Raw genomic sequence first — 41,393 nt, forward strand, 5'->3', positions numbered from 1 at the left:
GCGCTGGGGTGGGCGCTGCACCGGCTGGGCGATGACGCGTCGGCGCTGGAGTACGCGAAGAAGGCGGCGGACCGGGGGCTGCGGAGCGCGGACTTCGCCTACCACCGGGGGATGATCGAGCTGAGCCGGGGCGACGAGGCGGCGGCGCGGCGGCACCTTCAGGAGGCGGTGCGGACGAACCCGCGGTTCTCGCCGGTACGGGGGCCGCTGGCCGCGGAGGCGCTGGCGGCGATCGGGCAGCCGCCGCCGGGCGGGCCCGAGAACGTGCAGCCGACCGCGCCCTGGGTGCCGCCGGAGCTGCCGAAGCCGTCGCTGTCACCGTCGCCGTCGCCGTCGCCGTCGGCGAAGCGGGAGACGGCCGAACCGAAGCCGGCCAAGCCGGCGGAGTCCGCGGAACCCGGCAAGCCGGCGGAGGCCGCGCCGGCGAACCCCTCGCCCGAGCCCGAGCCCGAGCCCCGGCCCGCCCGGCCGAAGCCCGGCCCGGCAGCGGGTTGACCCTGCTCCGGGAACGGCACGGGCCCCCTGCCCGAGGGCGGGGGGCCTGCCGTGGGTGGATCCGGGGCCCGGGCCCGGGCCGGGGCCTTGGCCGGGGCCGGGCCGGGGCGCCGCGGGTCCGTCCTCGCGACTGTCAGAGGTTGCCGCGCTTCTCCTGCTCGCGCTCGATCGCCTCGAACAGGGCCTTGAAGTTGCCCTTGCCGAAGCCCATCGAGCCGTGGCGCTCGATGATCTCGAAGAAGACGGTCGGGCGGTCCTGCACCGGCTTGGTGAAAATCTGGAGCAGGTAGCCGTCCTCGTCGCGGTCGGCGAGGATCTTCAGCTCGCGCAGGGTGTCGATCGGCACGCGGGTCTCGCCGACCCACTCGCCGAGGGTGTCGTAGTACGAGTCCGGGGTGTCGAGGAACTGCACGCCCGCCGCCCGCATCGAGCGGACGGTCGCAACGATGTCGTTCGAGGCGAGCGCGATGTGCTGGACGCCGGCGCCGCCGTAGAACTCCAGGTACTCGTCGATCTGCGACTTCTTCTTCGCGATCGCCGGCTCGTTGATCGGGAACTTCACCTTGAGGGTGCCGTCCGCGACGACCTTCGACATCAGCGCCGAGTACTCGGTCGCGATGTCGTCGCCCACGAACTCCTTCATGTTCGTGAAGCCCATGACCTTGTTGTAGAAGCCGACCCACTCGTCCATCCGGCCGAGCTCGACGTTGCCCACGCAGTGGTCGATGGCCTGGAAGGTCCGCTTGGCCGGCGGCTCGACCATCGGGTTCACGGCGACGAAGCCGGGCAGGTAGGGGCCGGTGTAGTTCTTGCGCTCGACCAGGGTGTGGCGGGTCTGGCCGTAGGTGGCGATGGCGGCGAGGACGACGGTGCCGTGCTCGTCGGACACCTCGTACGGCTCGTCGAGGCCGCGGGCGCCCTGCTCGACGGCGTACGCGTAGGCGGCGCGGACGTCCGGGACCTCGATGGCGAGGTCGACGACGCCGTCGCCGTGCTCGGCCACGTGCTCGGCGAGGAAGCGGCCGCGGTCCGTGCTCGCCTTGATGACCGAGGTCATGACGAAGCGGGCGGAGCCGTTGGTCAGGACGTAGCTCGCCGTCTCGCGAACGCCGTTCTCGGGGCCGGAGTAGGCCACCAGCTTCATGCCGAACGCGGTCGAGTAGTAGTGCGCGGCCTGCTTGGCGTTGCCGACGGCGAAGACGACCGCGTCCATGCCCTTCACCGGGAAGGGGTCGGCCTCACGCGCGGTGTGCGGGGTGGTTTCGAGGGTCTCAGTCATGAGCGCAGAGTCCCGCCGATCCACAAGCTGCGCAATAGTTTCCTCTTTTGCTGTACAAACTGCCCAGTGGAGCCGCAGCATGGTTGAAACATCTGTGCAGGATGACCACCTGTGAGCCGCCTGGAGGCAGTGTTATGGGAATCGACGAACTCGACGGTCGCCTCATCGTCCTGCTCGCCCGCGAACCGCGGATCGGCGTCCTGGAGGCCTCGCGCCGGCTCGGCGTGGCGCGCGGCACCGTGCAGGCCCGGCTGGACCGGCTCCAGTCGAACGGGGTGATCCGCGGTTTCGGGCCGCAGGTGGACCCGGCCGCCCTCGGATACCCGGTGACCGCGTTCGCCACGCTGGAGATCAAGCAGGGCCAGGGCGCCGACGTACGGGCACACCTCGGCGGCGTACCGGAGGTGCTGGAACTGCACACGACGACCGGGCACGGGGACATGCTGTGCCGGCTGGTCGCGCGCTCCAACGCCGATCTCCAGCGGGTGATCGACCGGGTCGTCGGCTTCGAAGGGATCGTGCGGGCGTCGACGGCGATCGTGATGGAGAACCCGGTGCCGCTTCGGGTCATCCCGCTCGTGGAGCAGGCGGCCCTGGAGGGCTGAGCCGGCGCCCGGAGCCAGGGAGGGAAGTCCCAAAGAAGGCGTTGCAAAGAAACCCTTGCATAGGTTTCTTTGCACGCCTAGGCTTGAGGCATGCCCGAGAAGCCGGAAGCCCCGGAGCTCCAGACCCGCACCACCCGCACCCTGGACGCCCGCTCCCTGCGCGGCCTGGCCCACCCCCTGCGCATGCGCCTGCTCGGTGCACTGCGCCAGGACGGCCCGGCCACCGCCTCGCAGCTCGCGGAGCGGCTCGGCGAGTCCAGCGGCGCCACCAGCTACCACCTGCGCCAGCTCGCCGCGCACGGGTTCGTCGAGGACGCGCCCGGGCACGGGAAGGGCCGCGAGCGGTGGTGGAGGGCCGCCCACGAGGGCACGGTCTGGGACGAGCAGCTCATCTACGACCAGGACCCGGCCACCCGCGGCGCGGCCGACCTCTTCCTGCACGAGATCGCGACGATCCACGCGCAGGAGGTGAGCACCTGGCTCGGCAACGCCCACGCCTGGCCCCAGGAGTGGCGGCGCGGCTCGGACATCAGCGACTTCACCCTGCGCCTGACCCCCGAGCAGAGCCTCGACCTCATCCGCAGGATCCACGACCTGATCAACAGCTATCGCGACGCGCCGCAGGACGGGACGACCGAGACGGTCCGCTTCCACACCCACGCCTTCCCGCGCGGCGGCAGCGGCGGCAGCGAGTAGCCGCCGCCCGCCGTCCCCCGGCGCAGCCGCACACCCGCACCACAGCACGGCAATACGCAGCGCTCCCCCGCACCCCTACCGCGCACCGCGCACCGCGCGCCGGGCGCCGCGCACGGCAGGTCGCGGGCCGGTCAGCCGTGCCCTCCACCGCCTCCTCACCCCGAAGGAGTCCTGCCATGCACGCCTTCACTACTGCCGACATCCAGGCCGGGACCGCCCTGCCGGCCCACGCCGCCCGTACCGCCGAGCTGGCCGCCGAGGCCGCCGCCGGGCGCCTGGCCCGGGAGGCCGTCCGCGCCCGGCGCACCGCCCGTCCCTCCCGCACCTCCCCCGCCGGGCGGGCCGGTGCAGCGGCGCCCCGGCACCCCTTCGTCCGCGCCCTGCGCAACCGGCTCGGCGAGGCCCTGGTCCGCGCCGGGAACCGGCTGCTCCTGCCCGGCCCCGGCAACGGCCACGTCCGCGCCGGGGCCGCGGGATGAGCCGGCGCCCCTTCGCCGCCGTACTCGCCGCCAACACCATCTCCACGGCGGGGAGTTCGATCACCCTCATCGGCGTCCCGTGGTTCGTGCTCCAGACCACCGGCAGCGCCGGCCGGGCCGGCATCGTCGCCTTCTGCGCCACCCTGCCCATCGTCGTCGCGGCCCTCGTCGGAGGCCCGGTCATTGACCGGGTCGGCCGGCGCCGGGTCTCCGCGGCCTCCGACGCCGTCTGCGCGCTGGCCGTGGGCGCGATCCCGCTGCTGCACTACGCGGGCCTGCTGGAGTTCTGGATGCTGTGCGGGCTGATGGCCGTCGGCGGCCTCGTGCACACCCCGGGCCTGACCGCCCGCCACGTCCTGCTGCCCGACCTCGCCGAGCACGCCGGCACCACGATGGCGCGGGCCGCGAGCCTGTACGACGCGGTCCAGCGCGGCGCCCGGATGATCGGGGCCGCGGTGGCCGGCGTCCTCATCGCGGTGCTCGGCGCCGAGGCGGCCCTGCTGCTGGACGCGGCCACCTTCGCGGCCTCCGCCCTGCTGGTCGCCGTGTTCGTACGGGGCATCCCGGCGGCCGAGCCGCAACCGCGCGCGGAGAAGGCCTCGTTCGCCCGCTACCGGGCCGAACTGGCCGAGGGCTGGGCCTTCCTGGCCGGCTCGCGGCTGCTGCTGGGCGTCACCGTGATGGTGATGATGACCAACGGCCTGGACCAGGGCTGGTCCTCGGTGCTGCTGCCCGTGCACGGCCGCGAGGCCCTCGGCGGGGCCACCGCGCTCGGCCTGCTCGTGTCCCTCTTCGGCGGGTTCGCGCTGCTCGGCGCCCTGCTGTACGGGGTGTGGGGCGAGCGGTTCCCGCGCCGGGCGGTGTTCGCGGCCGCCTTCCTGGTCGCCGGGGCGCCCCGGTACGCGGTCGCCGCCCTCACCGACACCACGCTGCCGCTGGCGGTGACGATGGCCCTGGCCGGGCTGGGCGTCGGCATGCTCAACCCGATCCTGACCACCGTGGTGTACGAGAGGGTCCCCGACGCGCTGCGCAGCCGGGTCGCGGGTGTGAGCACCGCCGGCTGCGAGCTGACGATGCCGCTGGGCGGGCTCGGCGCGGGCCTGCTCGTCGACGGGTTCGGCACGGCCCCGGCGCTGCTCGCGTTCGGCGGGGTCTACCTGCTGACCACGCTCGCCCCGCTGGTGTTCCCGTCGTTCCGGTCGATGGAGCGGGAGCCGGTCAGCAGGACGGAACCGGCTCTTCCCGGTTCAGCGCGCGCAGCGCGTTCACCGCGTCGGACAGGGAGCTGACCGGGATCAGCCGGAGCCCCTCGGGCAGCTCGGAGGCCGCGTCGGAGCACTCCGCCTCCGGGACGAGGAACACGCTCGCCCCGTCGCGGTGGGCGGCCTGCGTCTTCAGGGCCACCCCGCCGACCGCGCCGACCTTGCCGTCCGCGCTGATGGTGCCGGTGCCCGCGACCGTGCGGCCGCCGGTGAGGTCGCCGCCGCTGCCGTCGCCGTCGAGCTTGTCGACGATGCCGAGGGCGAACAGCAGGCCGGCGCTGGGGCCGCCGACGTCGGCGAGGTTGAGGTCTGCCTTCACCTCCTTCGGGTCCTTCTTCAGGAACCCGAGGGCCGCCCGGGTGGCGTCCTCCTGGGATGCGGCCATCTGCTCCAGGTTGTGCTTCTCGATCTCCTCGTCGCTCCCGCCGGAGGGGTAGACGGCCTCCTTGGGCATGACCGAGCGGGAGCTGTCGAACCAGTCGTCGAGGAGCCGGGGCAGGCGCACGGTGGTCGACGGCCCGGTGGCCTCGATCGTGGTCATGCGCAGTTGGCCCTTGGTCGGCCGGGTCGGGGCGCCGGTGATGACGATGACCGGCTTGCCCTCGTGGGCGCCGAGCACGTCCGCCGTGAGCCCGGGCTGGGCGACCACGAAGGGCAGCGGTGCGAAGGCCGCCACGGCGAACAGGCCGAGCACGGGCGCGGCGCAGACGGCCAGGGCGGCGGGACGCGACAGACGGGAGAGACGAGAGAGCACCCGGCCAATCTATCGGGCGGCCCGGGCACGGCCGCGCCCGGCGGCCGGGACGCAGCCGTGCGGGGCGTCGTACGGGGTCGGCGCGGGGCGTCGCGCGGCCCGGCGGCAGGCCGTCGCAGTGCCTGCGGCCGGCGTCGTACGTACGGGGCCTGCGCCCGGCGTCGTACGGGGCCTGCGCCCGGCGTCGTACGGGGCCTGCGGCGGGCCTCAGCGCAGGGCGTCGGCGACCTCCCGGGCCGCGTCCACGACCCGCGGGCCGACCCGCTCGGGCACGGCGTCGGACAGCATGACCACGCCGACGCTGCCCTCCAGCCCGCTGATCCCCACCAGCGGGGCGGCGGCGCCGCTCGCACCGGCTTCGAGCTCGCCGTGGGTCAGCGTGTACCCGGGCTCGATGAGGGTGCCCTGGCGGGCGGCGAGGATGGCCCGGCCGGCGGCCCCGCGGTCCAGCGGGTGGCGGAACCCGGCCCGGTAGGCCACGTGGTAGTCGGTCCAGGTGGGCTCCACGACGGCCACGGCGAGCGCATCCGACCCGTCGACGAGGGTCAGGTGCGCGGTGGCTCCTATGTCCTCGGCGAGGGCGCGCAGCGCGGGCAGGGCGGCCTCGCGCACCAGCGGGTGCACCTGCCGGCCCAGGCGCAGTACGCCGAGTCCGACGCGGGCCCGGCCGCCGAGGTCGCGGCGGACCAGGGCGTGCTGCTCCAGGGTGGCCAACAGGCGGTAGACCACGGTGCGGTTGACGCCGAGACGGTTGGAGAGCTCGGTGACGGTCAGCCCGTGGTCGGTGTCGGCGAGCAGCTTGAGGACTCTGAGACCTCGGTCGAGAGTCTGTGAGGTTTCCGCGGTCACGAAGCCTCTCCCTCGTGGTGAGCGGCGGTGACTCTCGGGGTGGAGCGGCGCCGGTCCCACGGCGACACGCACGGAGAGGCCGCCGGTTGCGGCCATGGCACCGGCTGCGCTCCCGCGGCGGCGCTGCCACGGGGCGTTCGATGCGGGGACAGTAGCGAGCAGGTCCGCTCAGCGGAAGTCCTCGTCCAGAATCCGGGCGCGGACGGGCCTTTTATGCCGGTTCGGGAGCGCGGAACGCGCCGATGCGCGCTCCCGCGCGCCCCAATACGCCTGTGCCATCACACGAGTACCGGCAGAGGCGGCGGCTGTCGCCCCCGCCCACCGGAACCGTCAATTCCCAGGCAGGGCGGGCCCGTACGAAGCTCCACACCACGGGCCCGCCCGACACCGTCGCCACCGCCGACGCGATCGCCGACGCCGACGCGATCGCCGACGCCGGTGCCGTCACCGTCGCCACCGCCGGTGCCGTCACCGTCAGCGCATGCGGGTGGCCCACTCCTGGACCTTCTTGATCCGCTCCCGCAGCTGCCCGGCCGTCGCCTCCGCGCTCGGCGGCCCGCCGCACACCCGCCGCAGCTCGGTGTGGATCACCCCGTGCGGCTTGCCGCTCTGGTGGACGTACGCCCCCACCATCGTGTTCAGCGACCTGCGCAGCTCCAGCAGCTCCTTGTGCGAGACCACCGGCCGGCGCTCGGCCGGCAGCTCCAGCAGGTCCGCGTCCGCGTCCGGCTTGCGCCGGCTGTGCGCGATCTGCCGCGACTGCCGCTTCTGCAGCAGCAACTGCACCTGCTCCGGCTCCAGCAGGCCCGGGATGCCGAGGTAGTCCTGCTCCTCCTCGCTGCCGGGGTGCGCCTGCATGCCGAACTCGGCGCCGTCGTACAGCACCCGGTCGAAGACGGCGTCGGACTCCAGCGCCTCGAAGGACATCTGCTCGTCCTCGCCGGTGTCCTCGTCCTCCTGCCGGTTGGCCTCCGCCATCTCCTTCTCGGACTCGGCGTACGGGTCGTCGTCCTCGCCCGCCTTCTTCGGCCGGTCCAGGGCGTGGTCGCGCTCGACCTCCATCTCGTTGGCGAAGCCGAGCAGGTACGGGATCGTCGGAAGGAACACGGACGCGGTCTCGCCGCGCCTGCGCGACCGTACGAAACGCCCGACGGCCTGCGCGAAGAACAGCGGGGTCGAGATGGTCGTCGCGTACACGCCCACCGCGAGGCGGGGCACGTCGACGCCCTCCGACACCATGCGGACCGCGACCATCCACCGGTCGGTGTTTCCGCTGAAGGTGTCGATGTGCTTCGAGGCGCCCGCATCGTCGGAGAGCACGAGGGTGGCCTTGGTGCCGGTGATCTCGCGGATCAGCTTGGCGTACGCGCGTGCCGCGTCCTGGTCGGAGGCGATCACCAGGCCGCCCGCGTCCGGGATGCTCTTGCGGACCTCGGTCAGCCGCTGGTCGGCGGCGCGCAGCACGTTCGGCATCCAGTCGCCGCGCGGGTCGAGCGCGGTGCGCCAGGCCTGGCTGATCGCGTCCTTGGTCATCGGCTCGCCGAGCTTGGCGGCGATCTCGTCGCCGGCCTTGGTGCGCCAGCGCATGTTGCCGCTGTAGGAGAGGAAGATGACCGGCCGGACGACGCCGTCGCCGAGCGCGTTGCCGTAGCCGTAGGTGTAGTCGGCGGCGGAGCGCCGGATCCCGTCGTTGCCCTCCTCGTACGTGACGAAGGGGATCGGGTTGGTGTCGGAGCGGAACGGAGTGCCGGTCAGGGCCAGGCGGCGGGTCGCCGGGTCGAAGGCCTCCAGACAGGCCTCGCCCCAGGACTTCGAGTCGCCGGCGTGGTGGATCTCGTCGAGGATGACGAGGGTCTTGCGCTGCTCGCAGCGGTTGCGGTGCAGCATCGGGCGGACGCCGACACCGGCGTAGGTGACGGCCACCCCGTGGTACTCGCGGCTCAGCGGGCCCGCCGAGTACTCGGGGTCGAGCCGGATGCCTATGCGGGCGGCGGCCTCCGCCCACTGCTTCTTCAGGTGCTCGGTCGGCGCGACCACGGTCACCTGCTGCACGACGTGGTGGTGCAGCAGCCAGGAGGCCAGGGTCAGCGCGAAGGTGGTCTTGCCGGCGCCGGGGGTGGCGACGGCGAGGAAGTCACGCGGCTGCGCCTGGATGTACTTGTCCAGCGCGCCCTGCTGCCAGGCACGCAGCTTGCTGGCGGTACCCCACGGCGCACGGCCGGGGAAGGCGGGTGAGAGGTGGTGGGAGGCGGTAGTAGTCACGGTCTCCGGTTCGGGCTCTCGGCGGCGGTCGTTCGAAGGACAACCGGGCCACCCTACCGGGGCCGGCCCGCCCCTCGTGGAGGGACAGGCCTGTGACCTCGGGCGGTGCGGCGAGTCTCACACCGGCCGCAACTCCCGCAGCCGGGAAGCGATCGCGGCCACTTCGGTCTCGGCCCCGGAGGCCACGTCGACGACCAGGCCGTACGCGGCGTCCTGGTCGGCGTCGGCGAGGTCGATGCCGTTCACGGCGAGGAAGGTCGCAGCCGCGAGCCAGGCGGTCCGCTTGTTCCCGTCGACCAGGGGGTGGTTCACCGCGATGCCGTGGAGCAGCGCGGCAGCCTGCTCGTACGGGTCCGTATACGCCGGCGTCCCGAGCATGCGCGCCCGCGGCCGGTGCACGGCCGACTCCAGCAGGCCGGGGGCGCGCAGCTCGACGGCCTGGTCCTGGGCCAGGCAGGCGTGCCGGGCCAGGTCGAGCACATCGGCGAGGGTGAGGTGCCGCACGCCGACGCCGCCGGGGGTGGCGCTCATGCGCCGAGCCGCTTCAGGAGCGGGGCGTGCCGCTGCGCCAGCCGGGCCGCCGCGTCGCCGACCTGCTCGCGCTCCCGGCGCAGGTGCTCCCGTACGGCCGCGAGGGCGTGCTCCTCGGGGGTGGAGCCGGTGGCGTCGGCGAGGTCGGCGAGTTCCGCGTACTCGGCGGCGGAGAGCCGGATGATCAGGTCGCTCATGCGCGCAGCGTAGCGGCGGTGCGAGGGCAGGTCAGCCGATTTCAGCGGTGGCCGGAGGCCCGTGCAGCGCCGCCGGAGCGGACTCGTGCAGGCGGGTGGCGACCCAGGCGCCGACCAGCGCGACCGCGGCCATCGGCAGGAAGACGACCACGAAGGCGGCGGGATGCGAGGCCGCGGCGTCGGCGGTCCCCCCGGCCCCGTGGGCGGCCCCCACCGAACCCCCGCCCAGCGCGGCGAACGCCGCCCCGCCCGCCGCCAGCAGCACCACGTTCGCCAGCGCGTCGGAAATCTGGAGCGCGGCGGAGTTGGCCCCCGCCTCCTCCGGCGCCGACAGCTTCAGCAGCAGCACGCTCGTCGAACCGATCACCAGCCCCATGCCGAGACAGCCCACGCCCCAGGCCAGGGCCAGCGACCACACCGGCACCCACGGCACCAGCACGGCCGGCGCGGCGGCGATGGCGAAGGCCACCAGCACCATCCCGAGCACCATCAGCCGCTCCCGGTACGGCGCCACCCGGCCGGTGGACTGGATCCACGACCCGCCCGCCCAGGTCAGCCCGCCCAGCGCCAGCGAGAACCCGGCCAGCGTCGGGCTCAGCCCCCGCTGCGTGACCAGCATCAGCGGCACGAAGCTCTCGGCCGCGATGAACGAGCCCGCCGCGACCCCGCGCAGCAGGACCACCGACGGCAGCCCGCGCCGCGCCCGGTACGTCCCGCGCGGCAGCAGCCCCAGCACGGCGGGCACCAGCAGGCCCGCCCCCACGGCCCCCGGGAGCAGCGACCACCACCGCAGGTCCTGGGCGGCGTACTGGAGCAGCCCCGCCCCGAGGGAGATCCCGAGCGCGAGCCGGATCCGGCGCCGGTCGAACGCGGCGGGCGGCGCGTCCGGATCGACCGGCCCGGACGCGGTCCGCCGTATCGCGGGCAGCGCCACGGCCAGCGGTACGACGACCAGCGCCGGGATCCCGAGGAACACCCACCGCCAGCCGAGGTGCTCGGTCACCGTCCCCGCGGCCAGCGGCCCGACGATCGACGGGACCACCCAGCTCGCGGCGAAGGCCGCCATGATCGCGGGCCGCAGCCGTTCCTCGTAGGCCCGGCTGACGACCACGTACAGGGCGACGATGACGAGCCCGCCGCCGAAGCCCTGGACGGCCCGGCCGAGCACGAACACCCACATGGCCGTCGCGGTCCCGGCCAGCACCAGCCCGGCGGCGAACGCCCCGATCCCCGCGGTCAGCGCCCGCAGCGGCCCCCGCCGGTCACACCACTGCCCGGACAGCACCATCCCGAACAGACTGGTGGTGAAGTAGGCGGAGAACGCAAAGGCATAGACCCCGATCCCGTCCAGCTCACGCGCGGCGACGGGCATGGCGGTGCCGACGGCGGTGGCCTCGAAGGCGATCAGGAAGATGCAGGAGATCATCCCGATGCTGAGCGTCCGGTACGCGGACCCGAGAATCCCGCCCTCGGGGCGGGGCGGGACGGGTGTACTGGTCTGCGAGACACGGGGCTCAAGGGCACTCATCGCTTCAGCGTAAGCGGCACATCCGGGTTTCGCCCCTGTCCGTCAGACGGAACCTCCCTCCACCGCAGGACCTAGGCCGGGGGGCGGGGGGCGGGGGGCCGGAGCGGGCTGGAGCCGGGGCCGGGGCCGGGGCCGGGGCCGGGAACTGTGAACACGGCATGGCGGTCTCATTGCACACCCCGGGATTCCCTTCCCGGGCCGCCCCAGCCCCCGTACGGTCGTGCCGAAGCCAACAAGGCCGTGTGCCCGAGTGGTTGAGGGACTCGCCTGCAAAGCGAGTTACGCCGGTTCGAATCCGGTCACGGCTTCTTCCGAAGGCCGTCCAGGCCCGGCGCACCCTGGACGGCCTTCGGCGTCAGCGACTCCTGCGCCGCACGAGAACCGCCGCAACCGCACCGCCGACGACCACACAGGCCCCGAGCCCGAGCGCGATCCAGGTCGCGCTGCTGCCGCCGTCGCTCTCCTTGGCCTCGGCCTGGGGCGCGGCGGACGCACCGGACTGCGGCTTCTTGCCGTCGCCGCCAGCCGACGGCGCGGGCGAGTTCTTCGCATCCGCGGCAGCGAGGTCCGGCAGCGGGAAGACATCCGCGGGTCCGGGGTCGCCGGGGGTGGGCAGCGCGATCTTCGGGCGGACGATGCCGTAGCCCAGGTAGTCGTTGCGCTCCTTGCCGTCATCGGCCTTGCCTGCGGTGTTCAGGAGGACACGAAGCACCTGGTTGTTGGTCCACTCCGGATGGGCGGACCAGAGCAGCGCCGCCGAGGCGGAGGTGAGGGCAGAGGCATCGCTCGTGCCATGGGTTTTACAGAGGCCAGTAGCGCCACTACAGCCAGTGACGATGTCGATTCCTGGAGCAGAGATGTCGACGGAAGCGTTGTGTTGGGATTCCTTGGTTGCAACGCCGTCAGGGCCAACCGCGCCCACGCCGACGACTCCTGGAGTTGCCGCCGGGTACCGGAGATCGTTCACGCTGGCCCCGTCGTTGCCGACCGCAGCGAATATCAGCTTCCCTTTTCCTAGGGCGTACTTAACCGCACTGGCGAGCTCACCGTTCTCCGTTGGATGACCCATCGAAATATTCAGGATTTTGGCATCCGAATCAGCGGCATAGCGAATTGCCTCAACGATCGACGTGAGCGGCGGCCTTCCATCGCCACCAAGGTCAACCCGCAGTGGCAGGATCTTCGCTCCTGGAGCAAGGCCGAACGCACTGTCCACCCCGCCAGGGCCCTTGCCGTTGCCTGCGATGATCGCGGCCATTCCGGTGCCGTGGTTGTCGTAGTCCGTACGCTCGTCACCTTTATAGGATCCAGCTGCGAAGTTTTTACCCTTCACAACCTGGCCTTCGAGCTCGGGAATTACTGCGACTCCAGTATCGATAACGGCAACGGTGACGCCCTTGCCCGTGCTGGTCTTCCAGATGTCGTCGGCCTTCATGGCGTCGAGATGCCATTGCTTGGACCGGATGGTCTCCGCGTGGGCCGGGGTCGCGGCGACCCCGGCCAGCAGGAGGCCCACCAGGGCCGAGGTCGCCTTACGCATGCGCATCCCGTGCAACGTCCGTTCTACTCAGTCGATCACCGGCGGAACAACACGGCCATTGCTCCGCCAGGTCTCTTCGTCCTCGGCCAGGTAGTCCGGGCGCTCGCCCGCCTGGTTGTCGCGCCGGTTCCCCGGAGCATGCGCGCCCGCCCCGGGGTGGCCTACCGCGCCGCGAGCCGAACCGGCCGCGGCCTCGTTGCGGACGAGACCCGCACCGCCCTGCGTGAACGGATGCCCCCCGGTCTGGGTTCGGCCGATCATGCCGGGCTGGCGCCCACCGACGACACCGCCCGGCTCCATTGCCAGTCGGCGCCCCATCGCGGAACCGCCCGGTGTACCGCCGTGAGGGCCGCCCATGCCCGGGTGCATGCCGCCGACGCCACCTCCGGCGCGGCCGCCGCCCATCGGGCCTTCCGTACCTATGACCGTTCCGCGCGGGATACCCGGGGTGGGGCCGCCCGTGGTCACCTGACGGCCACCGACGATGCCTGTGTCACGCGGCAGCAGTGGAGGAAGTCCCCCGAGCTTGCCACCAGAAGTCGGCGGAGAAGGGATGGACGGAACCTTGCTGGTGGGGCCACCGCCGCCGGGCAGCGTCGGCCCTCCACCAGCGGGCGGGAGCCCGAGCGGCGGCATGGGCACGACAGGACTGGGGGCGTTGGGACCGGGAGCCGGGAGATTGGGCAGGCTGGTGACCGGCGGGACAGTCTTGTCCGGCAGGACGGCGACGTGGTCGAGGTCCATGTCCACGTCCTTGTCAGGCAGTGGCACGGGGGCGGGCCCGGTCGTCGGCGGCAGGCTGATGTCCGGTCGGCCCGGCCCTCCGCCGGAGTCGCCGGACGGACCACTGCTACGCGGCGACGATGGAACGAAAGAGCCCCCGCCGGAACTGGAGCTGCCGCCGCCATAGCCACCGGAGCGCGCCATGTCCTCGCCGCCGCCGTAGCTGCCGGTCGGCTGGAAATCACCCGGCGGCGGCGGGAACGTCGGGATCTCGGTCTTGCCGATCTGCGTCGACGACTGCTCGTACGCCCCGGCCAGCTTCGTCAGCTGGTCGATGGCCTTCTTGTGGTCGCCGCTCAGCTTGGACCAGGCCTCCTGGCCCATCTTCTGGGCGTCCGGGTCGTTGTGGAAGTCTTTGGAAGCCTGAAGGTTCTCGGCCGCCGACGTGTCGTACGCCGGCATGTTGACCTTGACCTCGTGCATGATCTGGGCGGCCTCGCCCATCCACTTGCCGCCTGCGGCGCTGAGGTCGCCCAGGCGCAGCGTGGCGCTGCCTGCCTGGCTCGCCCAGTCCTCGAAGGCTGTGGCGGCCTCGCCCTCCCAACCCTTGATCTTGGTGTTCTTGAGGGCGTTGCCGATCTCCTTGATCGTGTCGGCCGCCCCGGTCAGCTGCGCGGCACGGGACTCCACCGTCTTCGGGTCAATGGAGGCCACCATCGCGAGCAGCTGCTGGTGAGTGAAACCCTCGAAGTTCGTCGCCATCAGATATTGCCCTTCGGCTTCTTCGCCTCACCCGTCGAGCCGTGCTCAGCGTCCTGCTGCTTCGCGAGCGGATCTCGCTCCCGAACGTAGTCCTCCTTCGCCTGGACGACGATGGAGTGCATACGGCGCTTCGTCTCCTCATCGACACCCGCAAAGCCCTTGCCGGACGTCAGGACCGCGATGCCCAGTCCCTCGATCTGCGCGGCCAGGCCCTTGGAGAGGTTCTCAAGCTGCTCATGGACCGTGTTGTACGTCTTGAAGAGGGCGTCCGCCTCGGCGAAGTCCTTGCCGAGGGTGCCCTCGGGGAGGGTGCCGTCGGCCAGCTTCTTGTCGTAGGCCTCCGAGCCCTTCAGCTTCGTCAGGAGCTCGTCGACCTTCTTCTTGTAGCCGGTCAGCGTCTCGAAGTCGACCTCAAGCGCCTTGGCCTGGGCGCGAAGTGCTGCTGCCGTACTGGCGGCCATGTTGTCCGACCACAGCAGGATCGGCTCCTTGTTCTCTGCCACGGCGGCCTCCCCGTATCCCCGTTTTTCCCCGTTCGGTTCGCGGCCGGCGACGCCGCTCCCCGTTCCCCGTTCGCCTGCGTTCACGCGCGCGCGGGATCAGTCCTACTCGATCACTCTAGCGACCGGCAGCGACAGTCCCAACCTCAGGGTTGCACGTGCAATGCGGGTCACAACGCTACGAGTTGGCTGCCGCCACCGCCGCGGAGGGCCTGATCGGGAGGCGGTTCACGGGGCGGCCCGTGGCCGCCCTGACCGCCGATGCCACGGCCGCCGGGGCCGTCACCACCGGGACCGCGCTTGCCGCCTTCGCGCCGAACGGGGCCACCACGTCGCGCTCTTCGACCAGCTTGACGATGCGGACCGACGGGGCGTCCAGCGTCGTCGGCAGGGCGTAGCCCGTCAGGTCGGGGTGGCGGACCAGCCCCGCCACCGTGCGGAGGTTCTCCGTCAGGGCCGCGCCGACGCCCTGTGTGACGCCCGCCTCGATGCGGGCCGCCAGCTGGGCGGGGTTGAGGATCCGGCCGACGTCCTGGGCGACCGCCAGCTCCACCACGCGTACCGTGCCGAGCTCGATGTCCACGTCCACCACCGCGCGGATCGCGCAGAAGGCGAGGCCGACGAACGCGTCGCCCTGGCCGTCGCCGTTGAGGGGTTCCGTGGGATGGGGGCGGCACTGCGCCGTCGCCCAGAGTTCCTTGCCCGCGATCGCCTCGGCCACCGGCATCGAGAAGGCGCCGTCGTAGGACGTGATGCGGCCGTCCGCGATCTGGAGGAGTTCCGTGGACATGCCGAGGTTGTGGGCCATCGGCTGGAGGAGCTGGGTGCGGACCATCTTCGCGGCGCGTTCCACCGCACCGCCCGACACCCACGTGTGCCGGCCGTGCGCCGAAGGGCCCGCCGGCGGCTGGTCCGTGTCGACGGGGGCGGTCACGACCTCGTCCACGCCCAGGACCTCCTGGACGATCTGGCGGGCCAGCGTCGCGAAGCCCTGGCCGGTGTCGACGGCCGCGCAGATCACCGTCGCCACGCCGCCCACGACCTTCACCGTGGCCGTGGAGACCTCGTCGGCGCCTTCCGCGCCCAGCATGTGGACCATGCCGATGCCGTACCCGACGCCGCGCCGCACCGCGCCCGGCTCGCCCGCGCCCTCCGGGCCGCCCGGCAGGAGCCATTCCTCCTCCGGGGCGTCCTTCGGCAGCGACGGCAGCTCGAAGTCGCGGACGGCGCGCAGGAGTTCCGCCACCGGGGCCGGGCAGGTCACGGTCTGGCCGGTGGGCAGCAGGTCACCGGTGGCCAGGACATTGCGCATGCGCAGTTCCGCGCCGTCGATGCCGAGGGCCGCGGCCAGCTTGTCCATCTGGCCCTCGTACGCCGCGCAGACCTGCATGGCGCCCTCGCCGCGCACGTGGCCCGACGGGGGGTTGTTCGTACGGACCGCCCAGCCCTCCACGAAGGCGTGCGGGACCACGTACGGGCCGCAGGCGAACGCCACGGCCGCCGCGAGGGATTCGGCGGAGGCGTCCGCGTACGCGCCCGCGTCCATCAGGATCTGCGCCTCCACCTTGACGAGGCGGCCCTCCGCGTCGGCGTGGTGCCGGTAGCGCAGCAGCGTCGGGTGGCGGTGGGTGTGGCCGAGGAAGGACTCCTCGCGGGTCGCCGCCAGCTTCACCGGGCAGCCCGTGCGCAGGGCCAGCAGGCCCAGCGGCAGTTGGAAGGCGGCGTCCTCCCGGTCGGCGGTCGCGCCGGGCACGCCGGTGACCACGACCCGGACGCGGTCCGGTTCGAGGCCGAAGCAGGCGGCGGCCAGGTCGCGGTCCAGGTGCGGGTCGGTGGAGGCGGTGTAGATCTCCACGCCGCCGTCGGGGCGGGGGACGGCGAGCCCGGCCTCGGCGCCGATGGGCGCCGGGTCCTGCCGGCCGATCCGGTACAGGCCCTCGACGACGACCTCGCCCGTGGCCTCCGGGTCGCCGTAGCGGAGCGGGATGTGCCGGATCAGGTTGCCGTCGGGGTGCAGGGGCGGGGCGCCGAAGGACTGCTCGGGGTCGGTGACCGCGTCGAGGAGCTCGTACTCGACGGTGATGGCGGCGGCCGCGAGCCGCGCCGTGTCGGGGTGGTCGGCGGCGACGGCGGCGATCGGCTCGCCGTGGTGCCGTACGACGTCGTGCGCGAACACGGGCCGGTCGGCGATCCGGCGGCCGTGCGTGGTCGCGCCGGGGACGTCGGCGTGCGTGACGACCGCGCGGACGCCGGGCATCCCGGCGGCGGCGGAGGTGTCGATGGACAGGATGCGGGCGTGTGCGTGCGGGGACCGCAGGACGGCGGCCCACAGCAGTCCCTCGGCCCACAGGTCGGCGGCGTACGGGAAGGTGCCCTCGGTCTTGGCGCGCGCGTCGGCGGCGGGCACGGAGGCCCCGATGCCGCGCGGAACCACCGGTTCCGTCGGCTCGGCCGGGCCGCCGGCCGAGCCCGCGGCGCCGGCCGCAACGCTCGTCGTGACCGTCACGGTCGTCGTCGCCGTCGCCGTGGCCGCGTCCTGCCCGCTCACGCCATGCCTCCGTTGTGGTGGATCCCGCCCTCGCCGGGCTGTGCCTGGTGCGGGATGCGCGGAACCTCGGCCGCGCCGCCCTCGGCCGCCGCTGCTGCCGCGGCTGCCGCGGCCGCCGCCGATTCGGCCTCCGCGCGCTCGGCGACGACCTCGCGGACCGCTTCCAGGACGCCCTTGTAGCCGGAGCAGCGGCACAGGTTCCCGCACAGTGCCTGGCGGGTCTCCAGGTCGCTGGGGGCGTGGTTGCCCTCCAGCAGGTCGTGGATGGTCATGGCCATCCCCGGCACGCAGAACCCGCACTGCACCGCACCCGACCTGCACAACGCCTGCTGCACGTCGCAGAGTTCCCCGCCGCTCGCGAGCCCCTCGACCGTACGGACCTCGCTGCCCGCGGCCGTCGCGGCCGGGACCAGGCAGGACGCCACGAGCCGCCCGTCGACCTGCACCGCGCAGGCCCCGCACTCGCCCTGCGAGCAGCCGTCCTTGGCGCCGGCCAGGCCGAGGCGCTCGCGCAGCACGTACAGCAGGGACTCGCCGATCCACGCACCGGTGACCGGCCGGTCGGCGCCGTTGACGCGCAGCACGTACGAAGCCAGCGGGTGCTCGTGATGGGCGACGGCCGCGGCGGCCGCCTGCTCCTCCTCGTACGAGGGCCCCGCCGACGGGATCCCTTCCCCGATGCTCGCATCCGGCGGTGGCACGGCACCGTCCGCGGTGTCCGCACCCGGCGCTACCGAGCCCGCGGCTTCGCCCGGGGCCCCGGCGGCGGCTTCGGCGAAGCCGTGCCCGTCCGCCCCGGCCGGCTCCGCCGCGGCGCCGTGGGCGGCTCCCGTGAATCCGTGCTCGTCCGCCGGACCAGTTGCCGGCCCGGTCGCCGGCCCGGTCTCCTGGCCGGACTCCCGGCCGAGCCCGTGCCCGGCCTCGCGGCCGGCCTCCGCCGCCGCGTCGTGGCCGTGGCCGTGGCCCGGGGCCGGGAAGCCGTGTGCGCTCGGATCCGCCTGCTCGGCCGGCCCCGCGGGGTCGCCGGCGAGGGCGTACTCCACCGGCGCGCCGGCCGGCTGGGCCCCGGACGGCTGCGCCTCGGCCAGGGGCCCGGCCGCGGCCTCGGCGACGGCAGAAGTCGGGGCCGGGGCCGGGGCCTCGACGGCTGCCTCGTGGTGGATCTCGTGCTCGGCGCCCGCGTGCGGTGCCTCGGCGGGCATGTCCGCGGGCGCGTCGGCGTGCGGCGTCTGCCCGTGCTGCCCGAGGCCGTGCCCGTCCCCGAGCACGAGGCCGTGCCCGTGCGTGTGGCCGTGCCCGTGCTCGGGCTCGTACCGGCCGCCGTGGCCGTACTGACCGTGCTCGTGCTGCTGGCCGTGCTCGTGCTGCCCGTGCCCGTGCTGCTGGCCGTGGTCGTGCTGCTCGTGTGCGCGCGCGTAGGCGTCCGCGGGCGCGTGCGCGGCCTCGATGTCGTACGGGGCGGGGTGCGCGGGCTCGCCCTCCGGGAGCGGGGTGCCCACGCCCGGGCCGCCCAGCACGCGCGGGGCGCGGCCGGGGGCACCGACGCCGGGGCCGCCGAGGAGCCGCTGGCCGGCGCCGGACGTGCCCGGGCCGCCGGTGCCCGACTGCGCGTCGGGCAGTACGCCCGAGCTCAGCGGAGCGTCCGTGTGCGGGGGCTCGAAGCCCGGGTGCGTCGCCCACGGGGCGGGGGCGCCGCCCGGCAGGGTCGTCGGGGCCTGGCTCCAGTCGGCGTCCAGGGCGCCGGGCCGGAACTCGCCGGTCTGGTCGTGGAGTTCCGGCAGGGTCCACTGGCCGGTGGTCACCGGCTCTTCCGCCCGCAGGGCGTCGGGGAAGTGCCACTCCGCGGTCTCGCCGGGGTCCTCACCGTCCTGGGGGCCGGCCTGCTCCTGCCCCGGCACGGCGTCCGCGAACTCGGCCGCGACCGCCGCCGGGATCGGGATCGACGCCGGGATCGGCCCGCCGACCGGAGCCGCCGGAACCGCCGGAGCCCCGCCGGCCGCGCCGGAGACGCCCGCCGCACCGGCCACCGCGGCAGCCGCGCCCGCCTCGGCTGCGTGGCCGCCCGCTTCCGGCCACTGCGCCGGGAGCGTCCACGCCCCCGTCGCCGACGGATCCGTACCGGCCGACCCCAGCGGGACGATCATCGGCGGCGGGACGTACCCGTGCCCGGGCGCCGCGAGCGGCTCCCCCGTGCCGAGGGCGGCCAGCATGTCCGGCGGCAGGCTCACGAAGGCCGTCGCGTCGGCGGCCTCGGTGAACTCGCCGCTCTGCGGCACCGGCTGCCAGCCCCAGGCCGGGGCGGCCCGGCCGCCCGTGTCCCCCGTCGTTCCGCTCACGTTCTCGTTCTCACTCATGAGGTCAGCGCCCTCCCCAGGGCCCTCCGTGCCAGCACGGCCACCGTCCGCCGCAGATGCAGTACACCGGGAGCAACCGGTTCCCCCTGGTCGGGGACGCAGGCGGCCGCGACGTAGTCGCCGAAGGCCTCCAGCGCCTCGGGGGCCAGGTTCCGCTCCCCGTCCCAGTCGATCAGCGAGGCCACCCACTGCTCGGCCTCCAGCGGCCGCAGCGGCATCGGGGCGACCGCGCCCACCGCACAGCGCACACCTCGGCGCGCCGGGTCCAGTACGAGCCCCACGGACGCGAGGGCTCGCCCCGGGCCGGTGCGCCCGGTGGCTTTCAGGAACACCTGCGGGGCGTGCAGCAGCGGCACCCGCACGAAGCCGATCAGCTCGCCGGGCCGCAGCATCTCGCGGCCGGCCAGCAGGTACGAGACCGGGATCTCGCGCTGCCCTATCGGGCCGACGATGACGAGGGTGGCCTCCAGCGCGGCCAGCACGGGCAGGGCGTCGCCCGTCGGCGCGGCGCTGGCGATGTTGCCGCCGAGGGTGCCGGCGTTGCGGATCTGCGGCGGCCCGGCGGCGCGCGCGGCGGCGGCCAGGGCCGGCATCAGCGCGGCGAAGTCGGGGCGGCCCATCCGGGCGTGGGTGAGGCCGGCGCCGAGCAGGGCGTGGCCGTCCTCCTGGTACTGCCAGCCGCGGATCTCGTTGATCCGGCCCAGGCTCACCAGGCCGGCCGGCCGCAGCAGCCCGGCGTTGACCGCGGCCATGAGGTCGGTGCCGCCGGCCACGGGCACGGCGGCGGGCATGGCGGCGAGTGCCGCCACGGCCTCGTCGAGCGAGGCCGGCAGCATCACGGACTGCGCCGCCTGCGGTGTGTGCGGTGCGTGCGTGGTCAACCCAGCTGCCCCTTCCCGATGTCCCGGTCCCGGCGCTCACGCCTGTCCGCCGTACGGTACGTGCTCACCGCCGGGACGTGGCAACTCTGGCACATCTTCCCCACCGCCCGGCGCGAGGGTCCGCCGGGCGCCCCTTCGAGCTTCCGACCGTCCGGTTTCCCCCGTATCGATCGAATCATCCGCATCAGGCGAATCGACCGGATCCAGTGCAGCGAAGCGTTTCGCCACGGTTCGCATCGCTTCACACCGATACACACCGAATATTCCTGGATCGAGCAAGAGTTCCCGACAACCCCCGAGCACGTAGGACGCCCCGGATTCCCCAGGAGTTCCAGAGAGCTCCGGAGAAATCCCAGGATTCCCAAGACGCTCCGAGGCACTCCGGGCAGCCTGCTCCCACAAGCCCCCTACGGCCCCGTACGGCCCCGCGCGCGCCCCGCGGCCACAGGGGCGCGCGGCGGACGCCGCAGGGCCCGTGCGCCCCGCCCGGCGCCCCGGGTCACACGTTCGGCGGCTCCCCTTCGATCGGACGTCCGAGCACCCCCGGCCGCCGCTGCCACGGCAACGGCCCGCCGGGCGGCCGGTGCTCGACGCCCAGCACGTCGAGGCGGCGCCGGTGGCCGGCCATCCGGGCCTCGAAGCCGGTGCAGTCCCGTTCGCCCGGTTCGGGCAGCGCCGACCACACCACCTCGTCGGGGCCCGCCGCCTGACGGTGGTCCAGGTACACGTGCTGCTCGGGGCACATCACGACGTCGTGCCCGGCCCCGGCGGCTGCGCGGGTGGCGCCGGATCTCGACGCGCCGGCCCTCGTCGTCCCCCAGGTGCAGGTGCAGCACGTTGAGCTTGTGGGCGGCCGGCAGGTCGAGCCGGCGCAGGACGCCGCTCTTCGGCGTGAAGTGCCGGGCCGCGTCCGGCAGCATGCCGCGCCGTCCGAAGCGGGGCCCGTCCTCCACGGTCCCCCGGGGCGGCCTCCACACCCGCCGGGCGGCGCCGAGCGGCGCGGCCTTCCGGTACGCGTCGGGGCCGAGCAGCCGGCGCAGGGTCTGGGCGGCCCAGAAGACGCCCGCCGGGGAGCCGCCGGCGAGGTCCGCCCCGAAGTCGCCGACGGTGAGCGCGTACCCCTCGGGGCCCGGTCCGGCGGTCGGCGCGGGCCGGGCCCGAACACGTGGCGGGGGGCGTCCTCGCGCAGGTCGGCGGTGCGGGGATCAGGTCCGTGCGTCGGCCCTGCGCGGCGGCGCGCCCGGCGCGGCGCACGGGGCGCGGGGCGCCGGTGACGCCGCCGACCTTGGTGCGCACGAAGGCCCCCGGGGTACGCGCTCGCACCCGGGGGCCCGGTTCCGCGGAGCCGTGTCCGGCCCGCCCGACCGCCTCGGGCCGGCGGGCGGCCGGTCGGCGGGCGGCGGCTACTTGTCCTTGCCGCCCTTGTCCTTGTCCCCGCCGGAGCCCATGGAGTCGTAGATTTCCTTGCACATGGGGCAGACCGGGTACTTCTTCGGGTCGCGGCCCGGCACCCACACCTTGCCGCAGAGCGCCACGACGGGGGTCCCGTCGAGTGCGCTCGCCATGATCTTGTCCTTCTGGACGTAGTGGGCGAAGCGCTCGTGGTCGCCGTCACCGTGGGACACCTGCGGTGTCGGCTCGACGAGGGTCCCCGTACCAGTCCCGCGCTCGGGCTCAAGAGTGCTCATGCAAGCCAGGGTACCGATCCCGGCGCGGGTCAGTTCAGCGACGGGTCGTCGGGGTACGTGGCGACCATCGCGAGCTCGCTGCGCTGCCTGCGCAGCACCGCCCGCCACAGCCGGGCCGGGTCCGGGAAGGAGATGTCCCCCGGCTCGGACTCCACGACGTACCAGGCGCCGTCGCCGAGCTCGTCCTCCAGCTGGCCGGGACCCCAGCCGGAGTAGCCGGCGAAGATCCGCAGCGACCCGAGCGCCGAGGCCAGCAGCTCCGGCGGCGCCTCCAGGTCGACGAGGCCGATCGCCCCGTGCACCCGGCGCCACCCGAGCGGCCCCTCGTCGCCTGGGATGACCGCCACCCCGAGCGCCGAGTCCAGGCCGACCGGGCCGCCCTGGAAGACGACCCCGGGGTCGCCGGCCAGTGCGGCCCAGGGCAGGAGGATGTCACCGACCACCACGGGGGTGGGCCGGTTGAGGACCACGCCGAGCGAGCCCTGCTCGTCGTGGTCGAGCAGCAGCACCACCGCGCGGTCGAAGTTCGGATCCGCGAGGGCGGGGGTGGCCACGAGCAGCCGCCCTGTGAGGGAGGACACCTCGGTCATGCCGACATGATCCCGCACATTCGCCCTTCAGGGGGAGCCGGAGCTCCGATCCGTCCCGGACAGCCCGGGCGCACGGCAGCAGGAAGGAGCGCGCACCGGATCTCCGGACCCGGCCCGGACCCGACTCGGACCCGGCCCCGACCCGGCCCGGACCCGGCCGGACCGGCCCCGACCCGGCCCGGGGCGCAGCCGGGGCCCGGGATGCGCTTGCCGCCGCGGGCCCGGGGGCCGGATTCCGGAAGCGGCGGAATGCGACACTCCGCCAGTGGGCGGGCACGGAGGGTGTCGTGGCGGTTTCATGACGCTCATCCGGCCGCGTCGGCCTTACGAACCGGGGGGTACTGCCCCTTACCCTTTTCCCTGGTCCCTGCCCACCTCCCCCGGCCACGCCGGGAGGACCCCTTCCGGAACGCGAGATTCATGACCGGCACAGATGATGTCCTGCTTGTCCACGGCGGTACCCCGCTCGAGGGCGAGATCCGTGTCCGCGGTGCGAAGAACCTCGTGCCCAAGGCCATGGTCGCCGCTCTGCTCGGCAGCGAACCCAGCCGGCTCCGCAACGTTCCCGACATCCGCGACGTGCGGGTCGTCCGCGGCCTGCTCCAGCTCCACGGGGTGACCGTCCGCCCCGGCGAGGAGCCCGGTGAGCTGGTGCTCGACCCGACGCACGTCGAGAGCGCGAACGTCGCCGACATCGACGCCCACGCGGGCTCGTCCCGCATCCCGATCCTCTTCTGCGGCCCGCTGCTGCACCGCCTCGGCCACGCCTTCATCCCGGGCCTGGGCGGCTGCGACATCGGCGGCCGGCCGATCGACTTCCACTTCGACGTGCTGCGCCAGTTCGGCGCGACCATCGAGAAGCGCGAGGACGGCCAGTACCTGGAGGCCCCGCAGCGGCTGCGCGGCTGCAAGATCCGCCTGCCGTACCCCTCGGTCGGCTCGACCGAGCAGGTGCTGCTGACGGCCGTCCTGGCCGAGGGCGTGACCGAGCTGGCCAACGCCGCGGTCGAGCCCGAGATCGAGGACCTCATCTGCGTCCTGCAGAAGATGGGCGCGATCATCTCCATGGACACCGACCGGACCATCCGGATCACGGGTGTCGACCGCCTCGGCGGCTACAACCACAAGGCGATCCCGGACCGCCTGGAGGCCGCCTCGTGGGCTTCCGCGGCCCTGGCGACCGGCGGCAACATCTACGTGCGCGGCGCCCAGCAGCGCTCGATGATGACCTTCCTGAACACGTACCGGAAGGTCGGCGGCGCCTTCGAGATCGACGACGAGGGCATCCGCTTCTGGCACCCGGGCGGCCCGCTCAACGCGATCGCCCTGGAGACGGACGTGCACCCCGGCTTCCAGACCGACTGGCAGCAGCCGCTGGTGGTGGCCCTGACCCAGGCCGCGGGCCTGTCGATCGTCCACGAGACGGTCTACGAGTCCCGCCTCGGGTTCACCTCCGCCCTCAACCAGATGGGCGCCCACATCCAGCTGTACCGCGAGTGCCTGGGCGGCTCCGCCTGCCGCTTCGGCCAGCGCAACTTCCTGCACTCGGCGGTCGTCTCCGGCCCCACCCGGCTCCAGGGCGCCGACCTGGTCATCCCCGACCTGCGCGGCGGGTTCTCGTACCTGATCGCGGCGCTGGCGGCCGAGGGCACCTCGCGGGTCCACGGCATCGACCTCATCAACCGCGGCTACGAGAACTTCATGGAGAAGCTCGTCGAGCTGGGAGCCAAGGTCGAGCTCCCCGGCGGCGACCTCGTCTGACCTCCCCGCCGGGGCCCATGCGGCCCCTGAGGCCCCTGAGGGGCCCTCAGGGGCCCGACGGGCCGCGGGCAGGCCGAAGGGCGGCCACCCCACCGGGTGGCCGCCCTTCGGCGTTCTACGTACCACTGCCGCCCCGAAGGCCTGCGCGGCCCCGGCACAAGGGCGGGACTTACTTGCCCTTGGCGGCTTCCTTGAGCTTGGAGCCCGCGGAGACCTTCACGCTGTAGCCGGCCGGGATCTGGATCGGGTCGCCGGTCTGCGGGTTGCGCGCGGTGCGAGCGGCACGGTGGGTGCGCTCGAAGGTCAGGAAGCCGGGGATGGTGACCTTCTCGTCGCCCTTGGCGACGACCTCGCCGATGGTCTCGGCGAGCGCGGCCAGAACGGCGTCGGCGTCCTTGCGGGTCACCTCGGCGCGCTCGGACAGAGCGGCCACCAGCTCACTGCGGTTCATGTTGTACTCCCGTGTTCAACTTGCCTTGGAGGCGTGAGATCGAAGCCGATGCTGCCAGGGCCCTCGGACAGTGCCCGGACCCGGGTCTGAAGCGTCAGACCCTCGCGCCCGGTTACGCATCCTGCCCCCACCAGCGGCGGGAAAGCCAATCCGGCACCCGCCAGGGTCACACGAAAAGCGCCACAGTCACGCCTCGGTGACGCTCCGTCCGCACCGGCGGGAAGGGCATCCCGGTCCTCGTGGGCATTCCCCGCAACACTAGAGGCGGCCCGCCCGGCCCGCATCCCGCGACGCGCCGGGATCCGGCTCAGGCGGACGTGGGCGTCGTCACAGCGGCCGCGGCGGCGGTGGCGGCCTTGCGGACGGCGCCGGCGACCGCGCCCGCGACCTTGTCGTTGAAGACGGACGGGATGATGTAGTTCGCGTTCAGCTCGTCCGCGCCGACGACGTCCGCCAGCGCGGTCGCGGCGGCCAGCATCATGTCGGTGTTCACCGTGCGGGACTGGGCGTCCAGCAGGCCGCGGAAGACGCCCGGGAAGACCAGCACGTTGTTGATCTGGTTCGGGAAGTCGGAGCGGCCGGTGGCCACGACGGCTGCGGTCTGGCGGGCGATGGCCGGGTCCACCTCGGGGTCCGGGTTCGCGAGCGCGAACACGATAGCGCCCTCCGCCATGGCGGCGACGTCCTCGCCGGACAGCACGTTCGGGGCCGAGACGCCGATGAACACGTCGGCGCCGACGACGGCCTCCTTCAACGTGCCCGTGTAGCCCTCGGGGTTGGTGTTGTCGGCGATCCAGCGCAGCGGCGAGTCCTCGGCGGCGTCGACCAGGTCGGGGCGGCCGGCGTGCACGACGCCGTGGATGTCGGCGCTCACGACGTTCTTCACGCCGGCCGCGAGGAGCAGCTTGAGGATGGCCGTGCCGGCCGCGCCGGCGCCCGACATGACCACCTTGACGTCGCCAACTGCCTTGCCCACGACGCGAAGTGCGTTGGTGAGGGCGGCGAGCACGACGATCGCGGTGCCGTGCTGGTCGTCGTGGAAGACGGGGATGTCCAGGGCCTCGCGCAGCCGGGCCTCGATCTCGAAGCAGCGGGGCGCGGAGATGTCCTCCAGGTTGATGCCGGCGAAGCCGGGGGCGATCGCCTTGACGATCTCGACGATGGCGTCGGAGTCCTGGGTGTCCAGGCAGATGGGCCAGGCGTCGATGCCGGCGAACCGCTTGAAGAGGGCGGCCTTGCCCTCCATGACGGGCAGGGCGGCCTTCGGGCCGATGTTGCCCAGGCCCAGCACGGCGGAGCCGTCCGTCACGACTGCGACGGAGTTGCGCTTGATGGTGAGGCGGCGCGCGTCCTCGGGGTTCTCGGCGATCGCCATGCACACGCGGGCGACGCCCGGGGTGTAGATCATCGAGAGGTCGTCACGGTTGCGGATGGGGTGCTTGGACGCCATCTCGATCTTGCCGCCGAGGTGCATCAGGAACGTACGGTCGGAGACCTTGCCCAGGCTGACGCCCTCGATGCCGCGGAGCTTGTCGACGATCTCGTCCGCGTGTGCGGTGGAGGTCGCGGCGATGGTGACGTCGATGCGGAGCTTCTCGTGGCCGGAGGCGGTCACATCGAGGCCGGTGACCGAGCCGCCGGACGACTCCACGGCCGTGGTGAGCTGGGAGACCGCGGTTCCGCTCGCGGGCACTTCCAGGCGGACCGTCATCGAGTACGAGACGCTGGGCGCCGTTGCCATGGCCGTGTTTCCTCTTCTGTCCCTGTTTTTCGTGTACGCACAGGGCCCCGCAGCACGCCGGGTGCGGCAGGACCTGTTGTCCGATCGTCCCACCTACCGGTCGGTAGCAGGTAACCGGCTACGAATTCCGGAAAGATTCTTCCACCATACGAGATGAAGAGCGGGGCGAGGAAACCCGGGCGACACGAAAAAGGTCCGCGCTCCTCGGCTTCGAGGGGCGCGGACCTGTGCAGACCCGTCCAAAACTTGTGACACCGACCCGCCATGCTCGCCTCGCGGCAAGTGGTCGCTCTAGGCGACGAAGGTTGGGCCCGGGGGCTTGGATCGAGCCGGTGTCGTACCCAGGCTAACAAAGGATCCGGGCGGCCGGTCCCCCGCGCGGGACTCCGCCCCGCCCCGCCACGCTTCCGGCCGCGGGCCATCCGTGACGGCGCCCCGCACCGGCCGGGGCCGCCGTCACCCCGTACCGTCCGGGGCCGCCGTCACCGTGCCGTCCGGGGCCGCCGTCGGGCCGTCGTCAGGGCCGCCCTCACGGCCGCAGCAGGGACGGCAGGCCGTCCGCGTCCGGCTCGTCCCGCTCGGTGGAGATCACCGTCAGCTGCTGCGTCGCACGCGTCAGCGCCACGTACAGCACGCGCAGGCCCGCCGGGAACTCGCCCGCCTCGACCTCCTCACGGGTGGTGCCGCCAGCGATCTCCGCCGGGGAGACGACCACCGTGGCGTCGTACTCCAGGCCCTTGGCCTCCAGGCTGCCCAGCGCGACCGCCCGCTCGCCCAGTTCCGCCAGCCAGCCGGCGGCCTCCTCGCGCCGGTCCATGGCGACGACCACGCCGACGGTGCCGTCGACCTGCTCCAGCAGCCGGCGCGCCTCCTCCCGCACCACGGCCCCCAGATCGCCGTCGGCGGTGGTGAACCGCGGCTCCAGGCCGGTGGAGCGGACCGCGGTCGGCGGCTCCATCCCCGGCATCGCCAGCTTCAGCACCCGGGCGGCGATCTCGGCGACCTCCGCCGGGTTGCGGTAGTTCACCGTCAGGGTGAAGCGGCGGCGCGGCCGGGTGCCCAGGGCCTCGTCACGGGCGGCGGCCGCCTCCTCCAGGTCGGTCCACGAGGACTGCGCGGGGTCGCCGACCACCGTCCAGGTGCCGTGTCGGCCGCGGCGGCCGACCATCCGCCACTGCATGGGCGTCAGGTCCTGCGCCTCGTCCACGATCACGTGCGCGTACTCGGTGCGCTCCGCGGCGATCCGCTCCGCGCGCTCCCACTGGCTCTCCTCGCGGACCGGCATCAGCTCCTGGAGCCCGGTCAGCTGGTCCAGCGGGTCCGCCTCCCGCTTCCGCTTCGGCCGCGCCGGGGCGCCGAGCAGCTGCTGGAGCTCGTCCAGCAGGGCCACGTCGTGCACCGACAGCGGGCCGTTGCCGTCCGGTCCGACGCGGCGCAGCGAACGGGCCAGCCGGCGGGCCTCGCGCGGGTTCAGCACCCGGCGCGACCAGCGGCCGAGGCGCCGCTCGTCGCCGAGGGCGCCGAGCACGGCGCGCGGGGTCAGCTCGGGCCACCAGGCGTTCAGGAACTCGATGAAGGAGTCCTCGGTGGAGACGTCCTCGTCGAAGGCCGAGCGCAGCTCGGCGGCCAGCTCCGGGTCGCTGTGCCGGCCGGCCGCGCCCGTCTTCGCGTACAGGGCGTCCAGGAGCAGCTTGCGGGCGCGCGGGCGCAGCAGGTTGACCGGGGCGGTGCCGCCGAGCACGTTCTGCCGGATCCGGTTCAGCTCGTCGGCCTCCAGCTCCACGCGGCGGGAGAAGGCCACCACGCGCAGCCGCTCGGGCGCGTCGCCGAGTTCGAGCGCGCCGCGGACGGCCTTGCGCAGGACCTTCAGCATCCGGGAGGAGCCCTTGATCCGGGCCACGGCCGCCTCGTCGTACGCGGTGGCCTCGGCGCCGTCGACCAGCGAGCCCAGCGCCCGGATCGCGACCTGGCCCTCCTCGCCGAGCGAGGGCAGCACGCCCTCGGTGTACGAGACGAGCAGCGGGGTCGGGGAGACGATCAGGATGCCGCCGGAGTAGCGGCGCCGGTCCTGGTAGAGCAGGTAGGCGGCGCGGTGCAGGGCGACGGCGGTCTTGCCGGTGCCGGGGCCGCCCGCGACCTCGGCGACGGACGCGGCGGGGGCGCGGATGACGAGGTCCTGCTCGGCCTGGATGGACGAGACGATGTCGCGCATGGTGTGCGTACGGGCCCGCCCGAGGGCGGCCATGAGGGCGCCGTCGCCGATCGCCGGCAGTTCGCGGCCGTCGAGGAAGGCGGTGACCTCGGGGCGCATCAGGTCGTCCTCGACGCCGAGGACCTTGCGGCCCTTGGAGCGGATGACGCGGCGCCGCACGACCCGGCCGGGGTCCTTGGGCGTGGACCGGTAGAACGGCGCGGCGGCCGGCGCGCGCCAGTCGATGACCAGCGGCGCGTAGTCGGCGTCGAGGACGCCGATGCGGCCGATGTGCAGGGTCTCGGCGATGTCGGCGACCGGGCCGGTCCCACCCTCGCGGATCGCGTCGTCGGCGGGCTGGACGGAGGTGTACGCGCCGTCCGGGCCGCGCTCGCCGTCCTTGCCGAGCACCAGGTCGATGCGGCCGAAGAGGAAGTCCTCGAACTCGTTGTTGAGCCGGTTGAGGTGGATGCCCGCCCGGAAGACCTGCGCGTCGCGCTCGGCCAGCGCGCCGGGCGTGCCGACCTGGCCGCGCTTGGCCGCGTCGTTCATCAGGAACTCGGCCTCGTCGATCTTCTCCTCGAGGCGGCGGTACACCTGGTCCAGATGAGTCTGCTCGATCGCGATCTCCCGATCGCGGACGGAATCCGCCGTGCTGTCGACAGCGGCATCCTGCGCGGCCACCAATGGCCCCCTTCTGACGTGCATGGGCGACCGTCAACCGTACGCGAAGCCGTGCCCGGTCCGCACGCCCGTTCCGTCGGCGGCGGGCGGATCACCTGGCCGGGCGGGCGGCGAGGACGCGGCGCCGGTGGCGGGCGACGCGCTCGCGGTTGCCGCACACCTCGCTGGAGCACCAGCGGCGCCGGTGGCCGCGGGAGGTGTCCAGGTAGACGCGGGTGCAGCCGTCCGCCGCGCAGGAGCGCAGCAGGGCCCGGTCGCCGGGGTCGGTGAGGAGTTCCACGGCGTCCCGGGCGACCGCGGCGAGCAGCGCGCCGCACTCCACCCCGCCGCACAGCTCCCGTACGAGGTGCCCCTCCTGGTCCTGGACGGCGCACAGGCCGGGGGGTGGTCCGGCGGCCAGCGCGTTGACCCGGGCGAGCGCGCCCTCGTCGGGCCCGGCCCCGGCGAGCTCGGCGCGGACGAGGCTGCCGACGTCGGCGCGCAGGGTCCGGAAGGCCGCGACCCAGTCGGGGCCCACCCGGGTGAGCGGGGTCCGGTCGGGGACGAGCCCGGCGCCGGCGAGCCACAGGCGCAGCCCGTCGCCGTCGCGGAGCTCCTCAGTGCGCGAGGCGGCCGCGTCGGCGGGGGCGCCGGGGGCTGCGCCGTCGGCGGCACCAGAGGATCCCGCGCCGGCGGATCCCGCGGCGGCGGATCCCGCGGCGGCGGGCACCGCGGAGGTGGCCAGCAGGTCCAGGCACACCCGCCCGGAGTCGAACCACATGCCCGTCACCGCCTCTTGTCAGGGACGCGCTTTCAGAGTGCCGCGCGCCGGGTGGATGCGGAACCCCCCGTACGGGCGGCCGATGGTGCTGTTTCGCGAGGGGCCGGGGCCGGCGCTGCTCGTGGCGACGGCACCGGCGGCATGGGCGAGACCGAGGCGCGATGTATGCGATATCCGATACCCTTGGACAAAGCCCATGTTGCGCTGGAGGCCCCTGTGTCAGCCACCCAGATCGATCTCGACGACGAAGCCCTGGCAGAGGCGATGCGGCTCTCGGGGGCCCGGACCAAGAAGGAGACCGTCAACCGCGCCCTGCGCGAGTACGTCGAGCGCCGGCGCCGCACGGAGGCCCGGCTGCGCCACTTCCAGGCCGCGCAGGATTGGGACGAGGAGGGGTTCCTCCGCCTGCACCGCGCCGAGAAGGGGCTCGGCTGAGGTGCTCCGCTATCTGATCGACTCGACCGCGGTGTGGCGCCTCCAGCGCGACCGGGAGCTCAACGGGGCCTGGGCCCACGAGGTGGACGAGGGCAACGTCGGCTCGTGCCGTCCGCAGCGGACGGAGTTCCGCCGGTCGGCGCGGAACCTCGACGAGTACGAGGCCATGACCGACATGTTCGCCGACCTCTACCCCGACGTCGCCGTGCCCAAGAACGCATGGCAGTGGATCGAGACGGCGCAGTACCGCCTTGCGCAGCGCAGCCGGCACCAGAGTCTTTCCGTCGTCGACTGGATCGTCTGTGCGACTGCTTCACACCACGGCCTCGTCATCCTCCACGACGACAAGGACTTCACGGCTGCAGCAGCACTGCTCCCGGACGTGCAGGAGCACAACGTCCACCGCACCGCCCGCGGCGGTTAGTCGGCGTACTTGGCGTCGACCCCCGCGTCCAGCGCCAGCCGGTAGCCCCGCTTGACCATCGTCTGGATGAGGTTCGGCACCCCCAGCGCCCCGCGCAGCCGGGCCATGGCCGTCTCCACTGCGTGCTCGTCCCGGCCCGCCCCGGGCAGCGCCCGCAGCAGCTCCGCGCGGGCCACGACCCAGCCGGGCCGCCGGGCCAGCGCCCGCAGCAGGGCCATCCCGGCCGGCGGCACGGGCCGCAGCGCGTCGTCCACGAGCACCGCTTGGCCCCGGATCTCCAGCCGGTGCCCGGCGACCGGCAGCACCTTGGCCCGGCCGGGCAGCTCCCGGCACAGCAGCTGCACCAGCGGGCCGAGCCGGAACCGCTCCGGCTGCACGGTGTCCACGCCGCGCGCCTGGAGCGGTACCGCCGTCACCGGGCCCACGCACGCGGAGAGCACGCTGCCGCGCAGCCCGGCCAGCACCGGGTCCGCAAGGCCCCGTTCCTCGGCCCGGGACAGCAGCGAGGCCGCCGCCGGGGCGGAGGTGAAGCTCACTGCGTCGACCCCGCCGCACACCACCGCGTCCAGCAGCCGGTCCAGCGGCCCGAGGTCCTCCGGGGCCATCCACCGGTACACCGGGACGCCTACGACGTCGGCCCCGCCGGCCCGCAGGGCCTCGACGAACCCGGGCAGCGGTTCGCCGTGCAGCTGGATCGCGATGCGCCGCCCGGCCACCCCGCCGGCCAGCAGCCGGTCGAGGACCTCGGCGAGGGACTCCGATTCCGGGGACCAGTCCTCCACCAGCCCGGCGGCCCGGATGGCACCCTTCACCTTCGGGCCGCGGGCGAGGAGTTCGGCGGCGCGCAGCCGTCCGAGCAGCTCCTCGCCGAGGCCCCAGCCGTCGGCGGCCTCGATCCAGCCGCGGAACCCGATGGCGGTGGTGGCGACGACCGCGTCTGGCGGGGCGGCGAGCAGTTCCCGTGTGGCGGCGAGGAGTTCGCTGTCGTCGGCGAGCGGCACGATCCGCAGCGCGGGGGCGTGCAGGACGGTGGCTCCGCGCCGGCGCAGCAGGGCGATCAGCTCGTCCGCCCGCCGGGCGGCGGTGACCCCCACGGTGAAGCCGGCCAGCGGAGCGACCGCTGCCGCCGCGGCGACCGTGGTGACGGCGGCGGCAGCGGCGGCCGCGGCGGCCGGATCGGCCGGGTCGGCGGCGGGAGCAGCGGCGACGGCGGTGGCGGTTGCGCTGCCGGCACGCGTCGGGGTGTCGTCGTCCATGGTGACCTGCCTTGCCCAGTGGGTCGTTATCGCGTTCGCGACCACGTGTCGCGCGACGGGAACCGAGCCTGTCAAGTCTGCGTGTCAGGCCCGGTTCCGCCGTATTTCGTGGCCGTAAATCGCTGTTACACCGACATGAGCTGCGGCTTCGCCTCGACCCCGGCGTCCGGGCGGGCCGCGGCGGCGGGCCGGCGAAGGTATACCGCCCAGGTGACCGTGCAGCAGACGGCGTAGCAGCCGAGGAAGGCGACGAAGGCGGCGGTCCCGGACCCCGAGACCCGGAAGGCCTCCCGGAAGGCCAGGTTGATGCCGAGTCCGCCGAGCGCGCCCACCGCCCCGATGAGGCCCATGGAGGCGCCGGAGAGCCGCCGCCCGTAGGCGGCCGCGGCCTCGCCGCCCATGCCGCGGGCGAGGGCCTGGGCCTGGAAGATGCCGGGGATCATCTTGTACGTGGATCCGTTGCCGATCCCGCTGAGCACGAACAGCCCGATGAACCCGGCGAGGAAGAGGGGCAGCGACTCCCGCAGCGAGGCGTACACGACCACCCCGGTCGCGGCGGCCATCGCCGCGAAGCTGCCGAGGGTGATGCGCGCCCCGCCGAACCGGTCCGCGAGAGCACCGCCCACGGGACGGATCAGTGATCCGAGCAGCGGTCCGACGAAGGTGAGCGAGGCGGCCTGCAGCGGGGTCCGGCCGAACTGCGTCTGGAGCACCAGCCCGAAGGCGAAGCTGTAGCCGATGAAGGAGCCGAAGGTGCCGACGTACAGCAGCGCCATGATCCAGGTGTGCCGTTCGCGGACCGCCTCCCGCAGGGCGCCCCCGTCGTTCCGCACCGGCGCCAGGTTGTCCATCCGCAGCAGTGCCATCACGGCCGCGGCCACGATCAGCGGCAGGTAGACGGACAGGAGCAGCCTGGGCCGCCCGGCTCCGGCGGTCGCGATGACGAGCAGCGCGGCCAGCTGCACCACCGGCACCCCGATGTTGCCGCCGCCCGCGTTCAGGCCGAGCGCCCAGCCCTTCTTGCGCAGCGGGAAGAAGGCGTTGATGTTGGTCATCGAGGAGGCGAAGTTCCCGCCGCCGACACCGGTGAGGGCCGCCACGGCCAGGAAGGTCCCGTACGAGGTCCCGGGCTCCATGACGAACAGCGCTGCCGTGGTCGGCGCGAGCAGCAGCAGGGCGCTGACGACGGTCCAGTTCCGGCCGCCGAACCGGGCGACGGCGAAGGTGTAGGGGATGCGGACGAGGGCGCCCACGGTGGTGGCCGTCGCGATGAGGAAGAACTTGCCGGCCGGGTCGATCCCGTACTCGGGGCCCATGAAGAGCACCATCACCGACCACAGGGACCAGATGGAGAACCCGATGTGCTCGCTGACCACGGACCACAGCAGGTTGCGGCGGGCGATCCGCTCGCCGGACTCCTTCCAGAAGGCCTCGTCCTCCGGGTCCCACCGCTCGATCCAGCGGCCTCCCCTGCGCGGTGCGGTCGTACCGGTCATCACACGCCTCCACAGTTCCTCGGTCCGTGGTCCGAGGTTAGGAACGGCGCGTTTCGGCCTCGGTCCCCGCCGGATGACCGGCGGGAAACCTTGCACTCACCCGCCGCGGGGCAGGCCTGTGAGCGCGGCGGCCGGGAGCCAGCTCCCGGCGGGCACGTCCAGCCAGCCGCGGTCGGCGGCGAGATGGGCCGCGGCCCGTCGCAGCGCGTCGAGGCCGGGGTGCCGGAACCCCTTGCGCCACGCCATCGACAGCGGCGACAGCGGCACCGGGTCGGCCAGCGGGCGCTTCACGCAGCCGGGCATGTCGACGAAGTCGACGGTGGCCAGGACCGGGTTGCGGGTCTTCGCCATCACCCGGCGGAACTCGTCCTTCCCCACCGCCACGGGCGCGGGCGGCGCCAGCGCGATCCCCCGCCCCTCGAACAGCTCGCGCGCCAGCCGCGTCCACTCCAGGGTCCGCGGGTTCCCGGCCCCGGCGTACACCCGCTCCCCGGCGAGCGCACCGATGGGCAGCGGTCCGCCGCCGTGCTGCTGTTCCACGGCCAGCGGGTGCCCGTCGGGCAGCAGGACGGCGAGCGGCTCGTAGCGTACGGGCACGTGGTCGAGGCGGGCGCGGAGCACCGGCTCCAGCCCGTCGACGTACCCGAACGCCACGTCCAGCCGCCCGGCGGCGACCTCGGCCGCGGCGTGCGTCAGCCCGCTCTCGAAGCGGGCCATCAGCTCGCAGTCCGGGGCGAGTTCGCGGGCCCGCTCCAGCACGGTGCGGGCGGTGCTCGGGCCGTCGGTGTTCAGGTCGACCAGCAGCGGGCGCGGGCCGGCGAAGGCGCCGGCCAGCTCCTCGTACGCGGCCAGCACCCGCCGGGCCGGCGCCACCAGCCGCTCCCCGTCGGCGGTCAGCTCGACGGCACGGGTGGTCCGGGCGAACAGGGGCGTTCCCAGGGCCTCTTCCAGACGGCGCACGTCCCTGCTGAGGGCCTGCTGGGCCAGGTACAGCCGGGCGGCGGCACGGGTGAAGTGCAGTTCCTCGGCCACCGCGAGGAAGGAGCGCAGCAGCCGGGGTTCCAGGTCACGGGCATTCACCCGCCGAGACTAACAACCAAAACCGGTGAATCGGCGGCGAACAGGTGTTGGACGCCTCCCCCCGCCGGCCCGGATCTTGGATGACATGCCGCACACCGCCCCGCCCCCGACCCGCCCCCGCATGACCATGACCGGCACCACGCTGGTGATCGCACCGCTCCCGGACCGGAAGCCGTCCCGGCCCCGTCGCGAGCCGGGCCCCTACGGCCGCCTGTTCGCCCTCCCGGGCACCCGCGCCTTCACCGCCGGGAACCTGCTGGCCCGCCTCCCCATGGGCATGTTCGGCGTCAGCGCGGTGATGATGATCGCCGGCCAGCGCGGCTCCTACGCCCTCGCCGGCGCGGTCACGGCCACCGGCCTCGCGGCCACCGCCCTGGTCGCGCCCTGGACCGCCCGCCTGGTCGACCGGTACGGACAGGCGCGGATCGCCGTCCCGGCCACGCTGATCGCGGTCCTCGGCTCGCTCTCGCTGATCCTGTGCGTCCGCTCCGGCGCCCCCGCCTGGACCCTCTTCGCCAGCTACGCGGCCACGGCGACCACACCCAACATCGGCGGCATGTCCCGGGCCCGCTGGACCCACCTGCTACGCGACAACCGCTCCGCCCACCACACGGCCATGGCCTTCGAACAGGCCGCCGACGAGCTGTGCTTCATGCTCGGCCCGGTGGTCGCGGCCGCCCTGTGCTCGGCCGCCTTCCCCGAGGCGGGCACCCTCACCGCCGCCGTCCTCCTCCTCACCGGCATGCTGCTCTTCACCGCACAGCGCTCGACGGAACCCCCGCCGAACCGGACCGCCCGGGACACCGCCCCGCTCCGCTCCGTCCGCCCCCTGCTGGCCCTCTTCCTCCCCCTCGGCGTGATGTTCGGCGCGCTGGAGGTCACTTCCATCGCCTACCTCGACGCCCACGGCCTGGGCGCCGCCTCCGGGCCGGTCCTGGCCCTCCAGGCGGCCGGCTCCTGCGCGGCGGGCCTCCTCTACGGCACGCTCCGCCCGCTCACCCTGCCCGCCTGCCTGGCCGCCCTCACCGCAGCAATGGCCCTGCCCTGGGCGGCGGCCGCGACGGGCTCGGTGCTCCTGCTGGGCTGCGCCCTCCTCCTGGCGGGCATGGCCACGGCCCCGACCATGGTCACGGCGATGTCCCGCGTCCACGCCGCGACCCCGCCGGCCCGCCTCAACGAGGGCATGACCCTGGCGGTCACCGCGATCTTCGCGGGCATCGCCACCGGCTCGGCAACCGCAGGCTGGACCATCGACCACTGGGGCACCACGACCCCGTACGCCCTCCCGGCCGCGTCGGCCCTCCTGGCCCTGGCGATCGGGGCAGCCCTCACGGGAGGCCCAACCCGGACCAGGTGACGCCGCCCGGTCGCTCACAGACCTGCTTCGTGCCCCGCCGCCCGGAGGATCTGTTGGATCTCTGCGAGTGCCTCCGCAGGATCCTCCTCCCCAGCGTCGGTCAAGGCTTCCAGAGCGTGGAAGCGGGCGGCCCGGGCGGGGTGGCGGGCGATGGCCACGGTCACCGCCCAGGCGTGAACGAAGCTCCGCAGGGGAGCGAGGCTCTGAGCCTGCTGCGCGTTCGTGGCGGCCTCGGCCAGATGCTCGTCGAAGGCGCGGATCCGGGAGGGGGCGATGCGGGCAACGGCGTGCCGCATGGCGGAAACGGTGAGTTCCGGCATCGGGATCAGCGCCCCGCCTTCGACGGGGACAGGCGTACCCACGTCTCCTTCTCGGTAGGACCCCGGTCGCGACCGGCATCCCACGCTACCGCCCTGACGGGCGGTGGGGGCGGCCTTGGGGAATGATCTGAACCGCTCTTGTCTGCGCCGCACGGCGCAGCTGCCCGCTCCCCGCCCTACGGAGGTAGGTACCGCACATGACCACACAGGCCGACGACGATGACGACGCCTGGGAGGAGACCCGCTACCTGCTGCGCTCCCCCGCCAACGCCCGCCGGCTTATGGAAGCCGTCGCCCGTGACCGCGAGGGGGCGGCCACAGCCACGGCATGCGGGGAGGTGCGAGCCTCGACCAAGGAGGATTGAGGCCACGGCATGACGAAGGCCCCGCGACCGAACCGGTCGCGGGGCCTTCGCCCACATGGGATGAGTGGAGATGGCGGGAATCGAACCCGCGTCCAACGGTGCAGAACCAGGGCTTCTCCGAGCGCAGTCCGCTTCGATTTTCTCGGCCCCGGAGATCACGCGGACAAGTCTCCGACGGGCTCAGTCACTGTTTGATTTCCCTCCGACCCCCGTGACCGGGGTTAGAGGTTTAGATCCCTAGCTGACGCCAGGATCCGGGTCGGGATCACGCCCGGGCTGACGCTCCTCACAGAGGCTTCGTTTGTTTCGCTGAGATTAGGCAGCGAGGGCGAAGCGGGAGTTATCGCTCTTGGTGTTGGCGATTATTTTTTGCGACATAGGGTTAACGAGATCATTGCCGCTTCCTCGGCTCGCTTCCCCTGCCTCGACATCCGCTGTCGAAACCGATCATCCCCATGTTGAATTAACAAACTGCATCCGCCCCTCACCAGGGGGCGGCGCTGACGCCATGGTACGCGACCACGGCCGTCGCAAGCTACAGGATTAACCCCGCTGACGCCTGCGCGCCGCAGACATCGCGCGGTCGGCCTCACGGCGGTCCTGCTTCTCGCGCAGCGTCTGGCGCTTGTCGTACTCCTTCTTGCCCTTCGCCAGCGCGATCTCGACCTTCGCCCGGCCGTCCTTGAAGTACAGCGACAGGGGCACGATCGTGTGACCCGTCTCCTGCGACTTGGACTCCAGCTTGTCGATCTCCTCGCGGTGGAGGAGCAGCTTGCGCTTCCGGCGGGCGCTGTGGTTGGTCCAGGTGCCCTGGCTGTACTCCGGCACGTGCACGTTGTGCAGCCACGCCTCGTGGCCGTCCATCTGCACGAACCCGTCGACCAGCGAGGCCCGGCCCTGGCGCAGCGACTTCACCTCGGTGCCCATGAGCACGAGGCCGCACTCGTAGGTGTCGAGGATGTGGAAGTCGTGCCGCGCCTTCTTGTTCTGGGCGATCAGCTTGCGCCCTTTTTCCTTAGCCATAGTGCAGCCATTTTCGCACTACGAACCCGCCCCGAGGCCACCCAATACCGCACGGGCCCGCTCCTCGACGGCCGTGCCCGCCGCGAGGTCCGGGGTGATGCCGCTGCCGTCGAGGCTGCGCCCCGCCGGGGTGCGGTACGTGCCCACCGTCAGCTCGGCGACCGAGCCGTCCGGGAGCTGCGTCGGCATCTGCACCGCGCCCTTGCCGAAGGTCCGGGTGCCCACGGCGACGGCGCGGCCGCGGTCCTGGAGGGCGCCCGTGACGAGTTCCGCCGCGCTCATGGTGCCGCCGTCGACCAGGGCGACCAGCGGCCGGGCGGTGTCCCCGCCGGGGGCGGCGTACAGGGCGCGCTCGTCGCCGCGGACGTCGTACGTGGCGACGAGTCCCCCGTCGAGGAAGGCGGACGCGGCGGTCACGGCCTCGGTGACGAGCCCGCCCGGGTTGCCGCGCAGGTCGAGCATGACGCCGGCGCCGGGCGGGGCGGCCCGGACGGCGGCCTTGACGCGCTCGCCGGAGCCGCGGCTGAAGGAGGCGACCTTGATGACGGTGATCCCGCCGGGCAGTTCCCGTACGGTCACGGGCTCGGTGCGCAGCTGCTCGCGGTGGAGGGTCTGGGTGAGGTCCGGGGCGCCGTCCCGGCCGTACCGCAGGACCACGGGGGTGCCGGCCTCGCCGCGCAGGAGGGCGACGACCTCGGAGACGCGCAGGCCGGTGACGGGGCGGCCGTCGACGTCGAGCAGCCGGTCCCCGGCGCGCAGGCCGGCGCGGGCGGCGGGGCTGCCGGGCTGGACCCTGCCGATCTCGATGCGGCCGTCGGCGCGGCGCTCGGGCCACAGTCCGACACCGGTCCAGCGGCCGTCGAGGTCGTCGGCGAAGGCGGCGTACTCGCCCTGGTCGTAGACGACGCCCCAGCGGTCGCCGCTGCGGCTGACCACTTCCTGGGCGGCCTTCTTGCCGGACTTGCCCTCGGCGACGGCCTCGGCGGCGGCGCGGGCGACGGCCTCCCGGTCGGCGGTGCCGGCGGGCGGGCCGGACGGTCCGGGGGCGGGGGCGGGGGCGGCGGTGTCGGCGGCCGTTAATCCGGCGTCGGCACGGCCTGCGGCGCCGGCGCCGTCCCAGCAGCCGAGGCCCGCGGCGGCGGTGACGGCCGCGACGAAGGCCAGCGTCAAAGCGGCCCCGCGACGGAGGTCGCGGGGCCGAAGACAGAAGGCGGGCAGACCCTGCATGGCGCCGAGTCTAGGACAAGGTCCGTATGGGCACGCCGGGTTGGACGGAGCTCACACGGGGCGCTTGTCACACCTTCAGGTACTTGCGCAACGCCAGGAAGGCCGCCAGGGAGGGCATCAGCACGCCGATGGCGAGCACCAGCGGCAGCTTCGTCAGCACGGAGTCCCAGCCGATGAAGTTGATCAGCTCCATCTTGGTGCGCAGCGCGGCCCCGTGGTCGATGACGAAGTACTGGCCGGCGCCGAGCATGAGGCAGGCGAACACGGCGCCGATGAGGCCGGCGAACGCGGCCTCCATGATGAACGGCACCTGGATGTAGAAGCTGGAGGCGCCGACCAGCCGCATGATCCCGGTCTCCCTGCGCCGGCTGAAGGCCGAGACGCGCACCGTGTTGACGATCAGCAGCAGGGCCACGATCAGCATGATCAGCATGATGCCGAGGGCGGCCCAGTTGAGGTAGTTGAGCATCTGGAAGAGGTTGTCCAGCTCGCGGTGCTGGTCCTCCACCGACTGCACGCCGTCACGGCCGGCGAACGCGGTCGTGATGACCTGGTACTTCTCCGGCTCCTTGAGCTTCACGCGGAAGGACTCGGGCATCTGGTCCGGGGTGACGACCGAGGCGAGCGCGGTGTGCCCGAAGCGCTCCTTGTAGTGCTTGTAGGCCTCGTCGGCGGACTCGTAGTGGACCGTCTGGACGAGGTCCATCTTCTTCAGGTCGGTCTCGATCTGCTGCTTCTGCTCGGGCGTGACCGCGCCCTTGGCGCAGGCCTTGCTCCCGGTCTCGCTGTTCTCCGCGTCGCTCTTGTTGCACAGGTAGATCGAGACGTTGACCTTGTCGTACCAGTAGCCCTTCATCTGGCTCACCTGGTCGCGCATGAGCAGGGAGCCGCCGAACAGGGCCAGCGACAGGGCCACGGAGATGATGACCGCGAAGGTCATGGTGAGATTGCGGCGGAGACCGACGCCGATCTCCGACATGACGAACTGGGCGCGCATGACGTCTGGGTGGGCCTTTCAGTGCTGGTAGCCGTAGACGCCGCGCGACTGGTCGCGTACGAGACGGCCCTGTTCGAGTTCGATGACGCGCTTGCGCATCTGGTCCACGATCTGCTGGTCGTGCGTGGCCATGATGACGGTGGTGCCGGTGCGGTTGATCCGGTCGAGCAGCTTCATGATCCCGACGGAGGTCTGCGGGTCGAGGTTGCCGGTGGGCTCGTCCGCGATCAGCAGGGAGGGGCGGTTGACGAAGGCGCGGGCGATGGCCACGCGCTGCTGCTCACCGCCGGAGAGCTCGCCGGGCATGCGGCCCTCCTTGCCGCCGAGGCCCACCAGCTCCAGGACCTGCGGGACGGCCTTGCGGATCTCGCCGCGCGGCTTGCCGATGACCTCCTGGGCGAAGGCGACGTTCTCCGCCACCGTCTTGTTGGGCAGCAGGCGGAAGTCCTGGAAGACGGTCCCCAGCTGGCGCCGCATCTGCGGGACCTTCCAGTTGGAGAGCTTGCCGAGGTCCTTGCCCAGGACGTGGACCTGGCCGTGGCTGGCCCGCTCCTCGCGGAGGATCAGCCGCAGGAAGGTGGACTTGCCGGAGCCGGAGGAGCCGACCAGGAAGACGAACTCGCCCTTCGCGATCTCCAGGGAGACATCTCTGAGTGCGGGACGGTTCTGCTTCGGGTAGGACTTGGAGACGTTGTCGAATCGGATCACGGGTGCACCACGGTCGCCGGGGGTAGGTGTGCGTGACCATACGCGAACGGGCGCGGGGAGGGGACCCGCCGCCCGTAGTTGCCCGATATATCCCCTGGTCGGGGAAGGGAGCGTTCGCGATTGCCCGGACGGGCCGCGCCGAATGTCGCCGGAGCTGGCACAGTGGTAGGGGGAACGGGAGCGTTCCCCCACGCGTTGTTCAAGGGGACGAGAGGAGGAGAGCGCATGACATATGACCGGCTCGTGTGCGCGAACTGCGCCGCGCCCGTCAGTCAGGGCCGCTGCCCGGTGTGCCGGGCGAACCGGGAGCGCCTCCAGCAGGAGGGCCCCTTCGCAGGCCTGAACCCCATGGCGCTCATCGCGCTCCTGGTGGTCCTCGTGGCGGCAGCCCTGGCCCTGGTGGCCCAGCAGACGGCCTAGAGACGGGCACGGGCACAGGGCGCGGGGTCTCCTCGCGGCACGTCCCGGAACCGGAAAACCGGAAAACAGATGCCGAACGGCGGCGGGGGGGGGGGGGGGGGGGGGGGGGGGGGGGGGGGGGGGGGGGGGGGGGGGGGGGGGGGGGGGGGGGGGGGGGGGGGGGGGGGGGGGGGG

General features: G+C 73.3%; 38 protein-coding genes, 1 tRNA gene, 1 other RNA gene and 2 pseudogenes (1 of these 42 running past the window's edge). 13 read left to right on the forward strand and 29 right to left on the reverse strand.

Annotated features, from left to right (window positions below; all coding sequences use genetic code 11):
• Positions 1–495, forward strand: the 3' portion of a protein-coding gene (locus tag AC068A_RS03300; protein ID WP_478579954.1) for a tetratricopeptide repeat protein. The gene continues 1,137 nt to the left of window position 1, outside the view; only the last 495 of its 1,632 coding nucleotides appear in the window; its start codon lies beyond the left edge, outside the window; the stop codon is at positions 493–495.
• Positions 496–628: 133 nt separating this feature from the next.
• Here AC068A_RS03300 and hppD read toward each other — a convergent pair whose 3' ends face one another.
• Positions 629–1,774, reverse strand: a complete 1,146-nt coding sequence (gene hppD / locus AC068A_RS03305) for a 4-hydroxyphenylpyruvate dioxygenase (RefSeq protein ID WP_478579957.1) — start codon at positions 1,772–1,774, stop codon at positions 629–631.
• Between the two features lie 134 nt (positions 1,775–1,908).
• Between hppD and AC068A_RS03310 the strand changes: the two genes are divergently transcribed.
• The 4 genes from AC068A_RS03310 to AC068A_RS03325 all read left to right on the forward strand — a co-directional run bounded on the left by AC068A_RS03310 (position 1,909) and on the right by AC068A_RS03325 (position 4,843).
• Positions 1,909–2,379 carry an Lrp/AsnC family transcriptional regulator gene (locus tag AC068A_RS03310; RefSeq protein WP_478579960.1) on the forward strand — a complete coding sequence of 157 codons (471 nt, stop codon included), beginning with the start codon at positions 1,909–1,911 and terminating at the stop codon, positions 2,377–2,379.
• Positions 2,380–2,469: 90 nt separating this feature from the next.
• On the forward strand, positions 2,470–3,075 hold the full coding sequence (locus AC068A_RS03315; protein WP_478579963.1) for an ArsR/SmtB family transcription factor: 606 nt from the start codon (positions 2,470–2,472) through the stop codon (positions 3,073–3,075).
• Positions 3,076–3,251: 176 nt separating this feature from the next.
• Positions 3,252–3,554, forward strand: a complete 303-nt coding sequence (locus tag AC068A_RS03320) for a hypothetical protein (RefSeq protein WP_478579966.1) — start codon at positions 3,252–3,254, stop codon at positions 3,552–3,554.
• Positions 3,551–4,843 (forward strand): MFS transporter, encoded by a 1,293-nt coding sequence (locus AC068A_RS03325; protein WP_478579968.1) that lies wholly within the window; start codon positions 3,551–3,553, stop codon positions 4,841–4,843. The genes AC068A_RS03320 and AC068A_RS03325 overlap by 4 nt, the downstream gene beginning before the upstream one ends.
• Here AC068A_RS03325 and AC068A_RS03330 read toward each other — a convergent pair.
• Positions 4,773–5,570, reverse strand: a complete 798-nt coding sequence (locus tag AC068A_RS03330) for a YlbL family protein (RefSeq protein WP_478579970.1) — start codon at positions 5,568–5,570, stop codon at positions 4,773–4,775. The genes AC068A_RS03325 and AC068A_RS03330 overlap by 71 nt on opposite strands.
• Positions 5,571–5,777: 207 nt before the next feature.
• Positions 5,778–6,419, reverse strand: coding sequence for an IclR family transcriptional regulator (locus AC068A_RS03335; protein ID WP_478579973.1), 642 nt, complete (start codon positions 6,417–6,419; stop codon positions 5,778–5,780).
• Positions 6,420–6,691: 272 nt separating this feature from the next.
• On the opposite strand from AC068A_RS03335, the gene AC068A_RS03340 reads away from it, so the two are divergent.
• Positions 6,692–6,931, forward strand: coding sequence for a hypothetical protein (locus tag AC068A_RS03340; RefSeq protein ID WP_478579975.1), 240 nt, complete (start codon positions 6,692–6,694; stop codon positions 6,929–6,931).
• On the opposite strand, the gene AC068A_RS03345 is transcribed toward AC068A_RS03340, so the two are convergent.
• The 4 genes from AC068A_RS03345 to AC068A_RS03360 form a co-directional block, all read right to left on the reverse strand.
• Entirely contained in the window at positions 6,894–8,681 is a 1,788-nt protein-coding gene (locus AC068A_RS03345; RefSeq protein ID WP_478579978.1) for a DEAD/DEAH box helicase, read from the reverse strand. The two genes, AC068A_RS03340 and AC068A_RS03345, sit on opposite strands and share 38 nt — an antisense overlap.
• A 117-nt stretch (positions 8,682–8,798) precedes the next feature.
• On the reverse strand, positions 8,799–9,212 hold the full coding sequence (locus AC068A_RS03350; protein ID WP_478579981.1) for a type II toxin-antitoxin system death-on-curing family toxin: 414 nt from the start codon (positions 9,210–9,212) through the stop codon (positions 8,799–8,801).
• Positions 9,209–9,409 carry a hypothetical protein gene (locus tag AC068A_RS03355; RefSeq protein WP_478579982.1) on the reverse strand — a complete coding sequence of 67 codons (201 nt, stop codon included), beginning with the start codon at positions 9,407–9,409 and terminating at the stop codon, positions 9,209–9,211. Before AC068A_RS03355 ends, AC068A_RS03350 begins: the two co-directional genes overlap by 4 nt.
• Before the next feature lie 31 nt (positions 9,410–9,440).
• Positions 9,441–10,937 (reverse strand): MFS transporter, encoded by a 1,497-nt coding sequence (locus tag AC068A_RS03360; RefSeq protein ID WP_478579984.1) that lies wholly within the window; start codon positions 10,935–10,937, stop codon positions 9,441–9,443.
• 236 nt (positions 10,938–11,173) lie between these two features.
• Here AC068A_RS03360 and AC068A_RS03365 point away from each other — a divergent pair.
• A tRNA-Cys gene (locus tag AC068A_RS03365) sits at positions 11,174–11,245 on the forward strand.
• Between the two features lie 47 nt (positions 11,246–11,292).
• Here the strand turns inward: AC068A_RS03365 and AC068A_RS03370 are convergent.
• From AC068A_RS03370 to AC068A_RS03410, 9 genes and pseudogenes are all read right to left on the reverse strand, one after another.
• Positions 11,293–12,483, reverse strand: coding sequence for a S8 family serine peptidase (locus tag AC068A_RS03370; RefSeq protein ID WP_478579986.1), 1,191 nt, complete (start codon positions 12,481–12,483; stop codon positions 11,293–11,295).
• Positions 12,484–12,504: 21 nt separating this feature from the next.
• A complete protein-coding gene (locus AC068A_RS03375) occupies positions 12,505–13,962 on the reverse strand; it encodes a WXG100 family type VII secretion target (RefSeq protein WP_478579989.1) in 1,458 nt (485 codons plus the stop codon).
• On the reverse strand, positions 13,962–14,465 hold the full coding sequence (locus AC068A_RS03380; RefSeq protein ID WP_478579992.1) for a DUF2563 family protein: 504 nt from the start codon (positions 14,463–14,465) through the stop codon (positions 13,962–13,964). The genes AC068A_RS03375 and AC068A_RS03380 overlap by 1 nt, the downstream gene beginning before the upstream one ends.
• A 175-nt stretch (positions 14,466–14,640) precedes the next feature.
• Complete coding sequence (locus tag AC068A_RS03385; protein ID WP_478580108.1) at positions 14,641–16,896, reverse strand: xanthine dehydrogenase family protein molybdopterin-binding subunit; 2,256 nt, start codon at positions 16,894–16,896, stop codon at positions 14,641–14,643.
• Positions 16,897–17,006: 110 nt separating this feature from the next.
• Positions 17,007–19,364, reverse strand: coding sequence for a (2Fe-2S)-binding protein (locus tag AC068A_RS03390; RefSeq protein WP_478579994.1), 2,358 nt, complete (start codon positions 19,362–19,364; stop codon positions 17,007–17,009).
• Positions 19,361–20,245, reverse strand: coding sequence for an FAD binding domain-containing protein (locus tag AC068A_RS03395; protein WP_478579997.1), 885 nt, complete (start codon positions 20,243–20,245; stop codon positions 19,361–19,363). Before AC068A_RS03395 ends, AC068A_RS03390 begins: the two co-directional genes overlap by 4 nt.
• Positions 20,246–20,744: 499 nt before the next feature.
• A pseudogene (locus tag AC068A_RS03400) lies at positions 20,745–21,375 on the reverse strand (family 20 glycosylhydrolase); the annotation flags it as partial.
• Between the two features lie 273 nt (positions 21,376–21,648).
• Positions 21,649–21,933: a DUF3039 domain-containing protein gene (locus AC068A_RS03405; protein ID WP_179173989.1), complete on the reverse strand. Its 285-nt coding sequence runs from the start codon at positions 21,931–21,933 to the stop codon at positions 21,649–21,651.
• A gap of 29 nt (positions 21,934–21,962) precedes the next feature.
• Complete coding sequence (locus AC068A_RS03410) at positions 21,963–22,523, reverse strand: YqgE/AlgH family protein (protein ID WP_478580000.1); 561 nt, start codon at positions 22,521–22,523, stop codon at positions 21,963–21,965.
• 420 nt (positions 22,524–22,943) lie between these two features.
• On the opposite strand from AC068A_RS03410, the gene murA reads away from it, so the two are divergent.
• On the forward strand, positions 22,944–24,284 hold the full coding sequence (gene murA / locus AC068A_RS03415; RefSeq protein WP_478580003.1) for a UDP-N-acetylglucosamine 1-carboxyvinyltransferase: 1,341 nt from the start codon (positions 22,944–22,946) through the stop codon (positions 24,282–24,284).
• A gap of 169 nt (positions 24,285–24,453) precedes the next feature.
• On the opposite strand, the gene AC068A_RS03420 is transcribed toward murA, so the two are convergent.
• The 4 genes from AC068A_RS03420 to AC068A_RS03435 all read right to left on the reverse strand — a co-directional run bounded on the left by AC068A_RS03420 (position 24,454) and on the right by AC068A_RS03435 (position 30,111).
• On the reverse strand, positions 24,454–24,735 hold the full coding sequence (locus AC068A_RS03420) for an HU family DNA-binding protein (RefSeq protein WP_030875040.1): 282 nt from the start codon (positions 24,733–24,735) through the stop codon (positions 24,454–24,456).
• Between the two features lie 307 nt (positions 24,736–25,042).
• Positions 25,043–26,476, reverse strand: coding sequence for an NAD-dependent malic enzyme (locus AC068A_RS03425; protein ID WP_360639353.1), 1,434 nt, complete (start codon positions 26,474–26,476; stop codon positions 25,043–25,045).
• A gap of 529 nt (positions 26,477–27,005) precedes the next feature.
• Complete coding sequence (locus AC068A_RS03430) at positions 27,006–29,351, reverse strand: HelD family protein (RefSeq protein ID WP_478580009.1); 2,346 nt, start codon at positions 29,349–29,351, stop codon at positions 27,006–27,008.
• A gap of 91 nt (positions 29,352–29,442) precedes the next feature.
• On the reverse strand, positions 29,443–30,111 hold the full coding sequence (locus AC068A_RS03435) for a CGNR zinc finger domain-containing protein (RefSeq protein WP_478580012.1): 669 nt from the start codon (positions 30,109–30,111) through the stop codon (positions 29,443–29,445).
• Between the two features lie 216 nt (positions 30,112–30,327).
• Here AC068A_RS03435 and AC068A_RS03440 point away from each other — a divergent pair, with 216 nt between their 5' ends.
• On the forward strand, positions 30,328–30,546 hold the full coding sequence (locus AC068A_RS03440) for a type II toxin-antitoxin system VapB family antitoxin (protein WP_478580013.1): 219 nt from the start codon (positions 30,328–30,330) through the stop codon (positions 30,544–30,546).
• A 1-nt stretch (position 30,547) separates the two neighbouring features.
• Positions 30,548–30,970, forward strand: coding sequence for a PIN domain-containing protein (locus tag AC068A_RS03445; protein ID WP_478580016.1), 423 nt, complete (start codon positions 30,548–30,550; stop codon positions 30,968–30,970).
• On the opposite strand, the gene AC068A_RS03450 is transcribed toward AC068A_RS03445, so the two are convergent.
• The 3 genes from AC068A_RS03450 to AC068A_RS03460 form a co-directional block, all read right to left on the reverse strand.
• The gene (locus tag AC068A_RS03450; RefSeq protein WP_478580019.1) at positions 30,967–32,226 is read right to left on the reverse strand and encodes a uroporphyrinogen-III synthase; all 1,260 of its coding nucleotides are present in this window, start codon (positions 32,224–32,226) and stop codon (positions 30,967–30,969) included. The two genes, AC068A_RS03445 and AC068A_RS03450, sit on opposite strands and share 4 nt — an antisense overlap.
• Positions 32,227–32,351: 125 nt before the next feature.
• The gene (locus AC068A_RS03455) at positions 32,352–33,722 is read right to left on the reverse strand and encodes a nitrate/nitrite transporter (RefSeq protein WP_478580022.1); all 1,371 of its coding nucleotides are present in this window, start codon (positions 33,720–33,722) and stop codon (positions 32,352–32,354) included.
• Positions 33,723–33,818: 96 nt separating this feature from the next.
• On the reverse strand, positions 33,819–34,802 hold the full coding sequence (locus AC068A_RS03460; protein WP_478580025.1) for a LysR family transcriptional regulator: 984 nt from the start codon (positions 34,800–34,802) through the stop codon (positions 33,819–33,821).
• An 85-nt stretch (positions 34,803–34,887) separates the two neighbouring features.
• On the opposite strand from AC068A_RS03460, the gene AC068A_RS03465 reads away from it, so the two are divergent.
• Positions 34,888–36,159 carry an MFS transporter gene (locus AC068A_RS03465; protein WP_478580028.1) on the forward strand — a complete coding sequence of 424 codons (1,272 nt, stop codon included), beginning with the start codon at positions 34,888–34,890 and terminating at the stop codon, positions 36,157–36,159.
• A gap of 14 nt (positions 36,160–36,173) precedes the next feature.
• On the opposite strand, the gene AC068A_RS03470 is transcribed toward AC068A_RS03465, so the two are convergent.
• Entirely contained in the window at positions 36,174–36,521 is a 348-nt protein-coding gene (locus AC068A_RS03470) for a DUF6247 family protein (protein WP_478580031.1), read from the reverse strand.
• A 173-nt stretch (positions 36,522–36,694) separates the two neighbouring features.
• Between AC068A_RS03470 and AC068A_RS03475 the strand changes: the two are divergent.
• Positions 36,695–36,844: pseudogene (locus AC068A_RS03475) on the forward strand (type II toxin-antitoxin system prevent-host-death family antitoxin); the annotation flags it as partial.
• Positions 36,845–36,906: 62 nt separating this feature from the next.
• Here the strand turns inward: AC068A_RS03475 and ssrA are convergent.
• The 5 genes from ssrA to ftsE all read right to left on the reverse strand — a co-directional run bounded on the left by ssrA (position 36,907) and on the right by ftsE (position 40,799).
• Positions 36,907–37,299, reverse strand: a transfer-messenger RNA (tmRNA) gene (gene ssrA, locus AC068A_RS03480).
• 88 nt (positions 37,300–37,387) lie between these two features.
• Positions 37,388–37,867: an SsrA-binding protein SmpB gene (smpB, locus tag AC068A_RS03485; protein ID WP_478580034.1), complete on the reverse strand. Its 480-nt coding sequence runs from the start codon at positions 37,865–37,867 to the stop codon at positions 37,388–37,390.
• Positions 37,868–37,885: 18 nt separating this feature from the next.
• A complete protein-coding gene (locus AC068A_RS03490; RefSeq protein ID WP_478580037.1) occupies positions 37,886–39,094 on the reverse strand; it encodes a S41 family peptidase in 1,209 nt (402 codons plus the stop codon).
• A gap of 67 nt (positions 39,095–39,161) precedes the next feature.
• Positions 39,162–40,091 (reverse strand): permease-like cell division protein FtsX, encoded by a 930-nt coding sequence (ftsX, locus tag AC068A_RS03495; protein ID WP_478580040.1) that lies wholly within the window; start codon positions 40,089–40,091, stop codon positions 39,162–39,164.
• Between the two features lie 18 nt (positions 40,092–40,109).
• Positions 40,110–40,799 (reverse strand): cell division ATP-binding protein FtsE, encoded by a 690-nt coding sequence (gene ftsE, locus AC068A_RS03500; protein WP_478580043.1) that lies wholly within the window; start codon positions 40,797–40,799, stop codon positions 40,110–40,112.
• Between the two features lie 225 nt (positions 40,800–41,024).
• Here ftsE and AC068A_RS03505 point away from each other — a divergent pair, with 225 nt between their 5' ends.
• Entirely contained in the window at positions 41,025–41,219 is a 195-nt protein-coding gene (locus AC068A_RS03505; protein WP_478580046.1) for a hypothetical protein, read from the forward strand.
• The last annotated feature ends 174 nt before the right edge of the window (positions 41,220–41,393 follow it).

This window comes from Streptomyces sp. NPDC043854, assembly GCF_056436005.1.

Coding starts and splice junctions, on each gene's coding strand:
- hppD (WP_478579957.1), bottom strand. CDS start 1,774: ATGACTGAGACCCTCGAAACCACCCCGCACACCGCGCGTGAGGCCGAC.
- AC068A_RS03310 (WP_478579960.1), top strand. CDS start 1,909: ATGGGAATCGACGAACTCGACGGTCGCCTCATCGTCCTGCTCGCCCGC.
- AC068A_RS03315 (WP_478579963.1), top strand. CDS start 2,470: ATGCCCGAGAAGCCGGAAGCCCCGGAGCTCCAGACCCGCACCACCCGC.
- AC068A_RS03320 (WP_478579966.1), top strand. CDS start 3,252: ATGCACGCCTTCACTACTGCCGACATCCAGGCCGGGACCGCCCTGCCG.
- AC068A_RS03325 (WP_478579968.1), top strand. CDS start 3,551: ATGAGCCGGCGCCCCTTCGCCGCCGTACTCGCCGCCAACACCATCTCC.
- AC068A_RS03350 (WP_478579981.1), bottom strand. CDS start 9,212: ATGAGCGCCACCCCCGGCGGCGTCGGCGTGCGGCACCTCACCCTCGCC.
- AC068A_RS03355 (WP_478579982.1), bottom strand. CDS start 9,409: ATGAGCGACCTGATCATCCGGCTCTCCGCCGCCGAGTACGCGGAACTC.
- AC068A_RS03360 (WP_478579984.1), bottom strand. CDS start 10,937: ATGAGTGCCCTTGAGCCCCGTGTCTCGCAGACCAGTACACCCGTCCCG.
- AC068A_RS03370 (WP_478579986.1), bottom strand. CDS start 12,483: ATGCGCATGCGTAAGGCGACCTCGGCCCTGGTGGGCCTCCTGCTGGCC.
- AC068A_RS03375 (WP_478579989.1), bottom strand. CDS start 13,962: ATGGCGACGAACTTCGAGGGTTTCACTCACCAGCAGCTGCTCGCGATG.
- AC068A_RS03390 (WP_478579994.1), bottom strand. CDS start 19,364: ATGAGTGAGAACGAGAACGTGAGCGGAACGACGGGGGACACGGGCGGC.
- AC068A_RS03405 (WP_179173989.1), bottom strand. CDS start 21,933: ATGAGCACTCTTGAGCCCGAGCGCGGGACTGGTACGGGGACCCTCGTC.
- AC068A_RS03410 (WP_478580000.1), bottom strand. CDS start 22,523: ATGACCGAGGTGTCCTCCCTCACAGGGCGGCTGCTCGTGGCCACCCCC.
- murA (WP_478580003.1), top strand. CDS start 22,944: ATGACCGGCACAGATGATGTCCTGCTTGTCCACGGCGGTACCCCGCTC.
- AC068A_RS03420 (WP_030875040.1), bottom strand. CDS start 24,735: ATGAACCGCAGTGAGCTGGTGGCCGCTCTGTCCGAGCGCGCCGAGGTG.
- AC068A_RS03425 (WP_360639353.1), bottom strand. CDS start 26,476: ATGGCAACGGCGCCCAGCGTCTCGTACTCGATGACGGTCCGCCTGGAA.
- AC068A_RS03435 (WP_478580012.1), bottom strand. CDS start 30,111: ATGTGGTTCGACTCCGGGCGGGTGTGCCTGGACCTGCTGGCCACCTCC.
- AC068A_RS03450 (WP_478580019.1), bottom strand. CDS start 32,226: ATGGACGACGACACCCCGACGCGTGCCGGCAGCGCAACCGCCACCGCC.
- AC068A_RS03455 (WP_478580022.1), bottom strand. CDS start 33,722: ATGACCGGTACGACCGCACCGCGCAGGGGAGGCCGCTGGATCGAGCGG.
- AC068A_RS03465 (WP_478580028.1), top strand. CDS start 34,888: ATGCCGCACACCGCCCCGCCCCCGACCCGCCCCCGCATGACCATGACC.
- smpB (WP_478580034.1), bottom strand. CDS start 37,867: ATGGCTAAGGAAAAAGGGCGCAAGCTGATCGCCCAGAACAAGAAGGCG.
- AC068A_RS03490 (WP_478580037.1), bottom strand. CDS start 39,094: ATGCAGGGTCTGCCCGCCTTCTGTCTTCGGCCCCGCGACCTCCGTCGC.
- ftsX (WP_478580040.1), bottom strand. CDS start 40,091: ATGCGCGCCCAGTTCGTCATGTCGGAGATCGGCGTCGGTCTCCGCCGC.
- AC068A_RS03505 (WP_478580046.1), top strand. CDS start 41,025: ATGACATATGACCGGCTCGTGTGCGCGAACTGCGCCGCGCCCGTCAGT.